The 57671-nt window shown below is 39.0% G+C and carries 48 protein-coding genes (2 of these 48 cut by a window edge); 26 read left to right on the forward strand and 22 right to left on the reverse strand.

The window, feature by feature from the left end; genetic code table 11:
• Both WAA15_RS21005 and WAA15_RS21010 read right to left on the reverse strand, forming a co-directional pair.
• A protein-coding gene (locus WAA15_RS21005; protein WP_337044808.1) for an efflux RND transporter periplasmic adaptor subunit crosses the window boundary here: on the reverse strand, positions 1-342 show its start. It extends 780 nt beyond the left edge of the window; only the first 342 of its 1122 coding nucleotides appear in the window; the start codon lies at positions 340-342; its stop codon lies off the left edge, out of view.
• A gap of 59 nt (positions 343-401) precedes the next feature.
• Positions 402-1655 carry a TolC family protein gene (locus tag WAA15_RS21010; protein ID WP_337044809.1) on the reverse strand — a complete coding sequence of 418 codons (1254 nt, stop codon included), beginning with the start codon at positions 1653-1655 and terminating at the stop codon, positions 402-404.
• A gap of 266 nt (positions 1656-1921) precedes the next feature.
• Between WAA15_RS21010 and WAA15_RS21015 the strand changes: the two genes are divergently transcribed.
• From WAA15_RS21015 to WAA15_RS21035, 5 genes are all read left to right on the forward strand, one after another.
• Positions 1922-2341 (forward strand): FKBP-type peptidyl-prolyl cis-trans isomerase, encoded by a 420-nt coding sequence (locus WAA15_RS21015; protein WP_337044810.1) that lies wholly within the window; start codon positions 1922-1924, stop codon positions 2339-2341.
• A gap of 247 nt (positions 2342-2588) precedes the next feature.
• Positions 2589-4091: a carbohydrate-binding domain-containing protein gene (locus WAA15_RS21020; protein ID WP_337044811.1), complete on the forward strand. Its 1503-nt coding sequence runs from the start codon at positions 2589-2591 to the stop codon at positions 4089-4091.
• Positions 4092-4398: 307 nt separating this feature from the next.
• Positions 4399-4809, forward strand: coding sequence for a VOC family protein (locus WAA15_RS21025; RefSeq protein ID WP_337044812.1), 411 nt, complete (start codon positions 4399-4401; stop codon positions 4807-4809).
• 67 nt (positions 4810-4876) lie between these two features.
• Positions 4877-5239 carry a DoxX family protein gene (locus WAA15_RS21030; protein ID WP_337044813.1) on the forward strand — a complete coding sequence of 121 codons (363 nt, stop codon included), beginning with the start codon at positions 4877-4879 and terminating at the stop codon, positions 5237-5239.
• Between the two features lie 4 nt (positions 5240-5243).
• On the forward strand, positions 5244-5654 hold the full coding sequence (locus tag WAA15_RS21035) for a transcriptional regulator (RefSeq protein WP_337044814.1): 411 nt from the start codon (positions 5244-5246) through the stop codon (positions 5652-5654).
• A 75-nt stretch (positions 5655-5729) separates the two neighbouring features.
• On the opposite strand, the gene alaS is transcribed toward WAA15_RS21035, so the two are convergent.
• The 4 genes from alaS to WAA15_RS21055 all read right to left on the reverse strand — a co-directional run bounded on the left by alaS (position 5730) and on the right by WAA15_RS21055 (position 11902).
• Positions 5730-8375, reverse strand: coding sequence for an alanine--tRNA ligase (gene alaS, locus WAA15_RS21040; protein ID WP_337044815.1), 2646 nt, complete (start codon positions 8373-8375; stop codon positions 5730-5732).
• A gap of 262 nt (positions 8376-8637) precedes the next feature.
• The gene (locus WAA15_RS21045; protein ID WP_337044816.1) at positions 8638-10161 is read right to left on the reverse strand and encodes a 4-hydroxyphenylacetate 3-hydroxylase family protein; all 1524 of its coding nucleotides are present in this window, start codon (positions 10159-10161) and stop codon (positions 8638-8640) included.
• Between the two features lie 25 nt (positions 10162-10186).
• On the reverse strand, positions 10187-11089 hold the full coding sequence (locus tag WAA15_RS21050) for an alpha/beta fold hydrolase (protein ID WP_337044817.1): 903 nt from the start codon (positions 11087-11089) through the stop codon (positions 10187-10189).
• 54 nt (positions 11090-11143) lie between these two features.
• Positions 11144-11902, reverse strand: coding sequence for an enoyl-CoA hydratase/isomerase family protein (locus tag WAA15_RS21055; RefSeq protein WP_337044818.1), 759 nt, complete (start codon positions 11900-11902; stop codon positions 11144-11146).
• A gap of 164 nt (positions 11903-12066) precedes the next feature.
• Between WAA15_RS21055 and WAA15_RS21060 the strand changes: the two genes are divergently transcribed.
• Positions 12067-13497, forward strand: a complete 1431-nt coding sequence (locus WAA15_RS21060; RefSeq protein WP_337044819.1) for a leucine-rich repeat domain-containing protein — start codon at positions 12067-12069, stop codon at positions 13495-13497.
• Entirely contained in the window at positions 13497-13811 is a 315-nt protein-coding gene (locus WAA15_RS21065; RefSeq protein WP_337044820.1) for a MerR family transcriptional regulator, read from the forward strand. The genes WAA15_RS21060 and WAA15_RS21065 overlap by 1 nt, the downstream gene beginning before the upstream one ends.
• Before the next feature lie 2 nt (positions 13812-13813).
• On the opposite strand, the gene rlmB is transcribed toward WAA15_RS21065, so the two are convergent.
• Both rlmB and WAA15_RS21075 read right to left on the reverse strand, forming a co-directional pair.
• Entirely contained in the window at positions 13814-14641 is an 828-nt protein-coding gene (rlmB, locus tag WAA15_RS21070) for a 23S rRNA (guanosine(2251)-2'-O)-methyltransferase RlmB (protein WP_337044821.1), read from the reverse strand.
• A complete protein-coding gene (locus WAA15_RS21075) occupies positions 14614-15891 on the reverse strand; it encodes a GWxTD domain-containing protein (protein ID WP_337044822.1) in 1278 nt (425 codons plus the stop codon). Before WAA15_RS21075 ends, rlmB begins: the two co-directional genes overlap by 28 nt.
• Positions 15892-16280: 389 nt before the next feature.
• Here WAA15_RS21075 and WAA15_RS21080 point away from each other — a divergent pair, with 389 nt between their 5' ends.
• Positions 16281-16697 carry a GNAT family N-acetyltransferase gene (locus WAA15_RS21080; protein WP_337044823.1) on the forward strand — a complete coding sequence of 139 codons (417 nt, stop codon included), beginning with the start codon at positions 16281-16283 and terminating at the stop codon, positions 16695-16697.
• A gap of 54 nt (positions 16698-16751) precedes the next feature.
• Positions 16752-18038: a Gfo/Idh/MocA family protein gene (locus tag WAA15_RS21085; protein WP_337044824.1), complete on the forward strand. Its 1287-nt coding sequence runs from the start codon at positions 16752-16754 to the stop codon at positions 18036-18038.
• 51 nt (positions 18039-18089) lie between these two features.
• On the opposite strand, the gene WAA15_RS21090 is transcribed toward WAA15_RS21085, so the two are convergent.
• Positions 18090-19670 carry a DUF5723 family protein gene (locus tag WAA15_RS21090; RefSeq protein ID WP_337044825.1) on the reverse strand — a complete coding sequence of 527 codons (1581 nt, stop codon included), beginning with the start codon at positions 19668-19670 and terminating at the stop codon, positions 18090-18092.
• Between the two features lie 165 nt (positions 19671-19835).
• Here WAA15_RS21090 and WAA15_RS21095 point away from each other — a divergent pair, with 165 nt between their 5' ends.
• From WAA15_RS21095 to WAA15_RS21105, 3 genes are all read left to right on the forward strand, one after another.
• Entirely contained in the window at positions 19836-21266 is a 1431-nt protein-coding gene (locus WAA15_RS21095) for a circularly permuted type 2 ATP-grasp protein (RefSeq protein ID WP_337044826.1), read from the forward strand.
• Positions 21267-21362: 96 nt separating this feature from the next.
• On the forward strand, positions 21363-21917 hold the full coding sequence (locus WAA15_RS21100) for a DUF6580 family putative transport protein (protein WP_337044827.1): 555 nt from the start codon (positions 21363-21365) through the stop codon (positions 21915-21917).
• A gap of 157 nt (positions 21918-22074) precedes the next feature.
• Positions 22075-25803: a transglutaminase domain-containing protein gene (locus WAA15_RS21105; protein WP_337044828.1), complete on the forward strand. Its 3729-nt coding sequence runs from the start codon at positions 22075-22077 to the stop codon at positions 25801-25803.
• 36 nt (positions 25804-25839) lie between these two features.
• On the opposite strand, the gene WAA15_RS21110 is transcribed toward WAA15_RS21105, so the two are convergent.
• Together WAA15_RS21110 and metH are read right to left on the reverse strand one after the other, a co-directional pair.
• Positions 25840-26688 carry an SEC-C metal-binding domain-containing protein gene (locus WAA15_RS21110; protein WP_337044829.1) on the reverse strand — a complete coding sequence of 283 codons (849 nt, stop codon included), beginning with the start codon at positions 26686-26688 and terminating at the stop codon, positions 25840-25842.
• Positions 26689-26788: 100 nt separating this feature from the next.
• Positions 26789-30577: a methionine synthase gene (gene metH, locus WAA15_RS21115; protein ID WP_442892819.1), complete on the reverse strand. Its 3789-nt coding sequence runs from the start codon at positions 30575-30577 to the stop codon at positions 26789-26791.
• A gap of 246 nt (positions 30578-30823) precedes the next feature.
• On the opposite strand from metH, the gene WAA15_RS21120 reads away from it, so the two are divergent.
• A complete protein-coding gene (locus WAA15_RS21120; RefSeq protein WP_337044831.1) occupies positions 30824-31285 on the forward strand; it encodes an Lrp/AsnC family transcriptional regulator in 462 nt (153 codons plus the stop codon).
• A 65-nt stretch (positions 31286-31350) separates the two neighbouring features.
• Here WAA15_RS21120 and WAA15_RS21125 read toward each other — a convergent pair whose 3' ends face one another.
• The 6 genes from WAA15_RS21125 to WAA15_RS21150 all read right to left on the reverse strand — a co-directional run bounded on the left by WAA15_RS21125 (position 31351) and on the right by WAA15_RS21150 (position 37325).
• The gene (locus WAA15_RS21125; RefSeq protein ID WP_337044832.1) at positions 31351-32778 is read right to left on the reverse strand and encodes an amidohydrolase; all 1428 of its coding nucleotides are present in this window, start codon (positions 32776-32778) and stop codon (positions 31351-31353) included.
• Positions 32779-32868: 90 nt separating this feature from the next.
• The gene (locus WAA15_RS21130) at positions 32869-33759 is read right to left on the reverse strand and encodes an alpha/beta fold hydrolase (RefSeq protein WP_337044833.1); all 891 of its coding nucleotides are present in this window, start codon (positions 33757-33759) and stop codon (positions 32869-32871) included.
• A gap of 92 nt (positions 33760-33851) precedes the next feature.
• Positions 33852-34961 carry a DNA-processing protein DprA gene (gene dprA, locus WAA15_RS21135; protein ID WP_337044834.1) on the reverse strand — a complete coding sequence of 370 codons (1110 nt, stop codon included), beginning with the start codon at positions 34959-34961 and terminating at the stop codon, positions 33852-33854.
• Between the two features lie 41 nt (positions 34962-35002).
• Positions 35003-36106 (reverse strand): endonuclease/exonuclease/phosphatase family protein, encoded by a 1104-nt coding sequence (locus WAA15_RS21140; protein WP_337044835.1) that lies wholly within the window; start codon positions 36104-36106, stop codon positions 35003-35005.
• A 486-nt stretch (positions 36107-36592) separates the two neighbouring features.
• Positions 36593-36793, reverse strand: a complete 201-nt coding sequence (locus WAA15_RS21145) for a helix-turn-helix transcriptional regulator (RefSeq protein ID WP_337044836.1) — start codon at positions 36791-36793, stop codon at positions 36593-36595.
• A 25-nt stretch (positions 36794-36818) separates the two neighbouring features.
• Positions 36819-37325, reverse strand: a complete 507-nt coding sequence (locus WAA15_RS21150) for a hypothetical protein (RefSeq protein ID WP_337044837.1) — start codon at positions 37323-37325, stop codon at positions 36819-36821.
• Positions 37326-37502: 177 nt separating this feature from the next.
• Between WAA15_RS21150 and WAA15_RS21155 the strand changes: the two genes are divergently transcribed.
• Positions 37503-37868, forward strand: coding sequence for a group III truncated hemoglobin (locus WAA15_RS21155; protein WP_337044838.1), 366 nt, complete (start codon positions 37503-37505; stop codon positions 37866-37868).
• Between the two features lie 2 nt (positions 37869-37870).
• On the opposite strand, the gene WAA15_RS21160 is transcribed toward WAA15_RS21155, so the two are convergent.
• Positions 37871-38668 (reverse strand): alpha/beta fold hydrolase, encoded by a 798-nt coding sequence (locus tag WAA15_RS21160; protein WP_337044839.1) that lies wholly within the window; start codon positions 38666-38668, stop codon positions 37871-37873.
• Between the two features lie 57 nt (positions 38669-38725).
• On the reverse strand, positions 38726-40168 hold the full coding sequence (gene dacB, locus WAA15_RS21165) for a D-alanyl-D-alanine carboxypeptidase/D-alanyl-D-alanine endopeptidase (protein WP_337044840.1): 1443 nt from the start codon (positions 40166-40168) through the stop codon (positions 38726-38728).
• A gap of 168 nt (positions 40169-40336) precedes the next feature.
• Here dacB and WAA15_RS21170 point away from each other — a divergent pair, with 168 nt between their 5' ends.
• The 11 genes from WAA15_RS21170 (at position 40337) to WAA15_RS21220 (ending at position 51023) form a co-directional block, all read left to right on the forward strand.
• Entirely contained in the window at positions 40337-41758 is a 1422-nt protein-coding gene (locus WAA15_RS21170; protein ID WP_337044841.1) for an MBL fold metallo-hydrolase, read from the forward strand.
• 29 nt (positions 41759-41787) lie between these two features.
• Positions 41788-42744: an acetyl-CoA carboxylase carboxyltransferase subunit alpha gene (locus tag WAA15_RS21175; RefSeq protein ID WP_337044842.1), complete on the forward strand. Its 957-nt coding sequence runs from the start codon at positions 41788-41790 to the stop codon at positions 42742-42744.
• A gap of 217 nt (positions 42745-42961) precedes the next feature.
• The gene (locus tag WAA15_RS21180) at positions 42962-43582 is read left to right on the forward strand and encodes an HAD family hydrolase (protein ID WP_337044843.1); all 621 of its coding nucleotides are present in this window, start codon (positions 42962-42964) and stop codon (positions 43580-43582) included.
• A 32-nt stretch (positions 43583-43614) separates the two neighbouring features.
• A complete protein-coding gene (locus WAA15_RS21185; RefSeq protein WP_337044844.1) occupies positions 43615-44772 on the forward strand; it encodes a site-2 protease family protein in 1158 nt (385 codons plus the stop codon).
• On the forward strand, positions 44765-45331 hold the full coding sequence (locus WAA15_RS21190; RefSeq protein WP_337044845.1) for a 1-acyl-sn-glycerol-3-phosphate acyltransferase: 567 nt from the start codon (positions 44765-44767) through the stop codon (positions 45329-45331). The genes WAA15_RS21185 and WAA15_RS21190 overlap by 8 nt, the downstream gene beginning before the upstream one ends.
• A gap of 21 nt (positions 45332-45352) precedes the next feature.
• The gene (locus WAA15_RS21195) at positions 45353-46522 is read left to right on the forward strand and encodes a trans-sulfuration enzyme family protein (RefSeq protein ID WP_337044846.1); all 1170 of its coding nucleotides are present in this window, start codon (positions 45353-45355) and stop codon (positions 46520-46522) included.
• An 11-nt stretch (positions 46523-46533) separates the two neighbouring features.
• The gene (locus WAA15_RS21200; RefSeq protein ID WP_337044847.1) at positions 46534-46905 is read left to right on the forward strand and encodes a hypothetical protein; all 372 of its coding nucleotides are present in this window, start codon (positions 46534-46536) and stop codon (positions 46903-46905) included.
• 36 nt (positions 46906-46941) lie between these two features.
• Positions 46942-47238, forward strand: coding sequence for a cell division protein ZapA (locus WAA15_RS21205; protein WP_337044848.1), 297 nt, complete (start codon positions 46942-46944; stop codon positions 47236-47238).
• A 164-nt stretch (positions 47239-47402) separates the two neighbouring features.
• A complete protein-coding gene (gene rny, locus WAA15_RS21210) occupies positions 47403-48968 on the forward strand; it encodes a ribonuclease Y (protein ID WP_337044849.1) in 1566 nt (521 codons plus the stop codon).
• A gap of 177 nt (positions 48969-49145) precedes the next feature.
• Complete coding sequence (gene map / locus WAA15_RS21215; RefSeq protein ID WP_337044850.1) at positions 49146-49910, forward strand: type I methionyl aminopeptidase; 765 nt, start codon at positions 49146-49148, stop codon at positions 49908-49910.
• Between the two features lie 75 nt (positions 49911-49985).
• Positions 49986-51023 carry an aldo/keto reductase gene (locus WAA15_RS21220; RefSeq protein WP_337044851.1) on the forward strand — a complete coding sequence of 346 codons (1038 nt, stop codon included), beginning with the start codon at positions 49986-49988 and terminating at the stop codon, positions 51021-51023.
• 73 nt (positions 51024-51096) lie between these two features.
• On the opposite strand, the gene infB is transcribed toward WAA15_RS21220, so the two are convergent.
• The 3 genes from infB to rimP all read right to left on the reverse strand — a co-directional run bounded on the left by infB (position 51097) and on the right by rimP (position 56182).
• The gene (infB, locus tag WAA15_RS21225; protein WP_337044852.1) at positions 51097-54225 is read right to left on the reverse strand and encodes a translation initiation factor IF-2; all 3129 of its coding nucleotides are present in this window, start codon (positions 54223-54225) and stop codon (positions 51097-51099) included.
• Positions 54226-54335: 110 nt separating this feature from the next.
• Positions 54336-55580 (reverse strand): transcription termination factor NusA, encoded by a 1245-nt coding sequence (gene nusA, locus WAA15_RS21230; protein ID WP_337044853.1) that lies wholly within the window; start codon positions 55578-55580, stop codon positions 54336-54338.
• Positions 55581-55672: 92 nt separating this feature from the next.
• Positions 55673-56182 carry a ribosome maturation factor RimP gene (gene rimP, locus WAA15_RS21235; RefSeq protein WP_337044854.1) on the reverse strand — a complete coding sequence of 170 codons (510 nt, stop codon included), beginning with the start codon at positions 56180-56182 and terminating at the stop codon, positions 55673-55675.
• A gap of 289 nt (positions 56183-56471) precedes the next feature.
• Here rimP and WAA15_RS21240 point away from each other — a divergent pair, with 289 nt between their 5' ends.
• Positions 56472-57671, forward strand: the 5' portion of a protein-coding gene (locus WAA15_RS21240) for a hypothetical protein (protein WP_337044855.1). The gene runs 123 nt beyond the window's last position; only the first 1200 of its 1323 coding nucleotides appear in the window; it begins with the start codon at positions 56472-56474; the stop codon falls past the right edge of the window.

A 57671-nucleotide genomic window follows, 5' to 3' on the forward strand; every position in this document is an offset into this window, starting at 1 on the left:
ACCACTTTTTATGATGGCTAATACTTGTCCTTTCTGCACATAGTCACCAAGTTCAACTTTTACGTCTTCAATATGCCCACCCACTAACGGAAAAACCTTTACTACTTTATCTTCGTTGAACTGAACTTTTCCGGTCAGATTCAAATCATTAGCCACTGTTTTTATTTCAGCAGGTGCTGTTACGAGGCGTTTCATTTGTTCTGGTGTAAGGGCAGAGGTACTATCGGCATTGCTGGCATTTTTATTCTCAGCGTCAGAATTAGAACAGGCGGTAAAGCCAAATATACTTGTCAGGAGTAATCCTGTTGCTACTGTTATATGAATGATTCTAGGAGATTTCATTTATTTGATAGTTTAAAATTCATTGATAAATAATAGTGCTTATATATTAATTAAGGAGGTTAGAGAATTATCTTTCCTACTGCGTAGTTCAGGTCTTCAAAGGCTTTCATACGGTTACTTTGCAATTGATTAAACTGAATAACGGTGCTTTTATACGAATCGAAGAAGTCAATAAATTCAACCACATCGATATTTTGTTTTTTATAATTGAGCAATACACCATCTATCAGTTTTGAAAAGTCAGTAGCAAAACGATTATCAAATGTCTGATACATTTTATCGGCCTGTATAGCTTTACTATAAGAGGTAAATACATTTTGTTGTACCTGAAGCTGGTACGCCTGCAAGGTAGTTTGCGCACTTTGGGTTCTGATGTGGGCAGCTTCGATATTACCCTGATTTTTATTGAAAAAAGGCAGCGAAATACTTGCTCCTAACCCAAAGTAGTTAGGGATGTAGCCCGCATTGCGGTCATAGCTGAATTGCAGGGTTACATCGGGTTTAGCCAATGCTTTTTGTAGAATCAGGTTTTGGTTTTCGAGCTTTACACCTGTTTTTACCGCATTCAAATCACTGCGATTAGCTTCAGCCTGAGCCAGTAAATCGTCAAATCTTAATAAATTAAGATTAGCCAAAGGTGTATTTGCCTCGATAATAAAATGTTTTCCGGCAGTGTTTATTAGCACATTCAAATCGGCTTCATCATCAGCTATACTAACCAATAACTGTTGTTTCTCGGTGTTCAGGTTAAAAAGATACGCCTTTAAACGAGCCAAATCTCTTAAAGGTACATTGCCTTTATCATACTGCTGTTGATAAAGATTTACAGTTTGCTGAAGCGTTCCGATTTCATCGTCATAGACTTTTACCTGTTGTTGCAGGTAGTACAAATCATAAAAGGTAGTACGTAGTGCGTATTGCAAATCTCTTAATAACACAAGCGACTGATTTTGTGCCTGTTCGGTATTCAGGCGAGCTAGTTCTACTCTTTTATTCCTTTTTCCGGCTACTTCTATTAATTGCTGAAATTGTATAAACTGCTGTGCATTATTCTGGTTAAAGCCCCCTAACTCTTTCTTTTGAGTATTGTAGGGCATGTGCTCTACATAGACAGTAGGATTGGGTTTCAGACTTGCTTGTAGTTCATAGGCTTTGCTTTCGCTTATGCCCATTTTAGCAGCAATTAATTGAAGATTATTACGTGTAAATTGTTCTTCGGCCTGTGGAAGTGTCAGATGGAGTGTATCCTGTGCTGAAGCTAACCGAACTGTAAACAGACAAAGCCATAAAAAGGCGTAGTGAATTCGTTTCATTTTTTTCATTTTGATACAGCAAAGTTGAAATGTAAGAATTATACTGAAATTAAACAGGTATTAAAAGAAGATTAAAGCAAAAGTGCAATATTTAAAGCACTGAAAATCAAGCACTTACGACAATATTCCTAATATTGAAATTGTATTTTTACAATATTTAACATAAAAACAAAAACAAATTAAGAACTTTGTAAGACTTTCAGGGTAATACAATAATAAAAATTCTCAAGCATAAAACCTTATTAATAGCAATAAAATATACAATCATGGTAAAATCAGGCGACACAGTACAAGTACATTATAAAGGCACCTTAAGTGACGGAACCGTTTTTGATAGTTCGGCAGGCCGCCAACCGTTACAGTTTACAGTTGGTAGCGGAATGGTAATTCCGGGGTTTGACTCTGGTGTTACCGGAATGGAAATTGGTGAGAAAAAATCAGTTTTTATTCCGGCAGCAGAAGCATACGGATCAGCAAGAGAAGATTTAATCTTTACATTTAACCGTCTGGAAATTCCTGACGATATTCCTTTAGAAGTAGGCATCACACTAAATATACACCGTGGGCAACAGGTTATTCCTGCCGTTGTGAAGGAAGTTACAGCCCTTAAAGTAATTATGGATGCTAATCATGAACTTGCCGGAAAAGATTTAATTTTTGAAATTGAACTAGTAGCTGTTCAATAAGTACCTCAATTTAGCGATAGCTCTTTGCAGAGCTATTGCTATTTTTTACTACTGTCAACACTCCTGCTTTTTTTCGCTACAACTGAGTTAATTATAACAATAGTATTTCTTTCTGTGTCTTCAAGCTGAACCACTGATAATATAACCTATTTGTATTCTTCACGTTTTCTTTCAGGTGCAACCATCTGTTTGGTTTCCTACGTCATTCAGACAAGACAATTAACACCAACAACCAATTAAGGTAATTATGAAAAAAACTAGAGTAGCGTTTTCGGTAGCTATTTTGCTATCGGTATTTTTCTTTGCGGCTTGCAGCAAAAACAGCGACCCTTCTCCCTCAGGCACCTCAGGCTCTGACGATGACAATACCGAAATACACGAAGCTGACAGCGATTATAATTGGGCTAGTACCGATATGAACACAATTACGCTTAACGGTAGTTCGGTTACCGTAGGTGGCACAGGAGCCACAGCCTCGGGCAGTAAGGTAACTATTACAAAAGCTGGAAACTATACCATTACCGGAAGCCTTACCAATGGGCAAGTTATTGTTAATACCGAAGATAAAGCCATTGTGAGACTTATCCTGAACGGAGTTGATATTACTTGTGCTAATAGTTCGCCTATTTATATTAAAAAGGCAGCAAAAACCTTGATTGTATTAGCCGAAAATACCCAGAATAAATTAACTGACGGCGCTTCGTATGTCTACGACGACATAGCCGAAGAAGAACCCAACGCCACTATTTTCAGTAAAGACGATCTATCATTTTATGGCACAGGTACTTTAACTATAAAGGCAAATTTTGCCGATGGCATTGCCAGTAAAGACGGGCTTATTATCAAGAGTGGCAACATTACTGTTAATGCGGCTGACGACGCTATAAGAGGGAAAGATTATTTGATTATACGTGATGGCAATATTAACGCAACGGCCAAAGCTGACGGGCTGAAATCATCGAATGACAGCGATGCTGCTTTAGGCTATATAATAATTGATAAAGGGAGTATAAACATTGACGCTGGTGATGATGCTATTCATGCAGAAACTAAATTGACTATTAACGGCGGAGACATCAATATTATAAAGTCTTACGAAGGGCTTGAAGGCAAAGAAATTACTATTAACGACGGCATTATTCATTTGGTTTCAAGCGATGATGGTATTAACGTTGCCGACGGTAGCGGCAATGAAGGTGGTTTTGGTGGAATGCCGGTAAGTACTTCGACAAGTGGGCTAAACCTCTATATTAATGGCGGATATATTTATGTAAATGCCAATGGTGATGGGCTGGACTCAAATGGTTCTATTACCATGACAGGCGGCACGGTAATCGTAAATGGCCCCACAGCAAATAATAACGGGCCTTTAGATTATGATGGCTCATTCAAAATTACAGGTGGGTATCTGGTAGCAGTGGGTAGCTCTGGCATGGCACAATTACCGGGTACTAGTTCTACGCAGAACTCGGTGCTGGTTAATTTTACGGCTGCCCAAAACGCTGGTACGCTGATACATATCCAGAGTAACGATGGCAAAGAACTTATAACTTTTAAACCTGCAAAGAAATATCAATCAATTGCATTTTCTTCCAAGGGGTTAGCTAATGGCAGCTATGATGCCTATCTGGGTGGGAGTTCGACCGGAACTGAAAAGGATGGTCTATATACCAATGGTGCCTATACTAGTGGCACTAAAAATACAAGTTTTACGGTTTCGAGCGTAGTAACGAAAGTGAATGCCCGTTGATAAACAACCGATTATACCGATTGATGGTTGGTTATTATCAACCATCTTTTTCGTACTAGAATAACGTCAAATCTTCGGCTGTTTTCATCTGAGTATGGTTATTTTCAGTAGTATTTTTACTTATTTCCACACAATTTACAGGCTATTTGTATGCTTGAATCATCCTCTTCAACATACCAGAAAATGGGCTAAAAAACTTGTCGCAAATAGCCCTTTTATTGGCGTATTCAACCACCACAAGAATAAAACTGATGCCTTAAATTTGTATTGTAATTAATCCATTAAACAACATAAAACAATCAACACAATGGCAACTAAAATTTTTGTAAACTTACCCGTTCAAGACCTGCCAAAAGCAATTGATTTCTTTAACAAGTTAGGATATTCGTTTAATCCACAATTTACGAACGAAGATGCAGCCTGTATGATTATTGAGGAAGGAAGCATTTATGCAATGCTGCTGACCCATAAACATTTCAAGTCGTTTATCGATAAAGATATTACCGATACAAAACAATCGGTTGAGGCAATTATTGCACTTGAGATGCCAAGTAAGGAAAAAGTTGACGAAATTGTAAGCAAAGCTCTGGAGGCAGGTGGAACCCGATACCGAGACCTAACAGACATGGGCTGGATGTATCAGGATAGTTTTGCCGATTTAGACGGGCATAAGTGGGAAGTATTCTATATAGACCCTAGCGGTTTTCCGCAAGCATAACCTAACAGGCCACACACAGTTTTTTAACACTAAAGCCAATTATTACTTTTAAACATTACCAACAATCATGAAGAAGAACAAGATTATTTTCTGGGTAGCTACTGCCATTATTTTTCTATGGGAAGGTGTTATGCCTGCTCTCACCTCACAAACCGATTTAGCCAAAGAAGGTATCAGTCACTTGGGATATCCTGCTTATTTCGGCATAATGCTTACCGTCTATAAAGTACTTGGCTCATTGGCTATTATATTGCCCATAGTACCCGCCCGAATTAAAGAATGGGCTTATGCCGGTTTAAGTTTCTCTTTAATTTCAGCTTTTATAAGCCATTGGGCAGTTGATGGTTTCAATGCACAAACTCCATTTCCGTTGGCAATTCTGGCTATATTAATGGTCTCTTATACTTATTACCATAAAATTGAAGCTTAAGCAAATGGAAACATATAGCTTAGAGGCTGATATAGTAGTGAGGTATGTTACTGCACATTCGTTTCCAGACGGTGTACTGGCAGCACACCAGTTGTTACATAAATTAATAGGGAAACCAGATGGCAGAAAATACTTTGGTATTTCGTTTCCGAATCATGAGGGAATAATTATATACAAAGCGGCAGCCGAAGCGTTAAAAAAAGACTCAGAGCAACTGCAAACTCTTGAAACTTATGTTATCAGAAAAGGAGATTATATCTATGCTGATATTCATCATTATATGAAAGATGTTTCAGGTATTGGTAAAACCTTTCAAAACCTTTTAGCCAACCCACGTATAGACCCTAACGGTGCTTGCATTGAATGGTATCTGAACGATACTGATGTCAGATGTATGGTACGTTTAGCCGACTGATTATATTTCGATTTAACACCATTCCTATACAAAATAATGAAAAAAAAGAGGCGAACATCATGTTCGCCTCTCGCTTTATATCAGACTTTTGCCTTTTTCGATGGCTCTTTCCAGACCGCCTAAATCACTTCCTCCAGCTGTTGCAAAATATGGCTGGCCACCGCCGCCACCTTTCATTTCTTTGGCTAATTCTTTAACGATATTACCTGCATGAAGATTTTTCTCTTTCATTACCTCTTCGTCAATAATAACGGCTAACTGTGGTTTACCGCCTATTTCAGCCCCCAATACTCCATAAAAATTACTTACCTGATTTCTTAATTCAAAGGCCAGTTGTTTCAGTGCATCAGCCGAAGGTACTGTTACTTTCGCAGTTAATACATGAATACCATTAATAGCTTCTACTTGTTCTATTAACTGTTTTTTCAATTCTTGCAGTTTTTCGTTTTCCAGCACTTCAACTTTTTTCTGAAGGGCCGATTTTTCAGCAATGAGATTTTCGATGGCTTTTAATAAATCGGCAGGATTTTTCAGTAAAGAAGCTATTTCGTCTTTTACTCTTAAATCTTCTTTTATTTTCTCCATTGCTTTTTCCCCTGTCAACGCCTCAACCCTACGTACACCCGCAGCTACTGAACCTTCCGACACAAATTTAAAAAGACCAATTTGGCCCGTTGACGGCACGTGTGTACCACCACATAACTCAACAGAAAACTGAGGGTCAAAAATAACCACACGCACAAAATCGCCATATTTTTCGCCGAAGGTTGCTGTTGCACCCAATGCAATAGCCTCATTAATAGGCATATTTACTTTAGTTTCAAGAACGATATTTTCGCGGATTTTCTCATTGACAATATCTTCAATCTGAGCAAGTTCTTCATCAGTTACTTTGGCGAAATGCGAGAAGTCGAAACGTGTCACGTTATCGTCCTGATAAGAACCTTTCTGCACGATATGATTTCCTAAAACCTTACGCATAGCAGCCAGCATCAAGTGTGTAGCCGTATGGTTTGCCATAATTTTACGATGGCGCGTTTCTTCTACATGTGCTACTACTACTGTGGCATTGTTCAGGATTTCTTCCAGATTTTTATCTCTGGAAATATGAATAAACAAATCGTTTTCTTTCTTGGTATCCGCAATAACAATAGCATGATTTCCGATAACAATTGTACCAGTATCGCCAACCTGTCCGCCCATTTCGGCATAGAAAGGAGTTTTATCTAAAACAATATGGTATTCTTCGCCTGCTTTGGTTTTTACTTTACGATACTTAACCACCTGCGCCTCGGCTGAAAGTTGTTCATATCCTACAAATTCAAATTCATCACCTTCATTAAGTTCTACCCAGTCGGTTGCTTCTTTAGCTGAATCCTTACGCGAGCGGTCTTTTTGCACTTGTAATGCTTTCTGGAAGCCTTCTTCATCAATTTTATAGCCTTTTTCACGGGCAATCAAAGCTGTGAGGTCAGAAGGGAAACCATAGGTATCGCTTAGCTCAAATACCTGTTCGCCGGCAATGGTTTTATCAGCACTGCTTCCTATAATAACATCGAGGCGTTTCAAGCCTGTTTCTAATGTACGCAGGAATGTTTTTTCTTCTTCTTCAATTACCTTAGCTACAAATTCTTGTTGTGCTTTTAACTCAGGGAAAACATCGGCAAACTGGTCGGCCAATACAGGCACCAGCTTGGTTAAAAATGGCTCGCTGAAACCTAAATAAGAATAACCATAACGCACAGCACGGCGCAAAATACGACGAATAACATAGCCGGCCTTGGCGTTAGATGGTAACTGACCGTCGGCAATGGTAAAGGCAACTGCACGAATGTGGTCTGCAATGACACGCATGGCTACATCGATATAACTACTTGACGACAAGGTGCCGTTTTCGCCATATTTTTTGCCCGACATCTGCTCAATTACCTGAATAGTATTCTGGAAAATATCAGTATCGTAATTAGATTGTTTACCTTGAATAGCCATACAAAGGCGTTCAAAGCCCATACCTGTATCAACGTGCTTGGCAGGCAACAAAACCAACGATTTATCGGCTTTGCGTTCAAATTGCATAAATACGTTATTCCAGATTTCAATTACCTGTGGGTGGTCTTTGTTTACAAGGTCTTTACCGCTTTGTTTATTTACTTCATCCTGACCACGTAAATCGATATGGATTTCAGAGCAAGGGCCGCAGGGGCCAGTATCGCCCATTTCCCAGAAATTATCTTTTTTATTTCCAAGAATAATACGGTTTTCATCGCCTATGAGTGCTTTCCATATATCGTATGCTTCTTGGTCAAAAGGTACTCCTTCTTCTTCATTTCCTTCAAAAACCGACACGTAAATTCTGTCTTTAGGCAATTTATATACTTCTGTTAGTAATTCCCAAGACCAAGCTAATGCTTCTTTTTTGAAATAATCACCAAACGACCAGTTACCCAGCATTTCAAACATGGTATGGTGGTATGTATCAAAACCTACATCTTCGAGGTCGTTGTGTTTTCCGCTTACCCGTAGACATTTCTGAGTATCCGCAATACGTTTGGCGGGCGGTGTTCCATTGCCCAAAAAGAAATCTTTAAACTGCGCCATACCTGAGTTGTTAAACATCAATGTTGGGTCGTTTTTTGCCACAAGTGGAGCCGACGGGACAATCAAATGCCCTTTACTACGGAAAAAGTCTAAAAAAGCCTTACGAATTTCGTGCGAAGTCATATCTACGTATTAATAAATTGTGAATAAGCGGGTTTCATTACCTTGAAAATGTTTCTGTCAGATTCTTTTTTTCAGGTCCGAATTATTTTATTCCCGCTGCAAAAGTTTGCAGTATTAGTCCTGTAAACTTCTTTGTTTATTATCAATAGTTTGTTCTATTGATTAAGGCTGCAAATTTAGTTTAAATTATAAACTATTTGAAGTGTTCTATTAATAAAAACAACACTTGAAACTTATATACACGAAGTTCCAAGCAATTGCTTTATATATTGGTATCAAATACTCGTCCTAAATAGTCATTAATTTCTTTTACCAGTTTGTTTTTCTGGCGTTTTTCAATGCCTGCCAGTTCTTTTGCTAATTGTTGTTTAAAATCGAGTTGCATTTGTCGGGCTATCTGTATACGCTGCGCTTGTGGGCTTCCTGCTCCGTGCATACTTTCAGTCAAATACCCAACTGCATTTCGGCCTAAAGTCATATTTTCGATGAGACGAAGTATTCTTATCCGATGTTCGGTTGAAACCTCTGCCTTGCCTTTCAGGTATTTTTCCAGCAAATGCCCTACATCTTTACTTCTGAAATCTTGTTCTGACGGTAGTGTAACTACTAAACCACCTGCCAAATCCTGTGCCAAACGACCAATTTCATAGGGTATACGGGTTACATGGTGCTTACACACGTTTGCCAGCATATCGTCAGCCAGATATGCTCCCGACAATGTGGGTTTTGCCTGATAGGACGCCGCTATACCTGTTGCATAGATAGTTTCGTTGAGGTGCGTCATTTCAACGAGTTTATCTTTAATATGGTTGGCCTTATCTGCCCCATTATATTCGGCTATGGTTGCCGCTGCTCCAATAAGCACATCTCCTACCCCACTTTTACAAACATAACTACGCCTGTGGTAACACGTAAAACGTTCTACAAGCATTGAAGCAAAGGCATATTCGCCGTCCATGAAAATTAATTCATTTGGAATAAAGACCTCTTCAAATATTATCATGGCCTCTTGCCCGCCAAATTGTGCATTGCCAGCATCAATATCTCCGCCCTCCATACTTCTGGTGTCGCATGACTGGCGGCCATAAATATAAGTTATTCCGTCAGCATCGACAGGAATAGCTCCTACAATGGCATAAGCCTTGTCGTTTTCTGTTAATCGCATAGTAGGCATTACTAGCAACCAATGTGAATTAAGACAACCTGTTTGATGTGCTTTGGCTCCTGTGATGTATACACCTTCGGGGGTGCGTCTGGATACATGGACGAATAAATCAGGATCAGCCTGTTGGTGCGGAGCCAAACTTCTATCTCCTTTTACATCGGTCATAGCTCCACCAATTACGAAATTATGATTTTGCGTATAAGCTATAAAGTTTTTAAAACGTGCATGGTAAAATGTATTGTGCGCTTTATCAATTTCGTAAGTAGTTGAGTAAAGAGAATTAAAGGCATCCATACCCACACAACGTTGAAAACAAGTACCCGTTAGTTGCCCTAAACGGCGTTGCATTTTATTTTGAAGAACAAGGTCAGCGGAAGATTGTGCAATATGTAAAAAACGATTAATACGTTTACCGGTAAAAGGCGAAATAGCCGAAGCGAGTTCAGGCTCCTCAGCTGCCAATGCAAAGGTTTCAGCTACGGCATTAATTGAAGGGCGAATCATGGGGTGTTCGACAATATCTTCTACCAATTCTCCCAAAAGATACACTTTCAGTTTACGGTTTCTTAAACTGTTAATATATTCTTCAGCAGTATTAATTGCTTGCATTGCTGTTTCCATGGACTTGTTGTTTGTATTAGGTGGGTTAATTGGTTTTGCTGGTTTGCAGGTGTTCAATAATAGCAGGCATTACAATTTCCAGCACGGGCTTGGGCAACTGGTGACCCATTCCTTCGACCCAAAGCATTTTTGAATCGGGTATTTTAGGAGCATAGATACTAGCGTGTACAGGCGGAATCAAGGGGTCTTCTGTACCATGAATAACCAGCGTAGGTGCTTTTATTTTGTATAGTTCATGCAGCCTCGAACCCGACGCTGCTATGCCGCAAAACTGTTGGAACCTCGCTCTTGGGTTTTGCCCTTTGCGGTTCTCGATTCCTTCAGTAAAAACTGTTCGTAAATGTTGATAATTAAAAGGAAAGGTTTTACCATTTAATTTACGATACGTTTTTACATAGTTTTCAACCGTAACAGGCGGAAAAACAAATTTATTTCTGATAGTAACATTACGTAAGAAAAACGGAATCAGGTAAAAAAAAGGACGGCCTTTATAAAAAGGTACTGCTTTGGGGTCAAGTATAAAGCCTGACGACATAATAGACACCAGACAAGCCACTCGATGACCATAAGTAATAGCCATGCGCTGCGCTATCATTCCACCCATTGAGACCCCAATAATATGCGCCTGAACAATTGACAGATAATCAAGGAGTTCGATAGCATCTTTGGCCATATCTTCAAGGGTATAAGGTTTTTTGCGGTGCCAAGTATCATTCAGCCACGTTGATAGACCTATGTCACGGTTATCAAACCGAATTACATAAAATCCTGCTTCTACCAAAGGGTTAATAAAATCGGCAGTAAACATTATACTTTGGGCATCAAGCCCCATAATGAGCAAAATAGCCGGATGTTCTTTATTGCCAAATGTTTCAAAATAAATTTCAATATTGTTACAGGGTGCTTTGCCTGTTAAAGTTGGTTTCATACTGATTAAAAACAGCTAACGAGAAATGATTACGCTTGTACGTTATATCAGATTTTACTTATTCTTTTCAAAGTTTTTTAAAAATTCGACTCTGTCTGTTATTTCTGTAATAAAAGCCTGCTCCAAAGCCAGTCCTTCTTCCAACGACCTTGAAAAACCTTCGTTATACAGGTGTTTCATGGCCGCTATTGTTTGTGCTGAATTTTGTAGTATATCGTTGGCTAAAGCAAAAGCGGTTTCTTCTAGTTGCTGTAAAGGTACTGCTTTGTTTACAAGACCTATGCGCTCGGCTTCTTGCCCAGTTACTGGTTTTGCAGTAAACGACATTTCTTTTGCTTTCAGTATACCTACCAGCCGTGGCAAACGTTGCGACATCCCCCATTTAGGCAAAATACCCCATTTAGTATGAGTATCCCCTATTTTGGCATCATCGGCTGCCAGAATTAGGTCAAAAAACATCATGAGTTCGGTAGCACCTGTATAACAATGCCCATGAACCATTACAATGGCAGGTTGTGGCATACTGCGTATGGTTTGGGCAAGCTGATTTCCATCTTCCAGAATATCGGCAGCTTTAAATTGCCCACCCTGAATGCCATCATTCAAGGCTTTGAGGTCAATCCCTGCTGAAAACGCCCTGCCAGCTCCTTTGACAATTAATACTTTAATAGTACTGTTCTGTGCTATTTCGCTAACAGCTTGTTTCAATTCCCGTATCATTAAAGGAGTTAAAGCATTTAGGGCGGCTGGTCGGTTAAGTGTAATAACCGCAATGGCATCTTGATACTCTAGAATTATGTCCTGATACTGCATTGATGGCTGATTTAATAAACAAAAGTAAATAATTTCATGGTGCTTTGGTAATACTCAATGAAATTACAGAAGACTTAAGATATTTTTAAAAAATTTATCAAAACAACAATAACAACTAAAAACTTAGTTATATTTGTGAGAGTTATCAACAAATGATTCATCTTATGAAAAAACTATTCTTTTGTCTGTTTTTAGCATCATTTAGCGTATTTGCTCAAAGCAAGGTTTACCGCACGAAGGTTTTTGAAGAAAAATTTTTCTCATTTTCTGCTCCTAATCGCCCCTATCCACGGTTAGGAAATCCTTTACTCGATAATAACCCAAATAGTTTTATTGTTCTTGATGTTGAAAGGCGGAAACTCATTCAGGATTTTTTTAAGTTTGCCCGCAAATCGAACGTGCGTTTCGACAAATTTAACGAAACCAAAGCTATACCTATTGAGTTTCTGGTTCAACCCAATGGAACCATAGATTATATGATATTCGGATATAGCACCCCAAGAAGCTTAGCTAATCAACGATTTACGTATGATGACAGCCTGAACTCGGTAAATGAGCAAACGCTAGTAAACATTTCAGAAAAATTCTGCCAGACATACAAACTACCTGCTAATCTCAGCCAAGATAAATATAGTGTCGGAACACTCCTGAACATTGGGGTATCGCCCCGCAAATCAAGCAAAATGTTTATTTCAACCATTACTCAGGCAGAAACATGCGACAAACCCGATACCGTAAAAACATTGCAGCTCAATAACTTACAGCTTGAAACATTTCCAGAAGTAGTGTTTAAGTTCAGAAATCTGGAAAAACTGGACTTATCAGATAATTTTATTGAGCGTGTTCCTAAAAAAGTTTATAAAATTAAGCATCTGAGGTTTTTAAGCCTGAGCAACAATATGCTTGATTACAAACGGTTCAGAGTTAAGCGGAATCAACATCTGAAAGACCTGAATCTGCAATTTACAGGCATGACCCGCATACCCCGAACAATAAGCAAAAACAGGCAACTGGAAGTTTTGTTCTTGGGAAATAACCGTATAGAAGAATCAGGTAAATATTATTTCAAAAAAATGACGAACCTGAAATCGCTGAATTTATATAATGCTGGTTTGTCAAAAGTACCTGCCAATATAAGCAGGCTGAGTAATCTGGAAGAACTGGATTTATATTATAACCGCATACAGCTTTTACCCGATGAAATATGCCAGATGCCTAAATTAAAAACGTTGGCTATTTCGAATAACCAAATCTGGAAATTGCCCGAAAATATCTGCCAGCTAAGTACACTTCAAACCCTGTACGCACACCATAACAAACTTAGTATTCTGCCCAAGCTGCCAGACCTGAAACTATTACACGTAGGCAGTAATTTGTTTAAAAGTTTTCCTGACGAAATATATGCCTTAACTAATCTGGAAGAACTGGACATCACTAAAAACCAGATTACCGATATACCAACGCGGCTTGTTGAATTTAAAAAATTGCAAAGTTTATTTATGCAGGGAAATTATTTTGATTTATTAGAGAGTAAAAAAGCAGAATTAACTAAATTAGTGACAGATTTAGAGAAAAAGGATATTCTTGTACGCTAATGAAACTTTTTTACAGCACCAACGAAGTAGCCGAAATATTAGGTGTAAAAGCCTCAAAAATACGCTTTTATGAGAACAAGTTTAAGCTACGGTTTGAAAGGTTTGGCCGAGACAGAAAGCTAACTCAAAAAGACATTGATAAACTTCGTGAAATTATTAACGAAAAAAGTAAAGGCAACCTTACCTTACAGGGTACTGCCCGTAGAATCAACAAAAAAACTGACCTAAATAAAAGCAAAAAAGCTCTGTTAGGTAGATTACTAACTATCAGAGCTTTTTTACAGGATACCTTACAAGAGCTTAACAAAGCCTAGTATCAGATTCTTTGTCTGACAACCTCATACAAGATAACTCCGGTGGCGACCGAAACATTAAGCGAGCCTATTTTACCAAGCATTGGTATTTTGGTTGAGTGGTCGGCCTGTTCTAAAAGATTTTCAGAAATACCATCTTCTTCTGAACCCATCAATATGGCAGTAGGTACAGTAAAATCAATATCATAAAGGCTATTAGTTGCTTTTTCGGTACAAGCCACTATCTGGATACCCGACTGCTGCAATTCTTCTACTACCTGCGAAAGGCTGTTTTCACGGCATACGGGTAAATAATTTAGCGCACCTGACGATGTTTTCATGGCATCGGCATTGATTTGTGCCGAGCCTCTTGCTGCCACCACAATGGCATGTGCGCCTACACACTCGGCCGTACGGGCAATAGCTCCAAAGTTACGTACATCAGTAATACGGTCCAGAATAAGTAGCAAAGGCACTTCGCCTTTTTCGAAAATATCAGCTACTACATTAGACGTTTTGGCATAATTAACCGCTGAAACAAATGCGATTACCCCTTGATGGTTCTTCATCGTGATACGATTCAGTTTTTCGAGCGGTACGCGTTGCACAGGTAGCTCACGTTCTTTGGCTAGTTTTTCAACTTCGGCATGGCCAAATTCACGTTGGATTAATATTTTTTCAATTTCTTTTGGGCCACGCAGGGTTTCCAATACCGACTGTACCCCAAAAACTATATCTGGTTTTGAAGATTTTTCAAAATTAGGTCTAGCAAAAAATTTCTGCTTTTTTTTAAAATCGGAATTACGATTTCCGAAGTCTGAACTTACTCCATTACGTTTCCTGTTCTCCATGCTTCTACAAACGGATACCAATATGCCTGATATTCGGGATACCGAACAAGCTCATAGTAGTTATCGATAAATTGATTTGGTTTTTTATTAAAAGTAAACATTATTTCTGAAAAATTCTGGCTTTGTGCATATAACCACACCTCTCTGTCGCGGCTTCTCTGCACACGATTCGGCGGGCCTAAAATAATATACACCATTCCTTTGTCGGTTTTCCAGCCTTCTTTATAAGAAGTAAAAAGGCGGTTAGCTTCTTCAATTCTTCTGAAATAGGTCTTGATTATTTTTTTTGCCAGAGCCTGATTCCCTCCTGAAATAGCCAGAAAATAGCGGTCGAGTGCCTGCTTGGCATCAGGGTTTTCGTTAACGTTACGGGTTTCCTGACTGGTACTCATATAAATAAGCGGCTTAACGAGCTTCTCGGGCAGTGTAAAACGAGGGTATCTGTTATCAACAATCATGAAACCAAAGCCATTTTTGAGCGAGATGGTATCTTCTACGGCAAAGTATAATCCTTCAGTCTGAATATTAATAGGCGTGCCGGTCTGTATTTTTATTGTTTCTTCAACCTTTAACGATTTAATAGGTGGCCTCAGAGACGTTGCCATAGGCGACTGTGCTGCTTCAAAATCTCCACTATACCGAACAAGGTATAAATCACGCTTATGATTTTCGATACTACGTATCTGAAAAGTATCTTTTTTATTAATATAGTTCCTGAAAATAGGTCTTGATAAATCGTCTACATACAAACCAAATCTATCGCTCAAGCGGGTTGCAGTAAAATCAATAACAAGGTCATTGTTCGATTTTTTACTATTTTCCAATTCAAAGATTTCTGTCAATAATAATGCCTTGCTTATATTTTTGGGGCGGTTAACTTCAAAAGTAATTTCTACTTTATCGTCTCTCAGAACAAAATTCTGTTCGGTGAAGTCTATTCTATTAAAAGCTAGCCTGTCTCTCACGCCGTAGTCTGACTGCAATAGCCAACTTAGCCGAAAGGCATCTTTCATTTGTTGTAAAGCCTTGTCTTTTTTGAGGTTCTCGACATCAAGTTCCATAAAAACAGTTGCAGACGACGAATCTTTGACAATGTATCGGCTTTTGATAGCTACAACCAGTGGCTTTGCTACCACCTCAGCAGGACGACTTGCAACAGCATTTACTTCTCGTTGAGCTTTCTTTATTTTCTTATTGGTTACACATCCGGTGACACCAACGATTAAAGCATACAATAGAATTTTTTTCATTATACCCGATTCTTGTTCCAAATGTAGAAATTTCTCCGCTAATAAAAATATTTAATGTAGAAAAACAACAAATTCAGAACGTGAGATAAAGAAATTTTATTGCAAAGCTACTAAAGTATTCTGCTTCTTGTTCAGGTCTGTCGGCGATATTCTTGTTTTGCCAATTATTAGCTTTATTTACATTAGTTTGCCTTTATCATTATTAAATGCTTATCACCAATTTTTTACTTTTGATTTTGGCTTAGTTAGCTCTCTTCCGAATAGCCCACTTAAATGTATTAGTAGTATACTTATTTGGTAGTAGTACTCACCTTATCTATGCCAATTTTTATGTTGTTTTATCTGCTGCATTTAAATACTTTTGTATTTATACAACAAACCACTATTCTATGGATTTACACATTGAATATGCCCAAGAAAAAAACCTGAACTGGCAAGAGTTTATAGACACTTTAATAAAATCTACCCTTGGCGAAAGAAGGCCTGTCGATGACCTTGATAGAATTAAAATGATGGTCGAAAACGCTAATCTGATAGTTACGGCCCGCATTAATGGGCAACTGGTAGGTGTAGCTAGGTCGGTAACCGACTGGGTATTTTGCACATACCTGTCAGACTTATTCGTGGATGAATCTTACCAGAAACTTGGTATAGGCCGCGAACTGATAAAACAAACCAAACTGGCCAGCCCTCAGGCCAAATTAATTTTATTGTCGGCTCCGAAAGCAGTTGCCTACTACCCACGTATAGGAATGACTCACCACGCCCATGCCTACACACTGGATGCCCCTGAAGATTTGGTTTGATATTCCCTCAGCTAAACAACCTTATATTTATAACTATTCAACCACTAATAAACAATGACAACCCGTCGTAATTTTTTAAAAACAACAGGTACGCTAGCAGCCTTTTCGATTGTGCCACGGCACGTGCTGGGCAAAGGTTTTCTGGCTCCAAGCGATGTTCTTAATGTTGGCTTTATAGGTCTGGGCAGGCAAGCTAAAGGCTTACAAGGGCGTTTTCTGGAAACAAAAGAAATAAACCTGCTTGCAGCCTGTGATGTTGACAAAACCAAAACCGAGTACTTCACCAAAGAATTATTCACCAAAAATGCTAAACAGTTTTTAGGGGAGGAAAAAACTTTACCGACCATTTATGAGAATTATCTGGAAGTATTAGACCGCAAAGATATTGATGCCGTGGTAATTGCTACACCAGACCACTGGCATGCGTCGATAGCCATCAGAGCAGCCGAAAAAGGCAAAGATATTTATCTGGAAAAACCGCTTACCTTTACCGTAGCCGAGGGGCGGGCCTTAGTAAACGCAGTCAGAAAAAATAATCGGGTTTTGCAGACAGGAAGTATGCAACGCTCGGCCGATAATTTCAGAAGAGCCTGTGAACTAGTCAGAAACGGATACATTGGTGATATTACACAGGTAAGAGTAACCATTGGCGGCCCTCCTAAACCTGTTGATTTCCAGCCTGAGCCAGTACCTGCCACCATGAATTGGGATATGTGGCTCGGCCCGAATGAGCCTCATCCTTACCATCATTTTCTTGCACCGCGTCTTGAAGATAATTTCTGGGGCAAATGGCGGTATTATAAAGGCTTTGGCGGCGGCGATGTAACCGACTGGGGCGCACACATGTTTGATATTGCTCAATGGGGCTTAGGCATGGACGAAAGTGGCCCTGTGGAGTTGTATCCGCCTACTTACCCCAATGCTACGCAAGGAATGGTATTCAAATACGCCAATGGAATAGAAATGATACACCACGATTTTGGTAAGGGTAATGCCGTGCAATTCATTGGCAAAGACGGTGCTATTGAAGTAAGCCGTTCATTCCTGAATGTGCCTGATAAGTTAAAAGATGTTCAGTTAAAACCGACAGACATCAAACTTGTTTCTCCGGCAGGGGGCAATCATTACAAAGATTTTCTCAATTCAGTACGAACCCGCCAGAAACCGATCTGTGATGTTGAAATCGGGCATCGTACCTGTACGGTTTGTAATATTGCCAATATAGGGTATGACCTTAAACGCCCATTAAAGTGGAATCCGGTTACTGAAAAATTTGACGATACAGCCGCCAACAAAATGCTTGGTAGAAAAATGCGTGAGCCTTACGGTGTTAAAATCTAGTCAATAGTTGTTTTTCTTAATACAAAGCCCGTTGAAACTCACGGGCTTTTATTACCTTATTCTCCGCCATTGGCGTTTTCTTTTATTTTTCTGTAAAATATCTCTTATACCTTGCCCCCATCCGGCCTTCCGCTCGGAATAACAAGGGTTAGGCGGCTCAGGCAATTTATTAAATATAGGCAAGAAAAGTCCGAAATAGGCACTTATTCCTTTAGGTTTACCTATATTTAAAACACCTGCCAGATTATCGGTACCGATAAAAAGCGGCCCCAGCCTGCCGGCCAATCCAACAGTGAGGTTATGATAATTATTCTGTAAAGCAATTGGCAATGAAAGTTCTAGCCACTTACTTTCAAGCCGAGGCACAAAAGCAAGCATAGAAGGCTGATTCATACCTATGGTTTTGGTATTTCTCAGATTCTGTATCCAAGTAGCATTCAGGTAAAGTTTTTCTGAAAACTTGTAATCGAAATTAGCCGAAAGTGCCGTAGGTAAAGGTGAAACAAATTCGTGGTCATAGTCTGCATCTTTTAGCCCGAAAGCATTATTCATCTGATTAAACAATTTTTCAGGTGAATCAATCTTATTAAATGTCCCCGGCGGAATCAGCACTTTTGTTTTTGCAATGTTGGTCTGGTAAACATAATTGCTGTTATTGAAACGTATTTGCCCAAAATCGAGCAAAGCCAGACTAATTTTGTAGAGATATTTATTTTTAGTAGCATCGGTTGTCCAGCCTTTTTTTGTTTTGATGTCATATTGTCGGTGCTCAGGCCGATACTCATAAACCACTCCGACATCTACCCCATACCCATGCCCAGCCGAAGCATTCCCGAAAAGCCAGTTAGGGTTAAGGCTTACACTTTGTATAGAACCGCTTTTGGTTAATCCGTAAGTACCCGCAGCATTTTCAAAAAAAACATTTTGTTTTCTTGGTCTTGCAGGTATATCATCAATGGTATAATCAAGGTCATTGGCTATGTAGTGTATATTCATTACACCGTTTACACGTTTGAGAGTTAAGCCCGCTTTCAGAAAATGTTCATCCTGTTGCCATATTATCTTCCCTAAGGTTAAACCCATTTCTGCATACCCATTCATGTTCATTGTAAAATGGTTATTATCTTGCGGAACACCATAAATATCAGGTAAAAGCGTTCCGTTGACGAGCACACGAGCCACAGGCGTTGTAACATTATTCATGTTAGCAAGCAGTCTGAAACGGCTCGTTAAACCAACGGCAAATCCGGCTTTATTAAAATTCAGCATAAGTGCAGGCCCCTTGAGGTCGGTTGCCATGAAAACAGTAGAAGTCTTATTACTTAATGACTCATCGGCATAGCTATTCCGAAAAATAATTGCACCATTTGGTGCCCTATATGTATCAGAAACTTTGTTGGTAATTAAACCGATAAGCGAGTAAGGCGCACCCCATCCGAAATAATTATTGATAAAATCGAGGTTTGCACCAGCCAGATTAACAAAAAGCTTATAGCGGGAATCAGCCACGTTAGCCGGATTACTATAAATACCATAAGTACCCGAATAGTTACTGGGAGCAACCCCAAGCCACTGCTGAGAAAAGGTATTTATCTGAATAAAAAAAATAAAAAAGAAAAGGGGCAAACGCATTTATATAGGATTGAATTTCCTCAGGTTAACACTCAATTTATAGCATGGCATACAAAAGAACAGTAAAATTAAATATTTCTACACAAAACATACAGAAGATTTTGAATTAATAGCTAATAATAATATTTTAGTATATTCATTTATCCTAAAACCAAAGAATTTTATATGACCTACGACTTTAAGCATTACCAAACCGAGGATTTCTTTGATGAAATGATTTCGCCCGACAATAACTCCCGTGTTGGAAATCATTTTTTAAAAGACCGAATCGAAAAACTGTCCCTAAACGAACTTCTTACCAAACAACGTGCTGCTGAACGTGCCATGATTTCGGCAGGTATTACTTTTAATGTTTACTCAGAAGAAGGTGGAACCGAGCGAATTATTCCGGTAGACATTATTCCCAGAGTAATTGATTCTTCGGAGTGGAACCGACTGGAAAAAGGTCTGATTCAGCGTATAACCGCTCTTAATTTGTTTTTACAGGACATTTACAACCAGCAGAAAATTCTGAAAGACAAGGTTATTCCGCGTGAAATTATTGAGTCGAGCAAAGGTTTTTTAAATGAATGCAAGGGGCTTACACCTCCGAAAAAAGTCTGGATACACATTACAGGAACTGATTTAATCCGTGGCAATGACGGTGTTTTCAGAGTTTTGGAAGACAACCTCCGTTGTCCGTCGGGCGTATCATACATGCTCGAAAACCGTGAATTATCAAAACAAACATTTCCAGATGTGTTGTCACAATCAAGCGTTAGGTCAATTTCTGAATATCCAGCAAAACTATTGGAAGTATTAAGATACATTTCAGGAAGACCTGACCCAACTGTGGTTGTACTTACACCGGGTATTTATAATTCTGCCTACTTTGAGCATTCGTATCTGGCTCAGCAGATGGGTGTAGAACTGGTAGATTACCGTGATTTGGTTGTATCGGGCGACTACGTAAAAATGCGTACAACCAAAGGTTTCAAAACCGTAGACGTTGTGTATCGAAGAATTGATGATACTTTCCTTGACCCACTCACATTCAATCCTCATTCGTTGATTGGGATTCCGGGTATTTTTGATGTGTATAAAAAAGGTAATATTGCATTAGCGAATGCACCGGGTACTGGTGTAGCCGACGACAAAGTGGTGTATGCCTACGTGCCACGCATTATCAAGTATTATCTGGGTGAAGAAGCAATTATTCCGAACGTAGACACCTACATTTGTGGAGAAGAAGATTCATTAAAATATGTCATAGAAAATATTGCCGACCTAGTTGTAAAAGAAGCCAACGAGGCTGGAGGATACGGAATGTTGATTGGCCCCAAAGCCACCAAAAAGGAGCATAATCTTTTTAAGAAAAGGATTCTGGCTAACCCTCGAAATTACATTGCCCAACCTACCATTTCGCTTTCGCGTAGCCCCTGTGTACTGGAAGACGGCCTCGAAGGCCGCCATGTCGATTTACGTCCTTACATACTTTATGGTAATGGCATTCATGTAACACCGGGCGGGCTTACACGTGTTGCCTTACGTAAAGGCTCATTGGTGGTGAACTCTTCGCAGGGAGGAGGAAGTAAAGATACTTGGGTATTGTATTAATCACAGCAGCAGCTAGCAATCTTTTATTTTTGTTTGTAGAATAGGATTCGTATTTTTGCAATAGTTTAACTGTTACCAGCATAGACAATTGATTTTATGAATATTACTCGTTATTCGACATTGGCAACTATTATCGTGTTAGCTGCGCTGTCAAGGTTTTTCCCACACCCACTTAATTTTACACCAATAGCAGCTATTGCTCTGTTTGGAGGGGCTTATTTTAACAACCGATTGCTGGCTATTGCAATTCCACTGGCAGCTATGCTCATTAGCGATACCATGCAGGAATTACTAACAGGCCATGGTTTTCATTCAGGTATGCCACTGGTTTACGGCTCATTTGCCCTGATTTCCCTTTTAGGTATTTTTGCACTTCGTAAAGTAACAGCCTTAAAAGTGATTGCAACAGCCTTAGCTAGTTCTCTGATTTTCTTTTTAATTACAAACTTTGCTTTTTTCTATACCGAATCGGCAATTCCAGATCCAAATATGGGTACTTACCCACATAATCTGACTGGTATACTGGCTTCTTATGAAGCAGGAATACCGTTTCTGAAAAATCAGATTCTCGGAGACTTATTTTATTCAGGTGTGCTTTTTGGTGGATTTTACCTCTTACAACGCCGTTTTGCAGCATTAAGAGCAGCCTAGATTCAGTGATACTAAAATATACAAAAGAGGTTTTCTGACGAAAGCCTCTTTTTTTAAACACAACTTTAATAAAATACTTTTACTGTACCATTGCTGTTAAATGATTATTTTTCAACTAATAAATGTGACTTACCCTGTGAAAAAACGTTCTTACTTCTTGACCTTCCTTATTTGTTTTTCGCAAATTTCTTATCTGCTCGCTCAAACTAATTACCAAAAAGGCTGGGACTACCTTAATAAAGCTGATTATGATAATGGTGTTAGTTACTTTGAAAAAGCCTTGAAAGACAAAGCCAGCAAAGAGAAAGCCCAGCTAACCCTAACTATGCTTTATTCGGTAGTGGGTAAACAAGAAAAAGCCTCCGAGCTATTTAATGATTTTTATACTAATAACCCCGACCCTAGCGCAGAATTATTTGCCCTATGGTTTGAAGAAGGGGTGATTTCTCCGCCTAAAAAACATACAAATTACCAGTTTAATCTCTTAAAAAAGATTGAAGCTGATAACCGTATTAAAAGCAAATTTGAAGAAATTATAAAATATCGACTCATAAATCATTACACTTTTTCGTTTGACACCACAAAAGTTGCTGAATATGATGCCAAAAGTACCTCTATCAAGAAATGGGCTTTGGTTGGGCCTTTTGATAATGTCATGAACAGTGGCTTTAATAAAGACTTTGGCGTATTGGCCGACCCTCAGATGAATAAGTCGTTCCAATCCAGATATGGCTCCCCTATTCAGTGGTTTATTCCCTTAGAATGCACTAACTCGGGTTATTTTTTCAGAGACTATAATTTTTTTTCTAGTAATTCTATTGTTTATACTCAATCATTTGTAGAGTCTCCTGAAGAGAAAGACGTTATTTTGAAACTTGGTTACTCTGGTTCGCTTAAAGTATGGCTTAATGACGATCTGGCTTTTACCGAATCGGAAAAAAGAAGAACAGAAATTGACTACTTTCAGGTAAAATGCCATTTGAATAAAGGTTTTAACAGAATTGTTGTTCAATTAGGCGACTATGAAGAATCATATCCAAGCCTTTTTGTAAGATTTACTGACCTCAACCATGCTCCACTTGTTTTGTCTAATACCAATCAGTATCAGGCTTATCAGAAAAACAAAGGCACATTTACTCAATTACCATTTTTTGCTGTCGAAGGCATCAAAAACAAATTAAAAGCAACACCTGATGATATTCTTTATAATTTGCTACTAGCCAGAACTTACCTGAGAGCAAATGACTTATACGCAGCAGAAGAAATTTTAGCAAAACTTTATGAAACATATCCTAAAAACTACTTGGTTCTTAGGGCATTGATAGGTTTTTACAAAATATCTGATAACACAACAGAGCAAAATAAGACTTACGAAATTTTTAAGGAGTTATACCCTCAGGATTTTGAAATTTTATCAAATCAGATTAAAGAAGCAACCGACCAGAAAGACAAAACCAAAGCTCTCAAGGCAATTGAAGCATTTAAAAACAAATATCCTTATGCAACCCTCAACATTGACCTTACAGATATTATTCTCTTAGCTTTTGAAGAAAATGTTGATAAAATAGTGGCTAAGGTTGATGAAATTCATAAAAAATATCCTAGTCAGGAACACGTCCTGATAGCCAAATATCAGATTCAGAAAGCATTAATTAATAATCCTAAAGAATCGAATGCCATTCTGGAAAATTATCTGAAAGAAAATTATAATTTCCAGATATTAGAAACACTTATATCTGATTATGTTTCTCAGGGCAGAATTGATGACGGAATTCAGCTCTTTGAAAAAGCGCAGAAAGTAGCTAAAGACCAGATTATTGAAAAGAAAATTGTTAACCTTTATAGCCGGAAAAGAGACTACGACAAAGCTATTGAAATCTGTAAAAAGGTGCTTGCTAACCGACCGTCTGATTACGAAACGCTCAGCGATTTGGCCACACTTTATAAAATGAAAAATGATAAAATCAAAGCCATTGATTATTATGAACAGGCTTTACGTTATTTCCCGTTTTCATTTGAATTTAACGAGAAAATCAGAGAGTTAAAGAGCTTGAAACCATCACTTGAAGTAATTGAAACAACTACTGCGGCCGAAGATATTACCGCTTATGAGAAAGAATTTGTTGCAAAAAACAAAAAGCCCTACGATATTATTTCAGATAAAAAAACACTTATTATTTTTAAAACTAAGGCTACTGGTTACAAACGCTCGTATGTAATAAGAATAAATCAGGAAAGTGCTATTGAAGATTGGCAAAAAATAACCCTCAATGCCTCTAACAATATGCAAATACAGGTAAATGAAGTAAAAACCATTAAAAAGAATGGCAATAAAATTGATGCGGAGCGAAACGGAAACGAAGCTGTTTTTACTAATCTGGAAGTTGGCGACTACATTTATGTAGATTATACTGAAAAACAAACCTCTGGTAGTAAATCGACCCTGTTTGTTTATGATATATTTGCGTTAAATTCATTTACACCAACATTCAGAAGAGAATATAATATTTTGATAGAAGACGGGCTCACCCTGACAGACACCATCATTAACTCTATTGCTAAACCAGCAATAACTTCGCTGCAAGGATTCCAAAAATATAGTTGGAACTTAACCGCTCCTGATGTAATTAAAGAAGAATCTTATACACCTCCATTTAATGACATTGCCTCGGTGGTGCATACCTCGTTAGGTTATAAATGGTTTGATATTGCTCAATGGTACAGCGATTTGTCAGAACAACAAATACAACCTGACTTTACTATTCAGACTATTGTAAAACAATTGTTCGACGGAAAAAACTATACGGAAGAACAAAAAGCAAAAATCATTTATGACTTTGTTTGTAAAAATATTCAGTATAGCTCAATTGATTTCAGACAAGGTAGTTATATTCCTCAGAAAGCCTCAGACGTTTATCATACGCGCCTCGGAGACTGCAAAGATGTATCTACGCTTTATGCTTCTATTGCTAGAGCTGCTGGCTTAAATGTCAATCTGGTGCTTATCAATACCCGCGACAATGGCCAGAAAGATGTAATACTGCCGTCGCTTAACTTTAACCATTGCATTGTAAAAGTAAACCTGAAAAACGGCAGCAAATACCTGGAACTAACCGATACAGACCTGCCTTATGGATATTTATCTTATTACCATAATGAAGCATCTATTCTGGAGATTCCTGCCAAAAATATCCCGAAGGATATAAAATTGACTTCATTACAACTCAATAAAGGTTATGAAAATAAGATTTTCAGAAACACCATGCTAAAAGTTAATACCAATAACAGCATTGAACTTACAGTTAAAAGCACTAAAACTGGTGTAGCAGCCAGTAATTCTTGCAAAGTATATTATAATTCAGACGATGCAAAGAGAAAAGAGGATCTAAAGAAAGATTTATCAAATAGTTTTACGTCGACCCTGAAAATTAATTCTTTCGTATTCGATAAACTGGAGCCGCGCGCCGATTCGTCTGTTTATAGTTACAGTTTTAGTGTAGAGAATGAAGTTAAAAAAGTGGGTACATTCAGGACTTTAAAAATTCCTTTTAATGATGTTATTGCCAAATTAAATATTTTTGATGACGGGCAACGGGTATTCGATTTCGACTATAACTATTATGAGCCTTTTGATTATTATGACGAGAGCTTTATTGTTAGTCTGGATAGCCCGTTAAAAATTATGGAAGTGCCAGAAGATGTTCATTTATCGTTCAACGGCAATCGCTACGATTTATCTTTTACAAAGGTTGATGACCAACACCTGAAAATCAACCGCAAGTATAAGGTTGAAAGAAGAAATATTCAACCAAAAGAATTTGAAGATTTCAAGGCATTTATTACCAAAGTTGTTGAGGCCGATAACACCTCTCTGGTATTCAAATAATATGAAAGCAAAGCCTGAGTTTGACTCAGGCTTTTTTTATGCTCCACAACATTTTTTATATTTCTTCCCACTTCCACAACCACAAAGGTCGTTACGGCCTATGGCATTAGGGTTGATAATAGGTGATTGTAATGAAGGAGAAATTTTATTTCTTTTCAAAAAATTATCAAAGAAGCGTGTCATTCGCTCATGTCTGTTCTTTAAGGTTTTTCTGAATTTATCCGCCTGAGTATATTTTATTTCTCTCATGATTTTAGTCACAGGCAGCGTTTTGTCGTCTAATTCACCCATAACTATTTCTTCGGCCTTGTAGTCATACCACAATTCGAGAGACGGCTGTTCGTCATAACTTAGTGAAAACAAAAGCAAAACATTAGTACAAGTACATGAAGGTTGCACGCAATAGAAATCGCTGATGCAATATTTAGTACCTTCTATTGCAATAGTTAAATCGAACGACCACGGAAGAACCTCATAATAAGATACCATCTGAGACTCCTGCAATACCTTTTTATAATTATCAAAATGAGCATCAATCTTATCAGCATCGGCCATTTCGGATGCCATTCCTTTTAAATCTTTGTAAAATTTATGTAGCTCTCCCCATTGCTGTTCTGTAACTTCGTTTTCTAACGATTTCAGGTAATTATTTTTACTACTATCAATCGTATCGGTTTCAGTGTATTGCACAATACGTTTAGCGGCTACATCTAAAGCATATAATTCTTCGGCATCGTTGGCAAAGTAGATATTTCCGCAAGTACAGGCAAGGTCCATGCAGGGCTGTAAATCGTTCGATTTTAACACTTTTCCTGCAAACTCTCCCACTCCTATTTCAAAATTGATAAATGCTTCGGCAGGGTTTTTAATTTGATAAGTAAACATGATTTGTCGTTTTCTGAAAACACAAAATTATGGCAAAAAAGCCTAACAAAAAAGGCAACTCTTACGGGCTGCCTTTAATATATCAGATTCTGTTCATTTATTAATCATAATTCAGTACCGGGCTTAACCATTTCTCTACCTCTTCGACACTCATATTTTTACGCTGAGCATAGTCAAAAACTTGGTCTTTACTGATTTTACCTATGGTAAAGTATTTGCTTTCGGGATGAGAGAAATACCACCCACTGACTGAACTTGCCGGATACATGGCAAAACTTTCTGTTAGCTGAATCCCTAATTTCTCGGCTCCTAGTAAATCAAACAGGGTACGTTTTTCGGTATGGTCAGGGCAGGCCGGATAACCCGGAGCCGGACGAATACCCATATATCTTTCTGATATTAACTCATCATTGCTAAAAGTTTCGTCGGCTGCATAACCCCAATATTCTTTACGCACTTTTTCGTGCATTAGTTCGGTAAAGGCTTCTGCAAGGCGGTCGGCAATTGCTTTCAGCATGATAGAGTTGTAATCGTCATGGTCTTTTTCATATTCTTCCAGTAGGGTTTCAATACCTATTCCGGCTGTTACTGCAAATGCGCCAATGTAATCTTCTTTATGCGACTCAACAGGGGCAATAAAATCAGACAAACACAAATTTGGCAAGTTCTGTGCCTTTTGGTTTTGCTGACGAAGGTGGTGCAAAGTTACCAAAGGTATTTCATTTTGAACCAGCTCACCGTTTTCAGATACAGCCGTGTTGCTAAGAATACGATAGCCTGTGCCTTTTAAGTTGCCTTGTCCGGCTAAATCATAGGTATATTCTTCAAAGTCATGCAGAACAATATCGTCACCATCAGCATTTGCCGGATAAAACCCAATCACAGCCTTTGCCTGTAAAGATTTATCTGCAATAATTTTTTTAAGCATTTTTTGCGCATCTTCAAACAGTTTTTGGGCTTCTGCCCCTACTACTTCATCAGTAAATATTTTGGGATATTTGCCATGCAACTGCCATGTCTGGAAGAAAGGTGTCCAGTCGATATATTTTGCAATTTCAGCTAAATCATAGTTTTCAAAAATCTTGGTTCCTAAAAACTTTGGTTTTGTGGGCTGAAAATTATTCCAATCAATTTTCACATGGTTCTGGCGTGCTTGCCCAATCGATACAAAGTTTTTATCTTTTTGACGGCTGGCGTGTTCAACGCGCAAGTTTGCGTACTGATTTTTTATTTCGTCATAGATTTCCTGATGGGTTTGTTCGTTTTGCATCAAACGACCAGCCACCGGAACACTCTTGGAGGCATCAAGCACATGAATTACAGGCCCTGAATAATGCGGGTCTATTTTTACTGCCGTATGAATCCGCGAAGTGGTGGCTCCACCAATCAATAAAGGCATTGTAAAGCCCTGACGTTCCATTTCTTTGGCTACTCCTACCATTTCGTCGAGGCTTGGTGTAATAAGACCCGACAACCCGATTATATCTACATTATGTTTTTTTGCTTCGGCCAGAATTTTATCGGTTGGCACCATTACACCCAAATCAATTATTTCGTAGTTATTACATCCTAACACTACGCCTACAATATTTTTGCCGATGTCGTGTACATCGCCTTTGACGGTTGCCATCAGTATTTTTCCTGCACTTGTGCTTTCGCCTCCTTGTTTTTCGGCTTCAATGAATGGCAATAAGTATGCAACGGCTTTTTTCATAACACGCGCCGACTTCACAACCTGAGGTAAAAACATTTTACCTGCTCCGAATAAATCTCCTACCACATTCATGCCGTCCATTAACGGGCCTTCAATTACATGAAGAGGTTTTTCGGCTTGCTGGCGTGCTTCTTCTACATCTTCATCAATATACTCGGTTAAGCCTTTTACCAGTGCGTGTTCAAGACGCTTGTTAACGGGCAGGTTGCGCCAGCTATTGTCAACGGTTTGTTCTTTACCTTTCGATTTTACAGTTTCTGCAAATGTTACCAATCGCTCGGTAGCATCTGCCCGACGGTTCAATAACACATCTTCGCATAGTTCGAGCATATCTTTCGGAATATCGTCATATACTCCTAATTGACCCGCGTTTACGATACCCATGTCCATCCCTGCGTGAATAGCATGGTACAAGAAAACCGTATGCATGGCTTCACGTACGGGTTCGTTTCCTCTGAAACTGAACGATATATTTGAAACGCCTCCTGAAACTTTAGCATAAGGTAGGTTTTCTTTAATCCAACGGGTAGCATTAATAAAATCGACAGCATAATTATTATGCTCTTCAATGCCGGTGGCTACTGTCAGAATATTCGGGTCAAAGATGATATCCTGTGGAGGAAAGTTCACTTCATTTACCAGAATATCGTACGCTCTTTTACAGATTTCGATGCGCCGTTCGTAAGAATCGGCCTGCCCTACCTCATCGAAAGCCATCACAACAGCCGAAGCACCATAGCGTTTTACTTTTTCTGCTGCTTCTTTAAATTTCTCCTCTCCTTCTTTTAAAGAAATAGAGTTTACAATTGATTTACCTTGCACACATTTTAAACCTGCTTCAATTACTTCCCACTTGGAAGAGTCAATCATAATAGGTAGTCTGGCAATGTCAGGTTCGGCCATTAGCAAGTTCAGGAATGTTTTCATAGCTTCTACGCCATCAATCATACCTTCATCAAGGTTTACGTCTATTACCTGCGCGCCGCCTTCTACTTGTTCGCGTGCTACCGAAATAGCCTCGTCATATTTGTTCTCGCGAATCAGGCGCGCAAATTTTTTCGAACCTGTTACGTTGCAACGCTCTCCTATGTTAACAAAATTGGTTTCTTTCGTAATTTTTAACGGCTCTAGCCCCGATAACTTCTGCACAGGCTCTAATGCAGGCACAGGCCGCGGCGGGTATTGTTTGGCTACCTCTGCAATGGCATGAATATGCCCGGGCGTAGTACCACAACAGCCTCCAATAATATTAATAAAACTGTTTTTGAGGAAATCTTCTACAATTACGGCCATTTCTTCCGGCGACTGGTCGTACTCTCCCATTTCGTTGGGCAGGCCCGCATTTGGGTGAGCCGATACCATAAAGGGAGCTTCATTAGCTAATACTTGCACGTATGGGCGCATGAGGTCGGCCCCTAAAGCACAATTAAGCCCTACCGATAATAAATCGATATGAGAAACAGAAGTCAGGAAAGCCTCGGTTGTCTGGCCAGAAAGCGTTCTGCCAGAGGCATCAGTGATTGTTCCTGACACCATTACCGGAATTTTAATTCCTTTTTTGGCTAACGGAGCCTGCTCATTATACTGTTTTGGTATCGAATGGCTGCTTAGTGGCCTGATAGTTCCCCTACGTTTATCTGCCTCATATAAATCTATGGCAAAAAGAGCGGCTTTGGCATTGAGGGTATCGAAAATGGTTTCTACTAACAGCACATCTGCGCCTCCGTCAACAAGCCCTTGTATCTGTTCATAATAAGCGTCAACCAGTTCGTCAAAAGTAATAGCCCTAAAACCCGGGTCATTAACATCAGGCGAAAGTGATAGTGTGCGGTTGGTAGGCCCGATAGACCCAGCAACAAAGCGTGGTTGATCAGGATTTTTAGCAGTAAACTCGTCGGCTACTTCACGGGCAATTTTGGCAGAGGCGTAGTTAAGCTCATACACGTAGTCTTCCATGTGGTAGTCGGCCATTGCAATAGAAGTTGACGAAAACGTATTAGTTTCGGCTATATCTGCTCCGGCTTCAAAATATCTGGCATGAATTTCTTTGATTACATCGGGCCGAGTGATTGAGAGCATATCGTTATTTCCTTTCACTTCATGCGGGAAATCGCGGAATTTCTCCCCACGATAATCTGCGTCTGTCAACTTGTATTGCTGAATCAATGACCCCATGGCTCCATCAAGAACCAGAATCCTGTTTTTTAATATTTCACGAATGTCGCTCACTATATTTTAACTTTTTTGGTTTGACTATGCTTATACAGCATTCAACAAAATTTATCTCACAAAAATACTATTTAAAGATTGATTTTTTAAAAAAAAATAATAAAATAGATAAAATATCTATTAAAGATTAAGATACTTATCATTTTTATTTTTAATTTTGATAAAAATATTTGCAAAAACGAAATTTTATCTATGCAAAAACTTGACACCACAGACAGGGAAATTTTAAAATACCTTCAGGAGAATGCGCATCTGACAACGAAAGAATTGGCCTCAAGGCTAAACCTATCTCCTACTCCGGTATATGAAAGGGTCAGACGACTGGAAAATGATGGAGTGATAAAAAAATATGTAGCTGTTATTGACCGTGAAAAGATAGGCAAAGACTTGATGGTTTTTTGTAATATTCGTTTAAAAGAACACGCGCAGGAAGCAGGCAGAAAGTTTGTGGAAGAAATTGTAAAGCTAACCGAGGTAATTGAATGTCATAATATTTCGGGGGAATACGATTTCATGATAAAAGTTGTGGTTGACGATATGCGTGAATACCAGAGTTTTTTAATGAACAAACTGGCTTCACTAGAGAATATCGGCAGTACACACAGTATTTTTGTGATGAGCGAAATTAAAAATGAAACCAAGTTTGACGTTTAGAGCCATAAAAGGGAAATCCCTCTTTCAGAAGTTTCTAAAGAGGGATTTTTTTATGTTTACTAATTTTATTTTCTGTAATCGAGGGCTGGCTTACGGTCACCTAACAACGAAATGTATTTAAAGTCGAGACCTCTGGCTTTCAGAAACTCTTCTTTGGCTTTCTTTAACGTATCCTGATTTTCAAATAATTCGGTAGCTGTAAGTGCCAGCGTTTTAGCCGCTACAATCATTCCTTTTCTACCAATACTCATGCCTCCGGCTGCCACAGCCTGCCAGCTATGTGCGGGGGTGCCGGGTACCCATGTAGCTACGCTCAAGCCCACAGTAGGCACAGCCCAGCTTACATCGCCCACATCGGTCGAGCCGCCTGCGCCGCTTTTTTCAACGTTCAATGGTTTTATTTCTGTGGCATCTTCATATCTCATATATTTATTGCCCAGATTTTTCGATAACTGCTCGGCAAAAGCGCGTTCTTCGGGTGTGTAGCTTAGCCCACCTACTTTGGTCAGGTTATTTTGCATTACTTCGGTTAAAGTTTCGTTCGCCAACAGTTCGTAAGTGCCTCCGGTTAGTTCCCATTCAACTCTGGTGCCTGTTCCCAATGCAGCACCCTGAGCAGCCTTTTCAATACGAGACCATACATCTATTACGATGTCACGGCGAGGGTTACGCGCATAATAATACACCTCTGCAAAGTCTGGCACTACGTTAGGGGCTTTACCTCCGTTTGTAATGACATAATGTATACGCGAGTCGGACGGTACGTGTTCTCTTAACATATTAACCATGTAGTTCATGGCTTCAACACCATCAAGTGCCGAGCGGCCTTTCTCGGGTGATGCCGAAGCATGAGCCGAAATACCATAAAACCGAAATTTACCCGATTTGTTAGCTAATGATGTACCAAAACTTGCGGTATTAAATGAGTTAGGATGCCAATGCAAGACAGCATCTACGTCGTTAAATAAACCAGCACGAACCATATACACTTTTCCTGAGCCACCTTCTTCGGCTGGGCAACCATAAAAACGAATAGTGCCTTTAATGTTATTGGCTTTCATATATTCTTTTACAGCAATGGCAGCAGCGGCCGAAGCCGTACCGAACAGATGATGCCCGCAGGCATGGCCTGCCGTTCCTCCTATTGATTTTTGGTCGGCTGTTGAATCCTGAGACATTCCGGGTAAGGCATCATATTCTCCCAAAATACCAATCACGGGTTTTCCTTCGCCAAAAGAAGCTACAAACGCCGTAGGTATTTCGGCTACTCCTTTTTCAATTTTAAAACCTTCTTTTGCCAGTGTTTCCTGCAATAAAGCTGAGCTTTTTGTTTCCTGATACCCAACTTCAGCAAAATTCCAGATTTGTTTAGCTATGTTACCGTAATAAGATTCTTTCTTTGAAATGCCGTCAAGCATTTTATTTTTATTGGCTTGCGCAAAAATTCCCTGACTCACTAATAGCAGCGAACAGAACAGGTATAGGTGTTTCATATTTTTTGATTTTATGGATGGTGTTTATTTATGATTTACAAAGGTATCTTTTCGGCACATCAAAGAAAAACTCGTTCTTATGTTGAGGCATTACTTACCTAAATCAGCTTTAGCCTCATCAAAACCCCATATTTCTTTTTTTACAAGGTCTGGTCTGGATGCTGAAATCAAATGCCCCGACTCAGGAATAAAAATAAATCTGGCATTTTTGCCTTTCAATACTTTTTTGGCATAGGAAAAATTAGTAGTGTCTACAATCCAGTCTTTGCCTCCGCACATAACAGTTACGTCTGACTGAATTTTAGGCCAATCATTCTGTAATTTCCGTAATTCTGCTACATGAGCGTACTTTTCGTCGGTTGCGGTATTCATACGTTCTGGTAAAAACCACCTTACCAGAAATACTTTACCGTATTTAGAAAACCACCAGAATTTTTCGGTGTCAGGGTCGATTGCTGGTGAAAGCAAGATAACTTTTTTTACTAGGTCAGGATACAAAGCAGCTATTTCGGCAGCTACGGGTGCGCCATACGAACGCCCTACAATAATAACTTTTTTACCTGAATGGTTGCATTTTAAAGCCATTACAATAGCATGCGCTTGCTGAGCCAACGAATACACGCGTTTTTTAGGCTTTTTCTGTGATTTCCCATAGCCGGGCCTATCAACCGAAATCAGATGGAAATTATGTTGCAGGGTGCTGTCGTCGAGCATATTCAGGTAGCCATCCCAAGAGCCAGGGGCTCCATGTATAAAAAGCACAGGCTGGGCGGTATCAGCCCCAAATGTAACGTAGTGAAGTTTCATTGAATCGTTCTCAACTACATGATACAGAGGTTTGGCAAGTCGGTCACGGTAATGCGCTCTCAGTTCAGACTCGGTCATAATCCATCTACTAAAGCAAGAGCCTAAAAGAATACTCAAGGCAACAAAAATCAGGAATCTCTTCGTCGTGCCATTTAATTTTTTTACTTTTTTCACTTCAGATTTTAATAATGTTTTTAAAGGCTTATGTTTAAAACGAAATAGGCAGGGTAATCGTTTAAATAAAAGTTTTAAAAATTATTAAATTTTTAAAGTTTAAGGCCAAATTTTTTTCCGGCAAGTGCCTTGATAATACCCTGAAATTCAAGATTCAGCAATAAAGAGGCTAATCGATTAACCGGAATCTGGGTTTGCCAGCTTAGGGTATCAATTTGTGTTTCGCCATTTGTTCTCAAAAAGGCAATAACCTGACCTTCCTCTTGTGTATACTGGCTTAAATCAATTTCTGTATTTCGGGTAGTATTTTTTTCTGGCACTTTACCCTCGGTATCCCAGTTCATTGATTCAATAATATCGTTGACCGACGTAAAAATATTAGCCTTGTTATCTTTAATTAACTTATTACAACCTTCCGAATATTTGTTAGTTAAAGAGCCCGGTACGGCAAATACTTCGTGGTGGTAATTATTGGCAAATTCGGCCGTAACCATTGCTCCACCCTTTGCAGCCGACTCTATTACAATTACTATATCGCTTAGCCCTGCAATAATTCTGTTTCGTGCAATAAACAGGTTCCGAATCGGTTTCATTCCTAACGGACTTTCTGACAAGATTCCGCCATGCTCAAGCATCTGCTCGGCATATTTCTGATGTTGTGCCGGATAAACAATATCAAGCCCACTAGCCATTACCCCGATAGTCGGGATGTTATTATCAAGTGCAGCCTTGTGTGCAGCAATATCAATTCCGTAGGCTAATCCGCTTATCACACAAATATTATAAGGCTTTAGTTGAGCCACTATTTCTTCGGTAATCTGTTTGCCATAATCAGTTGCCTGCCTTGTGCCTACAATACCTATGGTACGAACTGAATTAATATCGGCTTTGCCTTTGTAGTATAGAATTGACGGAGCATCGTACAAACTTTTTAGACGAGAAGGGTAATCCTTGTCGGTAGAAAAGAATAGTTTTACCTGTTGCTTTTCAACTTCATTCAAAAGTTTTTCGGCTTCAGCAAATAAGTTTTTGTTTTTTAGTCCCTCCGCAATCTGTTTGCCAACTCCCGGAGTTTTCAGCAATTTATCTGTTTTAGCCTTAAATACATTTTCGGCAGAGCCAAAGTTGTTAATTAATTGTCGGAACATGATACTTCCAACCCCCTCTACCATGGTTAAGGCTACTTGGTATAGTTTTTCCATTAATTGAACGTCTGTTCTTGGATATAGTTAATAAAGATTCTTTATCGTTTCAAAATATATTCTCCCCATATCGGATAATGGTCCGAATAAGGTATATCATTATATGTTTTAAAATTGTTTATTTCAAAAAATTTATCGTTGTAAAACTGGTTATCGATTCTTAGAAAACCAGGTGACCTATGATACGTAAATCCGAATCCTTGTCCTTTTTCTTCAAAAGCATTTTTCAGGTATTTGCTTGTACGCCCATAGGCATATCCATAAGGCACTTCATTAAAATCCCCGACCAGAATCAGCGGGTATGGGCTTGATTTTATCCAACTCTCCAGTTCAATCATTTGAATAATTCTATCACGAAAGCCATCTTTTAACTGATGATAGATTGTTTTTGCCTCTTGCTTTGCTTTTTCTTTGTCGTCGCTTGCTTCAAGCACCCTATTTACACGAACTCCCATTGAGCGTAGCTGTACGTTCAGTACTCTGATAGTATCTTTACCTATGACTATATCGGCAGCCAGCAGTCCGTTATGATTAATTGACCAATGTTTTTCTTCTTTTCTTATGATAGGATATTTAGAAAAAATCGCTAGCCCGATTGAGCCCTGCCCTTCGTCATTACCCGGCGTTGAATGAACATACGTGTAATAACGGTGTGTTTTTCTGAACTTTTGTATCATTTGAAACTGAGACAGGTAATCAACATTGAATAATTCCTGCACACATTTAATGTCGGCATCTATACCAATTACATTATTGATTAACTTAACAGCATTGGTGGTATCGCGGCGCAAGGTATAGCCCTCGATATCACACCACATTAAATTATAACTTAAAACTGATATACCTTTTCGGGGAGTGTTTTCGTCTGTGAAATGCCAAGTAAAAGTACGCAGAATCAACGGAAAACCAACCAGCAGAATACCAATTGAGATAAGTACTCTTGGCGATTTCTTGAATGCCCACAGAATAATAAAGAATATGTTTCCGGCAAATGCCAAAGGTAATGATAACATCAGGAAACCACCTAACCAATGCTTTACGCTTACTGAATAGCACAGCTGATACACCAGAAGGGTGTATAGTGCCAGAATCATATTCATGAAGAATAAGAATTGTTTCAGGAAAAGCCTAAGGAATGCTATCATTGGTTTTTAGAACCCTATGGAATTCTGTTTCGTGCCTAAAAATAGTTTCTTCTCATGAAAACGAAAAACGATAATTAAATTAACTTAAAGAATAATAAAAATTCTTGTTAAGAATCTAAAGTCAATATTATTTTTTCATTAAAAAATAGAACTATTTTTATTTTTATTTATAAACAATACATTAGTTTAGCTAATGGCTAGGTACTAACAAGTGTCATTGTTGATAGCATATATTCATTAAATAATCTTATTATATTCGGATTGAAGCTTGCTTAAACCTAAAAAAAATACAAATTCACTTAATAAAGCAATCAAATCTGTCATTACCCAATAACTTGTTTATACAAATAGTATTAATTATGTATCTTGCTTTATACAGTATTTGTAAAAAAAATGACTACCGTACCTGCAATAAACATAAAAAGCCCTGTAAAATTTACAGGGGCTTTCGGTTATAGCTTTTTCAAAATATTTATGGAGCCTTAATCAGTCGTTTTCGTCTAATTCAAAAATTTCTTCCACGGTTTTTCCGAAAACACGGGCTATTTTCATAGCTAGAATTGCTGACGGAACATATTTGTTACTTTCAATTGCATTAATTGTTTGTCGGCTTACATTGATTTGCCCTGCTAAATCGGCTTGGGTAATATCAAGAATAGCCCTTTCTATTCTGATTCTATTTTTCATAGCTTAATTATTGATTAAAATGCCCTTAGCTATTCTGTAATTTCCCATTGGTCTCAAAAAAAGGCTTGATAAATAATATATAGTGAAACCTAACAATGAAAAAAATCAGCGGTGTAAACATATTGTAAACAATCACGCTGAAATACGCCATACCATGAATAAAGATGGTGGCAAGCATCAGTAATGCAAAATTAAGATAGATTGCCCACTGTAACGACTCCAGACGAATTTTTGTCACGTATTCATCTTCTGTTTTCACTCGTGAGAAAGCCACTAATATTAGCCCGATAATGCTACCTAATGTTGCTATTTCGTCGATAAAGTTTAGCACCGATATGCTGTCGTTAACATGCGAATCAGCTTTAGCAGAAATAAACGTATCTGAAAAAACATACTCAAAAGGCAGTTTTACAGTCAGAAAATCGAAAGAAAAATTATCGAGCAAAATAAACAAGCCCAATGTAAGTGAAGGAATAGCCAATAACCACCCTACTAATTTGTAAGAATGGGGAAATAAGAATCGAGGTTTCATAAATTTGTATTGTTTATATTTACGACAAGTATAACGCACCAAAAGTAAAGTATATTTTACATTTTGACAAATATATTTGATATTATTTTTTAAATAGCACAATCGAAACCGATGAATATGATTTTTATCAGTTATTGAGAGGGCATTGTTATTTATCTTTGCAAAAAAAATAGTGCGATGAATGATATTCAGAATAGAGCCGATATAGAACTATTAGTTAATTCTTTTTACGAGAAAGTCCATAAAGACTTTGACTTGGCTCCGGTGTTTGAAATGCCTCAGGAACAATGGGACACTCATATTATAAGGGTAGTAAACTTCTGGGAAAACTGGTTGTTTCAGACCGGAAGTTATAATGGAGGTATGATGTGGGTACACCTGCAAGCACACGAAAAACATGGGCTAAGCACCGAACGTTTCGAACGTTGGCTGGCTTTGTGGTTTATGAGTGTAGATACTCTTTTTAGTGGTCCAAAAGCCGATTTTGTTAAAAATAAAGCGTTAGAGATAGGCCAGATTATGAATGCCAAAATGAATGCCTAGTGCTAGCTATTCAGGAACTTCAGTATTTCCTGATTATATATTTCAGGCTCTTCGATAGATGACGAATGCCCTCCGCCTTCAAAAATACGGAGTTTTGAGTTTTTAATGAGCGAATGTATCTTTCTGGATTTATCGGGTACGGTGGCCACATCTTGGTCACCGACCAGAATTAATGTGGGGCAGGAAATTTTATAAAGTTCGTCAGCAATTCCGTTTCTGCTTACTACTCCTTCTACGGCTTTAGTAATACTTTTTCTGTTATTTGCCTTTAGCTGCGTTATCCAATATTTTTTTTCTGTTACTCTTGCAGTATCGTTCAGGAATTTAGCCCCAAACATTATTTTCATTACCTTCGGAATGACGGGGAAGAAACCAACATATTTTACGATGTTGTTCAGTAACCTGTATCTGGATACATTCTCGAGCGGTTCGGGGTCGGCTGTGGTTTCCAGCAAAATCAGTTTTTTAATTAAATCAGGACGTCTGGCGGCTAAACGCATCCCTACAAAACCACCCATCGAAAGCCCTGCAAAAATTACTGGTTTGCCCACCAAAGTTTCAATAAGTACTATGGCATCTTCATAAAGAGTATCCATGTCGTAGCCTTCTTGTGTGGCATCGGTTTTTCCTTGCCCGCGGTGGTCATAAGTAATTACCCTGTATTTATCTTTAAAAAAAGCAACCTGCTTATGAAACATGTGGCCGCTCCAAAGCAACCCGTGCGAAAAAATCAGTGTATCTTCACCGTTGCCGGTTTCTTCATAATAATAATTTACACCATTAACAAGTAAATGAGGCATAGGGGTCAGGTTTTAAAACAGGTTTCAGTAACTTACACAAACTGGTAGCAATATGGCTTAAATCTCAACAATGAGTTTAATCATTTCTTCAAGGTATCTTCTAACTTTACGGTCGGCGCCGTCGGCATAGCGGTTAATAATAAAAGCAAAAGACATTAGCTCGCCGTTAGCAGCCGTAAAATAGCCCGCAAAAGCCCGTGTATTAGCAATAGAACCACTTTTTGCCCTTACATTTCCGACAGCCTTAGAACCTTTAGCCAGATTCTGCACAGTGCCAGTAATACCCACTACCGGAATTGAGGCATAAAAATCGTTAAATGCCGTATCACGTCGCATGGCACACAGAATATCAACCATATTATTGACTGTCAGAACCCCTGAAGGTGACAATCCACTGCCATCACGAATCATGAATCCTTGCAAATCAACCCCTTTCTGTGCCCACAGAAATTTCTCTGCTTTCACCCCTGCTTCAAAGGTGGCATCTTTTGCCAAAGTATACCCAACAGTTTTCAGGAAGGCATCAGCATAAAGGTTAATACTCTGAAAATTACAATGCTGGGCTAATACAGAAATTGCCGGAGAAGCATAAGAAAAAATATTTATGCGATTCTTTGTACCTGCCTGAAATCTTGCCTTATGTACCTGAAAAGGAATGACTTCATTATTAATTTCGCCCTTTAACTCCTGAAATCTTCGCTGTACCTGAAAAGCCAATAAATAAGCGGGGTCGGGTATTGAGCCTTTTACCACAAACTCTGCCGGCCCCAGTGGTATAGTTCCCTCTGAAAGAATTGTATTACTGAAAGGCGTATTATAAATGATAACGTTGTCGCCCGAACCACGTTCGGCAGTAGTTACCCTGTTAATATAAGTAACATTCGGAATGGCAGGAGAAAGCCGTGCCACCGATGTTTCGGCACCAAGCGCTTTGCCTGATTTAAAATATACTTGATATAGGTTTTCGTTAACATTAAGACCACTCACACCGGCACCATAATAATTGCCAACATCGCCCCACACCCACGAGTCAGCCAAAGTATTGTCAGGGAAAATACTGGCATCACCAATGATAAACCCATTAATTTTTCGGATACCCGCTTCCTTAATTTTACGGGCAAAAAGGTCTGTTATCTGTGTTAGGTCGGGCCCTACCCTTGCAGAACCCAAAGAGGGGTCACCGCTACCTCTGATATACACATTTCCATTTAATACACTATCGACTAGCTGCCCTTCATACTCCAGAAAGGTCTGGTAACGATACTCAGGGCCAAGCACAGACAAAACCGAAGCCGTTGAAATTAGTTTCAGAGTAGAGGCCGAGTTGAGCGATTTATGGGCGTTATACTGCATTTTATATTCGCCCGTCTGGGTCGATTTCACCGCAACCGCTAAGGTTCCTGTACGGATGTCAGCATCATTCTGGATAGTATCTAAGAGCTTTTGGAACTTTTCGAGAGGGGTAATAAACTGTAATAAAACAAAGAAAAGTAGCTTCATAGAAATGGCATCGTTTTGATAGAGGAATTGTAGAAACAGGTGTACATAAAAACGAATTTAAAAAAAATGCTTAGTAAAAAAAAGATTTCTTTCCGTAATTTGTGTTTGAATATCAAGCAAAGCCCATTATACTTGATATTTTTAGATATTTTTTGACAGCATTATCGTATGAAATTAACTTTTTGGGGAGCAGCAAGGCAGGTAACAGGGAGCATGGCCCTACTTGAGTTCGACGATGAATATCGAGTGCTGGTTGATTGCGGTACTGATTTAGAAAGAGAAAATAACCCCGAAAAACCCAAACTGGAATATGGTATTTTTCCGTTTGACCCTTCGTTAATAAATCTGGTTATACTTACGCACGCTCACATAGACCACTCAGGGCAAATCCCGAACTTATATAAAGAAGGTTTTGAAGGCCAAGTACTTTGCACCAAGCCTACCATGGATTTAGCCGAGTTATTATTGCTCGATTCGGCCTCGTTAAATCAGAAGAAATTCAAGGCAATACATGACAGCAAAAAACGCTCAAAAAAACGTAAGGATATAGACTCCCGCGAGTTGTATCTGGAAAGACAGGTTAAAGAAGCACTTGATAACTTTGTGCCACTTGCTTTTGACCAGCGTTTTAAATTTAAAGATAACGGTTTTGTTACTTTTGTTCCGGCAGGTCATTTATTAGGAGCTGCTCATGTATACATTGAGTTCTGGGAAAACGGCGAAAAAAAAACAATCGGGTTTTCGGGAGACATCGGGCGTAAAAACTACCCTTTGCTTATTGACCCGCAACCTTTACCGCCAGTTGATTATCTGGTAACTGAAACAACCTATGGCGACCGCCAGCACATTGACCAGAAGGAAGCCGAAAATATGCTGGCTGAAATTATTCAGAAAGCCTGCATTGATATTCCGGGCCGCCTGATTATTCCGTCTTTCAGCGTGGGCCGCACGCAAGCCATGCTTTATACCCTTAACAGGCTATATACAGAAAAAGGCTTCACGCCTATTAAGGTTTTTACTGATAGCCCACTGGCAAAAGCGAGTTCGAGGGTGTATGAAAAAAGCATAAAATTGCTCAATAAACAAGCCAGAACATTCCATGAAGAAAACGACTCTTTATTTGATTTCGAGAATTTAATATATTTGGAGTCGAATCAGGCTAGTAAAGCAGTTTCTAACCACAACGAACCTTGCATTATTATCTCTGCTTCGGGTATGATTCAGGGTGGTAGAGTAGAACACCACATTGAAGCTAATATCAGTAATCCGTATGCCACCATCCTGATGGTTGGCTATGCCAGCGAAGGAACATTAGGTTGGAAATTACTGAATGGCGAGCGCAAAGAATTAAGCATCAGGGGGCAGAAATACCCTGTAAATGCTACTATTTCGAGAATTGATGTATTCAGCGGGCATGGAGATTTCAAAGATTTGACTAATTTCGTGACCTCGCAGGATAATAATAAAGTAAAAAAAGTTTTTTTGGTGCATGGTGAGTATTCTACTATGCAGAATTTTAAAATTACACTTAATAATCTGGGGTATCAACAAATAGAAATTCCAGATAAAGGACAAACTTTTGACATTTAACCACTTTTTTCCATTCAGAGTATTCGCCTATGAGAACTCTCCTTGATTTTGAAAAACCCATTGCAGAACTTGAAGCAAAGCTTGAAGATATGAAACGCCTGGCCGCTGAAAACAATGTTGATGTTAGCGAGGCAGTCAGAAGCCTATCTGACAACATTCTTGCCTTAAAGAAAGAAACTTTCTCGAACCTTACCCGTTGGCAAAGAGTACAACTGTCGCGTCATCCTGACCGCCCATATACTTTAGATTATATCGAAAAAATTTGTCAGGAATTTCATGAATTACATGGTGACAGAACCGTAAGAGATGACCCGTCAATCGTGGGAGGCTTCGCTAATATTCAAGGAACCACCGTCATGCTGATTGGTCAGCAAAAAGGACGTAAAACCAAAGAAAGGCAATACAGAAATTTTGGTATGCCAAACCCTGAAGGGTATAGAAAAGCCCTGAGATTGATGAAACTGGCCGAAAAATTTAATAAGCCAATTGTAACTTTAATAGATACTCCGGGTGCATTTCCGGGGCTAGAAGCAGAAGAACGCGGCCAAGCAGAAGCTATTGCCCGCAATCTGCGCGAAATGTGTGTGCTGAAAGTACCTGTTATCTGTATCATCATTGGTGAGGGGGCCTCTGGCGGTGCTTTAGGCATAGCCATTGGCGACAGAGTATTGATGCTCGAAAACTCATGGTATTCGGTTATTTCTCCAGAAAACTGCTCTACTATCTTATGGCGTAGCTGGGATTACAAAGAACAAGCCGCAGAAGCCCTGAAACCCACGGCTACCGATATGCTAGCCAACAAACTGATTGACGGCATTATTGAAGAACCACTTGGTGGCGCACATTTAAACTGGGACGATATGGCCGAACGCCTCAAAAATCGTATCCTGAGCGAAATCGAGACTTTAGATAAAATGTCGGCACAGGAAAGAATCGATGCCCGCATAGAAAAATTCTGTTCAATGGGCTTTTACGAAGAGGCTTAATCGAATAAAATAATTTTTTAGAGCGAGTAATAGTAAACCGTAGCTATTACTCGCTTTTTCTTTACAAAAAGTTTCAGGCTTTAGAATTCATCAAGCAGTAATACGATTATTTTGTTTCAATTTTAATCTCAACCTGCTTTCTTGCAAAATATTTCAGAAGTGTCAGACGTTTAAGAACAGTTTGACACTTTTTTATTGCTCACACCCACTAGAATGTATGAAATTTAAAGCTATCATTTTTGACTTCGGCAACGTAATAATCAACATTGACATTCCGCGAACCTTTCAGGCTTTTGCCACACTTACAGGTAAAAAACAAGCTGTGATAGAAAAACTCGTTGTTGATAACCAATTATTCAGGCGTTATGAAACTGGCCAGTTTACTGATATTGAATTCAGAGAAATTGTAAGACAAACAGTAGGATTCCCCCTAAGCGATGTAGAAGTTGACCGCGCATGGAACTCTCTATTGCTGGATATTCCGACTGAACGGATAGAACTCTTAAAAGAACTTCGTAAAGAGTATCCTATTTATTTACTTAGCAACACCAATAATATTCATATTGAGGCTTCTAATAATTATCTTAAGAAAAACTTTGGCTTGAGGCACCTCGATGAATTATTCGACCGCCTGTTTCTCTCTTATGAAATTGGTATGTGGAAACCCGATGCCGATATTTACCACCATGTGCTGGAAACCATTAAACTTAAACCGCATGAAGTGTTATTCTTCGACGATAACCACCACAATATAGAAGCTGCCAAAGCCATTGGTATACAAACTATTCTGGTTGAACCTCCAACTTCTATCATAGAATATTGTAAAACGATTTTTTAACTCGTTTCTTTGCAGATACAATTACTTACAAAATGATGAATCAAAACAGAGTATTACTTATACAAATTTCTCTATTCATTTTAACGCTTATCACTACCACCCTTACCGGAGCCGAATTTATATTCGGAAACTCGTTTTTCTTTGGCAATAATCCTATGGGCTGGCATGAGTTCTTTCAGGGCTTCCGATACTCAATTCCGTTTCTTGGCGTACTTACTGTACATGAATTTGGGCATTATTTCGTAGCTAAACGCCATAAAACCGATGTAACACTACCGTTTTATATTCCACTTTGGCTGGGTGGTCTTTCGTTTTTTTCAACTATTGGCACGTTAGGGGCTTTTATCCGAATCAAAGAACGTATTCAGTCAAGAGTTAAATATTTTGATATTGGTATAGCAGGCCCGCTGGCAGGTTTTGTGGCGGCCTTGTTTGTATTATGGTATGGCTTCACTCATTTACCTTCGCTCGACTACATATTTAACCTGTTTCCACAATTAAACCAGTATGGCATGGAATATGGCAGGTTTCTGGAAACAAGCCCCGATTTTATGTCAATCAAGTTAGGCGATAGCCTCTTGTTTAAATTCTTTGAAAACTACATAGCCGTAGGCGAACTCCCTCACCCCTACCTTTATACCAATTATCCGATTATTTTTGCGGCTTATTTATCGCTTTTCTTTACTGCACTGAATCTTTTTCCGATTGGGCAGTTAGACGGCGGCCATATTCTATATGGTCTCATTGGCGACAGGGCTTTTAATATTGTATCTCCTATTTTGTTTACAGCCTTCGTATTTTATGCAGGCTTAGGATTTTTCAGAGTACAGGAGTTTATCGAAGCCGATAGCGCAGCTTTTTTACCATTACTTGGCAAATTTGCAGCTTATGTATTCTTTATTTACCTGTGTTTCTCAAAAATTACTGAAAACCTTATTACAAACTGGCTGATAACCCTGAGTGTTGTTGCGATTCAGTTAATAATCACGTATTTTTACCCCGCAGTTGAAGGATACTTCGGATTTCTGGCTTTTGGCCTTATGATTGGCCGATTTTTAGGAATCTATCATCCACCCACCTACGATGAACAACCACTTACGCTGGAAAGAAAAATCTTAGGATGGCTTGCACTGTTGATTTTTATTTTGTGCTTTACACCAAGGCCTTTTACTATTATACAACATGCTTAGATGGCTTTCTGTCTTTTTCTTTAGGCTGGCAGGCTGGAAAACCGTTAAGAATCTCCCGCCCGACCTTAAGAAAGGTATTTTTGCAGTAGCACCTCATGCTACCTGGTTCGATTTTCTGATTGGCGTTGGCGCACGCTCTGACCTAGGTTTAAGAATTGGGTATTTAGGTAAGGCAGAATTGTTTAAACCACCATTTGGCTGGCTTTTTAAAGCATTGGGTGGCACTCCGGTGATACGCTCGCATAGTACGAACTTTGTTCAGCAAGTAGCCGAAACCTTTAATAAACATGACAGCCTGCTGGTAGCTATTGCCCCCGAAGGAACCAGAAAAAACGTTGAACGCCTCAAAACAGGCTTTTATTATATGGCTCATACAGCCGGCGTACCTATTATCAGAGTAGGCTTCGATTACCCACGTAAAACGGTTTTTGTTGAAGAACCTTTTTATACCACAGGCGATTTTGAAGCTGATATGAAAAAATATTTTCTTCCTTTTTATCAGCAAATTCAAGGAGCAAAAAAAGATTGGCTTGAAAACTACGAAAAAGGGAAATTTTAATTAAAAATATGTGAGTGTGCAATGAAAAAACAAACGCAATCGATAAGAATTCAAACCAAACGGTCACAATATAGAGAACACTCTACACCACTGTTTTTAACCAGCAGTTTCTGTTTTGAAGATGCTGAACAAGGTAAAGCCCTTTTCGACGAAACGCTTGAAGGCAATATTTACTCAAGATTTTCAAACCCTTCTGTACAGGAGTTTATCGACAAAGTTTGTATGCTCGAAAACTGTGAGGAGGGGCTGGCAACTGCTACGGGAATGGCCGCTGTTTTTGCCGGATTTGCTGCGCATCTTAAATCAGGCGACCACGTAGTGTCTTCAAGAGCTTTGTTTGGCTCTGCTCACCAGATTCTGACACAGATTTTACCTAAATGGGGTATTACACAAACGTATCTTGATGCTACCGCTCCTGAAAGTGATTGGGAAGCAGCCATTCAGCCAAATACAAAAATGATTTACCTTGAAACCCCTTCAAACCCGGGTTTAGAGTTAGTTGATATGGCAATGGTTGGGCGCATTGCAAAAAAATATGGGTTAATTTACTATGTAGATAACTGTTTTGCTACACCCGTTATCCATACCCCTACCGACTACGGGGCTAATCTGGTAGTACATTCAGCTACCAAATTTATGGACGGCCAAGGTAGAGTTTTGGGTGGAGTTATTACTGGCACTAAAGAACTGATTGCCCCAATCCGTTTCTTCTGCCGCCATACAGGGCCTTCAATGTCTCCTTTCAATGCGTGGGTATTATCCAAAAGCCTCGAAACTCTCGAAATCAGGATGCAAAGGCATTGCGAAAATGCTACAAAACTGGCTAAGGCTTTAGAGAAAATGGCAGGTATAATTCATGTAAAATACCCTCATTTGCCTTCGCACCCACAGTATGCTCTAGCTAAAAAACAAATGAAAGCAGGTGGAGCCATGGTTACTTTTGAGTTAGAAGGAGGCTTTGAACGTGTAAACAAATTTACAAAGGCCTTAAAAATAGTCTCACTGTCGTCAAATCTGGGCGACTCACGAACTATTATTACTAACCCAAATACAACCACGCACGCCAAATTACCTAAAGAGGATAAAGCTAAATTAGGCATTACCGAAGGTTTGATAAGAGTTTCGGTTGGTCTGGAAGATATCAATGATTTAATTGCCGATTTCAAACAAGCAGCCAAAAAGAGTATGTAACTACCATAGCCATGACAGTTGAACAACAATATATTGCCGAGATAGTCAAAGCTGAAAATATGCAGGCGTTCACTACTTTCAGTAGGCTAACCAATACCCTTTTATTCGAGAAATCGCTGGCTCAGGAAGAAATTCTATCTCTGAAATCTCAGATTAACTCACTCAATAAAATCATCAAAGACAAGGATGAAGAGATAAAAAAATTAAAAATTAAGCAAAAAAAACAAGATTTTATTGAAAAAAACAAAGAAATTAAAAAAGAAAGTGTTAAAATTGTAGCAAATAAAATACAGCAGGCAGAAGAAAAAGCTGAATTGAAGAAAATAATAGAGGATTTAATAAAAGAGATTGATGTGTGCGTTGAGTTGTTAAACGAAGAATAATGTAACCTGACATAGCTACCGGAAGTCTAACAAACAATGGCAGATAGTGAAAAAATAGAAATAAACTTAAGAGTACTACAACGTGTAGTTACACTTAAAATTCAGCCTGAGTTAGAACCGTACTTCCGGAAAGCGGCTACTTTTGTCAATCAACGTCTTAGTTTTTATATGAAAAAAAATGACGATGGTGAAATGGATTTTTTAGATTTTCTAATAATTGTCGCTATTGAAGGAGTAGTAGAGAACCAAAAGAATCAAGATAAATACCATTTATTACAAAAAGACCTTGACAAAAGGCTGGAAGACCTCAACAATCGCCTTACACTCAACTAAAAAAATCTGATTTTCTTCATTTTAGTGTATTCATTTACCTGCCAAATCAAATCATTTTTGGTGATTTTTTGTTATTTTTCGGTCTGAACCCATTCAGACAACAAAAAATAAATCTAATAGAAATGGTTTATGTATCATTCATAATTTTTTAAAACATATAAATAATGTCAGATATTATAACAATGCTCTTTACAGACCTGTTAGCTTTGGTAATAGGTTTCTTTGTAGGTCGAGCATTTATTAAGAAAACTTTCCAAAGCAAAGAGGCAGAAGCCGAAGTACGTGCCAATGAATTACTAAAAAATGCTCAACAAACAGCCGAAAACATTAAAAAAGACAAAATTCTCGAAGCTAAAGAACACTTTTTAAAGTTAAAAGCCGAATTTGATGAAGACGCTAACAAGCGTAAAAGCATTATTATTCAGAATGAGCAAAAGGTAAAACAAATGCAGCAACAGGCTGCGCACCAGCTAGAACAAAACAAACGTAGAGAAGCTGAACTTGATTCGTTACAAAATAAACTTAACGAACAGATTGAAGTAGCTAATAAACGTAAAGACGAAGCAGAAAAAATGCTTAGCCAGCAGGTAGAACAATTAGAAAAAATTGCGAACCTGACAGCCGACCAAGCTAAACAACAGCTTATTGATGCCCTCAAAGGTGAAGCTGAAACAAAGGCATCTTCTTTCATTAAACAAACCATTGAAGAAGCTAAACTGGCAGCAACGAAAGAGTCTAAGAAAATTATTATTGAGACTATCCAACGTACCGCCTCAGAACAAGCCATTGAAAACTGTGTATCTGTATTTAATATTGAAAGTGACGAAGTTAAAGGTAAAATTATTGGCCGCGAAGGGCGTAACATACGCGCTTTAGAAGCCGCTACGGGCGTTGAAGTAATTGTGGACGATACCCCTGAGGCAATCGTAATTTCAAGTTTTGACCCTGTACGCCGCGAAATTGCTCGTTTGTCTTTACACCGTCTGGTACAAGATGGCCGTATACACCCTGCCCGTATTGAAGAAGTAGTAGGTAAAACCAAAAAAGATATAGAAAACGAAATCGTCGAAATTGGCGAGCGTACGGTTATCGATTTAGGTATACATGGCTTACACCCTGAGTTAATCAGAATGATTGGCAGAATGCGTTTCCGCTCATCTTATGGGCAAAACCTCCTTCAACACTCACGCGAAGTAGCCAAAATGTGTGCCACAATGGCTGCCGAATTAGGGTTAAATGCGAAACTAGCCAAACGCGCAGGCTTATTGCATGATATTGGCAAAGTATGGCACGAAGAACAAGAATTACCGCACGCGCTGCTAGGAATGGAACTGGCTAAAAAATACAAAGAACATCCTGAGGTAATTAATGCTATTGGTGCTCACCATGATGAAATTGAAATGACTTCCATGATTTCACCAATCGTACAGGTTTGTGACGCTATTTCGGGGTCTCGTCCGGGTGCAAGACGCGAAATGATGGAATCTTATGTACAACGCCTACGCGATTTGGAAGAACTGGCTTTATCATTCAATGGTGTTGAAAAATGCTATGCCATTCAAGCCGGACGTGAATTGCGCGTAATTGTAGACTCTGAAAACGTAAACGACGAAATTGCAAGCAAGATGTCGTTTGATATTTCACAACGTATTGAAAAAGAAATGCAATATCCGGGTCAAATTAAGGTTACTGTTATCCGTGAAATGCGTAGTGTTGCTTATGCTAAATAATATTTTCAAATAAACTTTCTTGAAAGGCGTTGTAAACCAACGCCTTTTTTTATATTTAAATCTTGACTCAATACCTTTTGAACGCCTAGCAATTTATAACTAAACCAAAATACTGATTTCATCTCTGAATCATAAATATTATTCATTTGTTGAAATAGAAAATAACATTCAAGAAATATGTCTATTACCAAAGAAGCTGAATTAATAGGGATGAAACTGGTGAGTGAAGCTGTTGCTCTTACACTCAAAGAAATGCGGAATTATGCTAAACCCGGTATGACCACCAAACAACTTGACGACTTTGGGGCAAAGGTTTTAGCCAACTTAGGGGCTAAATCTGCTCCTTCTCTTACGTATGGATTTCCGGGAGCTACCTGCATTAGTGTTAATCATGAGATTGCGCATGGTATTCCGTCAGAAAAAATTATTCTGCAAGAAGGTGATTTAATTAATATTGATGTTTCGGCAGAACTGAATGGCTTTTGGTCAGATAACGGAGGGTCATTTGTACTCGGTGCCGATACACACAAACATACCTCTTTGGTAGAAGCATCAAAACGTATCTTAAAAACAGCTATCGGTCAGATTAAGGGCGGTGTTAAAATAGCCGATATAGGCCGCCTGATTGAAACAGAAGCCAAGAAATCAGGGTATAGAGTAATCAGAAACCTAACTGGGCATGGCGTTGGCAGAAGCCTACATGAAGAACCTAGCGAAATACCTAATTTTTATGACCGATATAACACCGAAAGATTCAGAAAAAATTCGGTTGTAGCCGTAGAAACCTTTATTGCCACACATTCAACTATGGCAGAAACCCAAAAAGATGGCTGGACACTAACCGGAAATAAAGGTGGCTATGTTGCTCAACATGAGCATACAATTATTGTAACGTCTGACAAGCCTGTTATTCTGACCGAAATGAACGAAATATGGAATTAATATTTTTCATTTCATTCATTAGCGTTACTCATTTCATTGCTGACATCTAAACTTTTACTTATAAACAACATTATTATGGAATACAGACAATTAGGGGCTTCGGGCTTGCAAGTACCCGTATTGAGTTTCGGTACGGCTACTTTTGGTGGTGGAACCGAGTTTTTCAAGGCTTGGGGAAGTACACAAATTGAAGAAGCCACCCGCCTTGTTGATTTGTGTCTGGAGGCAGGCGTAAATCTGTTCGATACAGCCGATGTTTACTCACAGGGGTTATCAGAAGAAATTCTTGGCAAAGCTATTGCCGGTAAGAGAGACCAGTTACTTATTTCTACCAAAGCTACTTTTACTTTTGGGCAAGGACCTAATAATCAGGGGTCCTCTCGTTTTCATTTGTTGAAACAAATCGAGGGTAGCCTGAAACGTTTGGATACCGATTATATCGACATTTACCACATGCACGGTTTTGATGGGAACACACCCGTTGAAGAAACTTTACGTACGTTAGATGATTTAATTCAAAGTGGTAAGGTGAGATATATTGCTGCTTCTAATTTTTCTGGCTGGCATTTGATGAAATCATTAGCTATTTCGGAGAAATACGGCTGGAATCGCTACGTTGCACATCAGGTATATTATTCTTTGGCTAATCGTGACTATGAATGGGAATTAATGCCTCTGGGTATTGAAAATAAAGTGGGTGCTATTGTTTGGTCGCCATTAGCTGCGGGGCTTCTTGGGGGCAAATATAAACGTAATCAGGCAAAACCCAGCGATACCCGAGTAGCACAAGGTGGCAGCCCGATTCCGGCCGCGGCCGTTAATGAGGAAATACTTTTTGATGTAGTTGATGTACTGGAACAAATAGCTGAAGAAACAGGCAAAACTATTGCACAGGTAGCTATTAACTGGGTTTTACAACGCCCTACGGTTTCGAGTATTATTATTGGTGCTCGTAATGAAGAGCAGCTAAAACAGAATTTTGGAGCTATTGGCTGGAACTTGACTACGGAACAAGTTCAGAGACTTGATAAAGCAAGTGATGTATTGCCTATTTATCCATATTGGCATCAACGCCAGAACCTAACGTTGAATCCGCCACCAAAGTTTTATTAAAATAAAAGATTCATAAAAAGCAAAAGGCTCCTCGATTGAAGAGCCTTTTACTTTTATTATTTTCAAGAGAATATTAAAGCGTACGCTTAACCTCTTTGATTTCGAAACTTTCAATAGTATCGCCTACTTCAATGTCGTTAAAGCCTTTAATGCTCAAACCACACTCAAAATTGGTTTTTACTTCGTTTACATCATCTTTGAAACGCTTCAACTGAGAAATCTCTCCTTCATAAATTACGATACCTTCTCTGATCAAACGAACTTTATTGTTACGTTTAATTGAGCCGTCAGTTACGTAACAACCTGCAATAGTACCTACTTTGCTGATTTTGAAGGTTTCTCTTACCTCAACAGTACCAACAATTGTTTCTTCTTCCTTAGGTGCCAACAAGCCTTCCATCGCATCTTTGATTTCATTGATAGCATCATAGATGATTGAATACAATCTAATTTCGATTTCTTCTTGGTCGGCTATTCTTCTGGCATTGTTAGAAGGACGTACCTGGAAGCCGATAATGATAGCATCGGCTGTTGATGCAAGGTTTACGTCAGACTCCGATATTTGCCCTACACCCTTATGGATGATAGAAACCTGTACTTCATCGGTCGATAATTTCAATAATGAGTCAGAAAGGGCTTCTACTGAACCATCCACGTCACCTTTTACAATGACATTCAACTGGTGGAAAGTACCGATGGCTTTACGACGGCCAATTTCTTCAAGCGTAATATGTTTTCTGGCTCTAAGACTTTGTTCACGGATAATCTGCTCACGTTTATTGGCAATTTCTCTGGCTTCACGTTCAGACTCCATTACGTTAAACTTGTCACCTGCTTGTGGAGCACCCGGCAAACCTAAAATCTGTACAGGTGTTGAAGGGCCTGCTTTTTTGATTTTGCTGCCCATGTCATCAACCATTGCTCTCACACGGCCGAAATACTGCCCTGCCAGAATAATGTCTCCGATTTTAAGCGTACCATTTTGTACAAGGATAGTGGCTACATACCCACGGCCTTTATCAAGAGAGGCTTCAATTACTGTACCTACGGCTGTTCTTTCCGAGTTAGATTTCAATTCAAGTAATTCGGCTTCAAGTAATACTTTGTCAAGAAGGTCGGCAATACCAGTTCCTTGTTTGGCTGATACTTCCTGCTCCTGATATTTACCACCCCAGCTTTCGACAAGAATGTTCTCTTTGGCAAGGTCTTCACGTATTTTGCTCGGATTAGCCCCGGGTTTATCAATTTTATTGATGGCAAACACAATTGGCACACCTGCGTTTTGCGCATGGTTAATTGCTTCACGTGTCTGAGGCATCACGCTATCGTCAGCCGCAACCACAACAATAACAACGTCGGTTACCTTTGCACCTCTGGCACGCATGGCGGTAAATGCCTCGTGACCGGGTGTATCAAGGAACGTAATCTTTTTACCTTTGTTCGGGCCGTCTTTCATTTCTACCGAGTAAGCTCCAATGTGCTGGGTAATTCCCCCTGCTTCACCAGCAGCTACTCTGGTACGACGAATATAGTCTAGTAAAGATGTTTTACCGTGGTCAACGTGACCCATGATAGTCACGATTGGTGCTCTTGGCTCAGTATCTTCAATGTCTTCGTCTTTATCAATAACGTCTGACTGAACTTCTTCTTCGGCCGAAATAAACTGTACGTCAAAACCAAAATCAAGGGCAAGCATCTGAATAACCTCGGCATCAAGGCGTTGGTTAATCGAAACAAACATACCCATCTTCATTGAAGCTGAAATAACTTCGGTTACAGATACGTTCATCATTGATGCTAATTCAGAAGCTGAAATGAACTCAGTTACTTTCAGGATATTGCTTTCTTCTTGTTCCTGCATGATACGTTGCTCTTCTTGTTCGGCACGCATCTTACGTTTATCCTTACGGTATTTCGCTCCGAAGTCAGGCCCTTTGGTCTGCATACGAGCCATCGTTTGCTTGATTTGCTCTTTTACTTCTGTCTGAGATACTTCTTCGCGACGTTCCTTTTTCTTCTTGTTATCAGTTTTTTTGGCTCCTGTTGCATTCGCATTAGGAGTTGTTGCTGTTTGTGGTTTTGGTTTAGCACCATTTTCAAGGTTATTAACCTTTTCGGCTCTCTTCACGCGTTTGCGTTTACGCTTGCGTTTCGAGTCTCTGTCTTCGTTGCTGCTGCTACTGCTTTTCTTTTCAACAGGCAGCTCAATTTTTCCAAGTACTTTTAAGCCTTGTAGTTTTTCACCTTTTGCCTGAATCAATTCTGGTTCTTCGCTTTCAACTGGCTCTACTGCTGGTTTAGGCTCAGGTTTTTTGAATTGTTCTTGTGGCGGTCTTTGTTCAAAATTAGGTTTATTCTGATAGCCAGTTTGCTGGTTTCTTGGCGGGCGGTTCTGATTGTTGCCTCCCCCCTGATTATTTCTATCCGAATTACCAGTATTCTGGTTATTATTCCTATTCTGATTATTATTATTGTTGTTGTTCCAGTGATTAGGTCTGTTCTGGTTACCATGCCCCTGATTATCGCGGTTATTATCATACCGGCGTTCCTGAGGTGCATTCTGACGTGGGTTTTCTGCAACCGGGCGTTTTTCTTCTTGCTTTGGTTCTACTTTCACAGGTTCTGCCACTGGTTTTACTGGCTCTTCAACTTTAGGTTCTGGTTTTACCTCAACTTTTGGTGTTTCAATAACTACCGGTTTTTCGGGTTCTTTAACCACAGGTTTTGGAGGTTCTTCTTCAACTTTAGGTTTTTCAACTACAACTGGTTCTGGTTTTGGAGGTTCAGGTGTTGGGGTTGAGGGTGTAGAGGGTTTTCTGTCAAGATCAATTTTTCCTAAAACGGTAGTTCCTGGCAGTTTTTGCTCAGCCCGAATAACTTCTACTGGTTTTTCGGGGGCTTTTTCAGGTGTTTTCTCTACTTTTTTGTCTTCAACTTTAGGTTGTTCTCTAAAATAAAGAATATCCATATCCCCAGAAGAAGTTTTTGGTTCTTCTACTGGTTTAACAGCCGAACTTTCATCAAGCAAAGAAGAATTGTGAAATTCTTTCGACAAAATACTCAATTGCTCGAAATTGAGTTTGGCGTTTGGATTATTATCAATACGATGTCCCTTTATAGCAAGTTTCTCAACGATGGTAGCAATCCCAACGTTTAGTTTCTTAGCCGCAAGGCTTATTCGCATTTCTTTTTGTTCTATCATAAAGTAAATTAAAAAGTCAGTTGAGTTATTTTGAGTTGCTGGATGTACGTAAAGTTTTTCAAACCTCCAGATAAATAACACGGTTTACGTGCTTACTGTTCCATCTGGTCTTATTCAAACTCTTTACTAAGAATCTCAAGCACCTCTGCAATTGTTTCTTCTTCCAGTTCGGTCCGACGGGCAACATCTTCTTTTGAAAGTGCCAACACTGCTTTTGCAGTATCGAGACCAATCTTACGGAACTCATCCAATACCCATTCCTCAATTTCGTCTGAGAATTCAGATAGGTCAACGTCTTCCTCCTCTTCTTCTCCTTCAAGGTCACGGAATACATCAAGTTCCATCCCAACCAATTTACCAGCTAATTTGATATTCATCCCTCCTTTACCAATAGCAAGCGAAACTTGGTCTGGTTTTAAATAAACCGATACTCTTTTCTTTTCATTATCAACCTGAATACTGCTGATTTTAGCAGGGCTTAAGGCTCTTGAAATTAACAAGTTAAGGTTATCAGTCCATTGAATCACGTCTATATTTTCATTTTCCAACTCACGCACAATGGTATGAATACGCGAGCCTTTCATACCTACGCAAGCTCCTACCGGGTCAATACGGTCGTCATACGACTCAACAGCCACTTTGGCTCTTTCACCGGGTTCACGTACAATTTTACGAACTGATATAAGACCATCCAGAATTTCAGGAATTTCTTGCTCAAATAAACGCTCCAAGAATACAGGTGAGGTACGCGACAAGGTGATGCGAGGGGTTCCGTTATTCATTTCTACTTTATGAACAACTGCCTTGATACTGGTACCTTTTCTTGGGCGGTCTTTCGGAATCTGTTCTGTTTTTGGCAACACTAATTCGTTGCTTTCTGAATCCAGACAAACCAGTTCTTTTCCTAAAATCTGATAAACTTCTACTATTATCAGCTCTCCTACCAAATCTTTATATTTGGCATAAAGCATTTCTTTCTCTAAATCTTTAATCTTCTGAATAAGTGTCTGACGAGCCGTTTGTACTACTCTACGACCGAAGTCTTCCAGTTTCACTTCGTCAGCTACTTCTTCACCAATTTCAAAGTCAGGCTGAATCTTGCGAGCCTCCGACAACATAATTTTGTCAGGGTCCCATATATCTTCAGAGTTGTCATCTACAATTTCGCGTGTACGCCACATTTCAAGGTCACCACTATCTGCATTTATGATAACATCGAAATTGTGGTCAGTACCAAATTTTTTACGAATCATTGTCCGGAACACATCCTCTAAGACCTTTATCATGGTCGGACGGTCAATATTCTTTTCGCGGGCAAATTCTGAAAACGATGCAATTAACTCTCCACTGTGCATATACTATATCATGAGTTAGTGATTTTGTTGATTTAGTGAATGAATCTGCTCATTCATCAAAACTCATTAAATCAAATTTCTTAATTATAATTTTATTTAAATGAAATAACTACTTGTGCTTCTTTTATATTTTCAAGTGAAATGTTTATAGGCTCGATGGGTTCGTTTTTAGCTTTGCCGGTTCGTTTTTTTTCTTCAATCAAAGTAATTTCATGGTTAGCAAGACCCTCCAATTTGCCTTTGATTTCTTTCCCATCTGTTAGAACTACTTTTAAAGTCCGGCCTATGTTTTTCCGATACATCCGCTCGCTTTTCAGCGGAAAATCTATACCGGGCGACGAAACTTCTAATGTATATTTATCGGGCATAAGTTCATCTAGTTCTTTGCCCAGTTTACGACTGATTTCGCTACACTCGTCAATCTTTATGCCTTCGTCTGAATCAAGCAAAACAGTTACTTTACTATTCAGCCTAGACAAAGACACTTTTATGTCAACCACAAAATATTTATCATTTTCAAGAAGTGGTTGTAAGAGTTGTTCTATTTTTTCTTTATGCTCAGTATTCATATTCTCGGTCTTGCCAAAGCCAATTTTCAGCATTGCTCTAGCTATATTTAAAGAAAAAAGGAGGACTGCTCTCCTCCTTTTGCACAATTCTCATGCAAATATAAGAATATTTTTCTTTTTTTACAAATTTGATTGGTAAATAAGCTATCATTCCCCTCTTCAATATACATTATCTATACCAGATTTAATATTATTCCATATCACAACTAAAGCTGCGTTAGCAGGCCATGCTTTTTTATTGTGCAATTTTTGGTTTCTTTGCATTAATTTAGTTTTAGTTCAGGCTATACTTCTCACATAAATTTTTCATTGATAAACGATTATGAAAAAAGGTTTTCTCTCTCTATTACTGGTCTGTTGCAGCGTACTTGCCTGTAAGGAAACAAACACCAATAATGACTCTCAGGCAAAATTGAATGCGCTAGCCGCAAAATATGTCAGGCTTGGGCTTACAATCGGGCAATATGATGCCGATTTTGTAGATGCGTATTACGGCCCTGACTCGCTCAAACCAATGGTACAACCCAAGGCAGTTTTCCCTAAAGATAGCTTACTGGCTGCTGCTAATAATTTAATAGGGCAATTGATTGAATTTAATGCCAATGAAAAAAACGATACACTGGCGGGCAGAGCTAAGTGGATGTCGAGCCAATTAATAGCTTTCGGACGTAGAATTAATATATTTTCGCAGAAATATCAGTTGTTTGACGAGGAATCGAAAGATTTATTCGGTGTAATTGCCCCTACTTATCCTGAAAGCCATTATCAGGCATTAGTGGCAAAGCTAGACAGCTTATTGCCCGGGCAAGGGAGTATCAACGCGCGTTTTGAGAAACTAGCCAGCCAGTTTATTATTCCGAAAGCAAAAGTTGATACGGTTTTTAAAACCGCTATTGCCGAAGCCCGTAAACGTACTTTACAGCATTATCAGTTGCCTGCCAACGAAAACTTTACGCTTGAGTACGTAACCGGCAAGCCGTGGTCTGGCTACAACTGGTATCAGGGGAATTATCAGAGTAAAATACAAATCAGCATTGACCTGCCTATTTTTATCGAACGAGCCATCGATTTAGCTTGCCATGAGGGGTATCCGGGGCATCATGTATATAATATGCTTCTCGAGAAAAACCTGTACCATGACAAAGGCTGGGTTGAAATATCGTTGTATCCGTTATTTAGCCCTCAATCGTTGATTGCAGAAGGAAGTGCCAATTATGGCATTGAGATTGCGTTTCCGGGAACAGAAAAAAACAAGTTTGTGAAAGACGTACTTTTACCGCTGGCAGGGATGGATGGCAAAAATACTGACTTATATTTTCAGGCTCTAGCCCTGAAAGCTCAGCTTGCTTATGCCCGCAACGAAGTAGCTCGAGGAATTATTAACAACACCATGAGCGAAACTGAGGTAAATAAATGGCTGATGAATTATGGCCTACGTGAAAAAAATTTGGCGGTAAAAGACATTAATTTTATCAAAAAATACAGAAGCTATGTAATTAACTATAACTACGGACAAGATATT

Origin of the sequence: Emticicia sp. 17c, assembly GCF_037153985.1 — a bacterium.
GTDB lineage: Bacteria > Bacteroidota > Bacteroidia > Cytophagales > Spirosomataceae > Emticicia.

Bases quoted from the DNA above. Each gene is read 5' to 3' on its own strand.
- WAA15_RS21010 (WP_337044809.1), bottom strand. From the start codon at position 1,655: ATGAAACGAATTCACTACGCCTTTTTATGGCTTTGTCTGTTTACAGTT.
- WAA15_RS21015 (WP_337044810.1), top strand. From the start codon at position 1,922: ATGGTAAAATCAGGCGACACAGTACAAGTACATTATAAAGGCACCTTA.
- WAA15_RS21020 (WP_337044811.1), top strand. From the start codon at position 2,589: ATGAAAAAAACTAGAGTAGCGTTTTCGGTAGCTATTTTGCTATCGGTA.
- WAA15_RS21025 (WP_337044812.1), top strand. From the start codon at position 4,399: ATGGCAACTAAAATTTTTGTAAACTTACCCGTTCAAGACCTGCCAAAA.
- WAA15_RS21030 (WP_337044813.1), top strand. From the start codon at position 4,877: ATGAAGAAGAACAAGATTATTTTCTGGGTAGCTACTGCCATTATTTTT.
- WAA15_RS21035 (WP_337044814.1), top strand. From the start codon at position 5,244: ATGGAAACATATAGCTTAGAGGCTGATATAGTAGTGAGGTATGTTACT.
- alaS (WP_337044815.1), bottom strand. From the start codon at position 8,375: ATGACTTCGCACGAAATTCGTAAGGCTTTTTTAGACTTTTTCCGTAGT.
- WAA15_RS21045 (WP_337044816.1), bottom strand. From the start codon at position 10,161: ATGGAAACAGCAATGCAAGCAATTAATACTGCTGAAGAATATATTAAC.
- WAA15_RS21050 (WP_337044817.1), bottom strand. From the start codon at position 11,089: ATGAAACCAACTTTAACAGGCAAAGCACCCTGTAACAATATTGAAATT.
- WAA15_RS21055 (WP_337044818.1), bottom strand. From the start codon at position 11,902: ATGCAGTATCAGGACATAATTCTAGAGTATCAAGATGCCATTGCGGTT.
- WAA15_RS21060 (WP_337044819.1), top strand. From the start codon at position 12,067: ATGAAAAAACTATTCTTTTGTCTGTTTTTAGCATCATTTAGCGTATTT.
- WAA15_RS21065 (WP_337044820.1), top strand. From the start codon at position 13,497: ATGAAACTTTTTTACAGCACCAACGAAGTAGCCGAAATATTAGGTGTA.
- rlmB (WP_337044821.1), bottom strand. From the start codon at position 14,641: ATGGAGAACAGGAAACGTAATGGAGTAAGTTCAGACTTCGGAAATCGT.
- WAA15_RS21075 (WP_337044822.1), bottom strand. From the start codon at position 15,891: ATGAAAAAAATTCTATTGTATGCTTTAATCGTTGGTGTCACCGGATGT.
- WAA15_RS21080 (WP_337044823.1), top strand. From the start codon at position 16,281: ATGGATTTACACATTGAATATGCCCAAGAAAAAAACCTGAACTGGCAA.
- WAA15_RS21085 (WP_337044824.1), top strand. From the start codon at position 16,752: ATGACAACCCGTCGTAATTTTTTAAAAACAACAGGTACGCTAGCAGCC.
- WAA15_RS21090 (WP_337044825.1), bottom strand. From the start codon at position 19,670: ATGCGTTTGCCCCTTTTCTTTTTTATTTTTTTTATTCAGATAAATACC.
- WAA15_RS21095 (WP_337044826.1), top strand. From the start codon at position 19,836: ATGACCTACGACTTTAAGCATTACCAAACCGAGGATTTCTTTGATGAA.
- WAA15_RS21100 (WP_337044827.1), top strand. From the start codon at position 21,363: ATGAATATTACTCGTTATTCGACATTGGCAACTATTATCGTGTTAGCT.
- WAA15_RS21110 (WP_337044829.1), bottom strand. From the start codon at position 26,688: ATGTTTACTTATCAAATTAAAAACCCTGCCGAAGCATTTATCAATTTT.
- metH (WP_442892819.1), bottom strand. From the start codon at position 30,577: ATGGGGTCATTGATTCAGCAATACAAGTTGACAGACGCAGATTATCGT.
- WAA15_RS21120 (WP_337044831.1), top strand. From the start codon at position 30,824: ATGCAAAAACTTGACACCACAGACAGGGAAATTTTAAAATACCTTCAG.
- WAA15_RS21125 (WP_337044832.1), bottom strand. From the start codon at position 32,778: ATGAAACACCTATACCTGTTCTGTTCGCTGCTATTAGTGAGTCAGGGA.
- dprA (WP_337044834.1), bottom strand. From the start codon at position 34,961: ATGGAAAAACTATACCAAGTAGCCTTAACCATGGTAGAGGGGGTTGGA.
- WAA15_RS21140 (WP_337044835.1), bottom strand. From the start codon at position 36,106: ATGATAGCATTCCTTAGGCTTTTCCTGAAACAATTCTTATTCTTCATG.
- WAA15_RS21145 (WP_337044836.1), bottom strand. From the start codon at position 36,793: ATGAAAAATAGAATCAGAATAGAAAGGGCTATTCTTGATATTACCCAA.
- WAA15_RS21150 (WP_337044837.1), bottom strand. From the start codon at position 37,325: ATGAAACCTCGATTCTTATTTCCCCATTCTTACAAATTAGTAGGGTGG.
- WAA15_RS21155 (WP_337044838.1), top strand. From the start codon at position 37,503: ATGAATGATATTCAGAATAGAGCCGATATAGAACTATTAGTTAATTCT.
- WAA15_RS21160 (WP_337044839.1), bottom strand. From the start codon at position 38,668: ATGCCTCATTTACTTGTTAATGGTGTAAATTATTATTATGAAGAAACC.
- dacB (WP_337044840.1), bottom strand. From the start codon at position 40,168: ATGAAGCTACTTTTCTTTGTTTTATTACAGTTTATTACCCCTCTCGAA.
- WAA15_RS21170 (WP_337044841.1), top strand. From the start codon at position 40,337: ATGAAATTAACTTTTTGGGGAGCAGCAAGGCAGGTAACAGGGAGCATG.
- WAA15_RS21175 (WP_337044842.1), top strand. From the start codon at position 41,788: ATGAGAACTCTCCTTGATTTTGAAAAACCCATTGCAGAACTTGAAGCA.
- WAA15_RS21180 (WP_337044843.1), top strand. From the start codon at position 42,962: ATGAAATTTAAAGCTATCATTTTTGACTTCGGCAACGTAATAATCAAC.
- WAA15_RS21185 (WP_337044844.1), top strand. From the start codon at position 43,615: ATGATGAATCAAAACAGAGTATTACTTATACAAATTTCTCTATTCATT.
- WAA15_RS21190 (WP_337044845.1), top strand. From the start codon at position 44,765: ATGCTTAGATGGCTTTCTGTCTTTTTCTTTAGGCTGGCAGGCTGGAAA.
- WAA15_RS21195 (WP_337044846.1), top strand. From the start codon at position 45,353: ATGAAAAAACAAACGCAATCGATAAGAATTCAAACCAAACGGTCACAA.
- WAA15_RS21200 (WP_337044847.1), top strand. From the start codon at position 46,534: ATGACAGTTGAACAACAATATATTGCCGAGATAGTCAAAGCTGAAAAT.
- WAA15_RS21205 (WP_337044848.1), top strand. From the start codon at position 46,942: ATGGCAGATAGTGAAAAAATAGAAATAAACTTAAGAGTACTACAACGT.
- rny (WP_337044849.1), top strand. From the start codon at position 47,403: ATGTCAGATATTATAACAATGCTCTTTACAGACCTGTTAGCTTTGGTA.
- map (WP_337044850.1), top strand. From the start codon at position 49,146: ATGTCTATTACCAAAGAAGCTGAATTAATAGGGATGAAACTGGTGAGT.
- WAA15_RS21220 (WP_337044851.1), top strand. From the start codon at position 49,986: ATGGAATACAGACAATTAGGGGCTTCGGGCTTGCAAGTACCCGTATTG.
- infB (WP_337044852.1), bottom strand. From the start codon at position 54,225: ATGATAGAACAAAAAGAAATGCGAATAAGCCTTGCGGCTAAGAAACTA.
- nusA (WP_337044853.1), bottom strand. From the start codon at position 55,580: ATGCACAGTGGAGAGTTAATTGCATCGTTTTCAGAATTTGCCCGCGAA.
- rimP (WP_337044854.1), bottom strand. From the start codon at position 56,182: ATGCTGAAAATTGGCTTTGGCAAGACCGAGAATATGAATACTGAGCAT.